The organism is Cohnella sp. GbtcB17 (assembly GCF_019091135.1).
Taxonomy (GTDB): domain Bacteria; phylum Bacillota; class Bacilli; order Paenibacillales; family Paenibacillaceae; genus Cohnella.
The window spans coordinates 1-57,671 of record NZ_JAGXJW010000037.1 but is presented as its reverse complement, the minus strand read 5'-3'; the positions used below and the strand labels follow the sequence as shown (position 1 = coordinate 57,671).

At 54.1% G+C, this 57,671-nt stretch carries 62 protein-coding genes (1 of these 62 running past the window's edge); 54 read left to right on the top strand and 8 right to left on the bottom strand.

Annotated elements, in window-relative coordinates; genetic code table 11:
• From KVT38_RS20365 to KVT38_RS20215, 31 genes are all read left to right on the top strand, one after another.
• A protein-coding gene (locus tag KVT38_RS20365; RefSeq protein WP_217595578.1) for a glycosyltransferase family 4 protein crosses the window boundary here: on the top strand, positions 1 to 646 show its 3' portion. It extends 419 nt beyond the left edge of the window; the window shows 646 of its 1,065 coding nt (coding positions 420-1,065); the start codon falls outside the window, past its left edge; it ends in the stop codon at positions 644 to 646.
• A complete protein-coding gene (locus KVT38_RS20360) occupies positions 643 to 1,527 on the top strand; it encodes a glycosyltransferase (protein WP_217595577.1) in 885 nt (294 codons plus the stop codon). Before KVT38_RS20365 ends, KVT38_RS20360 begins: the two co-directional genes overlap by 4 nt.
• The gene (locus KVT38_RS20355) at positions 1,524 to 2,888 is read left to right on the top strand and encodes a lipopolysaccharide biosynthesis protein (protein WP_217595576.1); all 1,365 of its coding nucleotides are present in this window, start codon (positions 1,524 to 1,526) and stop codon (positions 2,886 to 2,888) included. The genes KVT38_RS20360 and KVT38_RS20355 overlap by 4 nt, the downstream gene beginning before the upstream one ends.
• Positions 2,889 to 2,948: 60 nt before the next feature.
• The gene (locus KVT38_RS20350) at positions 2,949 to 3,926 is read left to right on the top strand and encodes a polysaccharide pyruvyl transferase family protein (protein WP_217595575.1); all 978 of its coding nucleotides are present in this window, start codon (positions 2,949 to 2,951) and stop codon (positions 3,924 to 3,926) included.
• The gene (locus KVT38_RS20345; protein ID WP_217595574.1) at positions 3,923 to 5,350 is read left to right on the top strand and encodes a sugar phosphate nucleotidyltransferase; all 1,428 of its coding nucleotides are present in this window, start codon (positions 3,923 to 3,925) and stop codon (positions 5,348 to 5,350) included. The genes KVT38_RS20350 and KVT38_RS20345 overlap by 4 nt, the downstream gene beginning before the upstream one ends.
• On the top strand, positions 5,347 to 6,687 hold the full coding sequence (locus KVT38_RS20340; RefSeq protein WP_217595573.1) for a UDP-glucose dehydrogenase family protein: 1,341 nt from the start codon (positions 5,347 to 5,349) through the stop codon (positions 6,685 to 6,687). Before KVT38_RS20345 ends, KVT38_RS20340 begins: the two co-directional genes overlap by 4 nt.
• Before the next feature lie 27 nt (positions 6,688 to 6,714).
• Positions 6,715 to 9,657 (top strand): FN3 associated domain-containing protein, encoded by a 2,943-nt coding sequence (locus KVT38_RS20335; RefSeq protein ID WP_217595572.1) that lies wholly within the window; start codon positions 6,715 to 6,717, stop codon positions 9,655 to 9,657.
• A gap of 14 nt (positions 9,658 to 9,671) precedes the next feature.
• Positions 9,672 to 10,988 (top strand): sulfotransferase family protein, encoded by a 1,317-nt coding sequence (locus KVT38_RS20330; protein WP_217595571.1) that lies wholly within the window; start codon positions 9,672 to 9,674, stop codon positions 10,986 to 10,988.
• Positions 10,985 to 12,985: an asparagine synthase-related protein gene (locus tag KVT38_RS20325; protein ID WP_217595570.1), complete on the top strand. Its 2,001-nt coding sequence runs from the start codon at positions 10,985 to 10,987 to the stop codon at positions 12,983 to 12,985. The genes KVT38_RS20330 and KVT38_RS20325 overlap by 4 nt, the downstream gene beginning before the upstream one ends.
• A 64-nt stretch (positions 12,986 to 13,049) precedes the next feature.
• The gene (locus KVT38_RS20320) at positions 13,050 to 13,178 is read left to right on the top strand and encodes a paeninodin family lasso peptide (RefSeq protein WP_110468926.1); all 129 of its coding nucleotides are present in this window, start codon (positions 13,050 to 13,052) and stop codon (positions 13,176 to 13,178) included.
• A gap of 438 nt (positions 13,179 to 13,616) precedes the next feature.
• Entirely contained in the window at positions 13,617 to 14,585 is a 969-nt protein-coding gene (locus tag KVT38_RS20315; protein ID WP_217595569.1) for an aldolase, read from the top strand.
• Complete coding sequence (locus KVT38_RS20310) at positions 14,582 to 14,887, top strand: lasso peptide biosynthesis PqqD family chaperone (protein ID WP_217595568.1); 306 nt, start codon at positions 14,582 to 14,584, stop codon at positions 14,885 to 14,887. The genes KVT38_RS20315 and KVT38_RS20310 overlap by 4 nt, the downstream gene beginning before the upstream one ends.
• A 20-nt stretch (positions 14,888 to 14,907) precedes the next feature.
• Complete coding sequence (locus tag KVT38_RS20305; RefSeq protein WP_254639374.1) at positions 14,908 to 15,375, top strand: lasso peptide biosynthesis B2 protein; 468 nt, start codon at positions 14,908 to 14,910, stop codon at positions 15,373 to 15,375.
• Complete coding sequence (locus KVT38_RS20300; RefSeq protein WP_217595566.1) at positions 15,353 to 16,525, top strand: nucleotidyltransferase domain-containing protein; 1,173 nt, start codon at positions 15,353 to 15,355, stop codon at positions 16,523 to 16,525. The genes KVT38_RS20305 and KVT38_RS20300 overlap by 23 nt, the downstream gene beginning before the upstream one ends.
• Positions 16,526 to 16,540: 15 nt before the next feature.
• Positions 16,541 to 18,349 (top strand): ABC transporter ATP-binding protein, encoded by a 1,809-nt coding sequence (locus KVT38_RS20295; protein WP_217595565.1) that lies wholly within the window; start codon positions 16,541 to 16,543, stop codon positions 18,347 to 18,349.
• Positions 18,350 to 18,398: 49 nt separating this feature from the next.
• A complete protein-coding gene (cysC, locus tag KVT38_RS20290; RefSeq protein ID WP_217595564.1) occupies positions 18,399 to 19,082 on the top strand; it encodes an adenylyl-sulfate kinase in 684 nt (227 codons plus the stop codon).
• Positions 19,083 to 19,104: 22 nt separating this feature from the next.
• A complete protein-coding gene (locus KVT38_RS20285) occupies positions 19,105 to 19,629 on the top strand; it encodes a VanZ family protein (protein WP_217595563.1) in 525 nt (174 codons plus the stop codon).
• Between the two features lie 160 nt (positions 19,630 to 19,789).
• A complete protein-coding gene (locus KVT38_RS20280; RefSeq protein WP_217595562.1) occupies positions 19,790 to 20,359 on the top strand; it encodes a hypothetical protein in 570 nt (189 codons plus the stop codon).
• A 71-nt stretch (positions 20,360 to 20,430) separates the two neighbouring features.
• Entirely contained in the window at positions 20,431 to 20,736 is a 306-nt protein-coding gene (locus tag KVT38_RS35410) for an AAA family ATPase (protein WP_306795338.1), read from the top strand.
• Between the two features lie 555 nt (positions 20,737 to 21,291).
• Entirely contained in the window at positions 21,292 to 21,417 is a 126-nt protein-coding gene (locus tag KVT38_RS35255) for a hypothetical protein (protein ID WP_256454884.1), read from the top strand.
• A 27-nt stretch (positions 21,418 to 21,444) separates the two neighbouring features.
• The gene (locus tag KVT38_RS20265; RefSeq protein WP_217595561.1) at positions 21,445 to 22,056 is read left to right on the top strand and encodes a restriction endonuclease; all 612 of its coding nucleotides are present in this window, start codon (positions 21,445 to 21,447) and stop codon (positions 22,054 to 22,056) included.
• Between the two features lie 286 nt (positions 22,057 to 22,342).
• Positions 22,343 to 22,660: a hypothetical protein gene (locus tag KVT38_RS20260; protein WP_217595560.1), complete on the top strand. Its 318-nt coding sequence runs from the start codon at positions 22,343 to 22,345 to the stop codon at positions 22,658 to 22,660.
• Between the two features lie 837 nt (positions 22,661 to 23,497).
• Positions 23,498 to 23,965, top strand: a complete 468-nt coding sequence (locus tag KVT38_RS20255; protein ID WP_217595559.1) for a hypothetical protein — start codon at positions 23,498 to 23,500, stop codon at positions 23,963 to 23,965.
• 263 nt (positions 23,966 to 24,228) lie between these two features.
• Positions 24,229 to 24,840 carry a hypothetical protein gene (locus tag KVT38_RS20250; protein ID WP_217595558.1) on the top strand — a complete coding sequence of 204 codons (612 nt, stop codon included), beginning with the start codon at positions 24,229 to 24,231 and terminating at the stop codon, positions 24,838 to 24,840.
• A gap of 256 nt (positions 24,841 to 25,096) precedes the next feature.
• Positions 25,097 to 25,351, top strand: coding sequence for a hypothetical protein (locus KVT38_RS20245; RefSeq protein WP_217595557.1), 255 nt, complete (start codon positions 25,097 to 25,099; stop codon positions 25,349 to 25,351).
• Positions 25,348 to 25,737, top strand: a complete 390-nt coding sequence (locus tag KVT38_RS20240) for a retropepsin-like aspartic protease (protein WP_217595556.1) — start codon at positions 25,348 to 25,350, stop codon at positions 25,735 to 25,737. Before KVT38_RS20245 ends, KVT38_RS20240 begins: the two co-directional genes overlap by 4 nt.
• A gap of 163 nt (positions 25,738 to 25,900) precedes the next feature.
• Positions 25,901 to 26,143 carry a hypothetical protein gene (locus KVT38_RS20235; protein ID WP_217595555.1) on the top strand — a complete coding sequence of 81 codons (243 nt, stop codon included), beginning with the start codon at positions 25,901 to 25,903 and terminating at the stop codon, positions 26,141 to 26,143.
• Positions 26,144 to 26,463: 320 nt separating this feature from the next.
• Positions 26,464 to 27,075 carry a hypothetical protein gene (locus KVT38_RS20230; protein WP_217595554.1) on the top strand — a complete coding sequence of 204 codons (612 nt, stop codon included), beginning with the start codon at positions 26,464 to 26,466 and terminating at the stop codon, positions 27,073 to 27,075.
• Between the two features lie 189 nt (positions 27,076 to 27,264).
• Positions 27,265 to 27,708, top strand: a complete 444-nt coding sequence (locus tag KVT38_RS20225) for a GNAT family N-acetyltransferase (RefSeq protein ID WP_217595553.1) — start codon at positions 27,265 to 27,267, stop codon at positions 27,706 to 27,708.
• Positions 27,709 to 27,858: 150 nt separating this feature from the next.
• Positions 27,859 to 28,383, top strand: coding sequence for a histidine phosphatase family protein (locus KVT38_RS20220; protein WP_217595552.1), 525 nt, complete (start codon positions 27,859 to 27,861; stop codon positions 28,381 to 28,383).
• A 194-nt stretch (positions 28,384 to 28,577) separates the two neighbouring features.
• Positions 28,578 to 28,937, top strand: coding sequence for a VOC family protein (locus KVT38_RS20215; RefSeq protein WP_217595551.1), 360 nt, complete (start codon positions 28,578 to 28,580; stop codon positions 28,935 to 28,937).
• A gap of 274 nt (positions 28,938 to 29,211) precedes the next feature.
• Here the strand turns inward: KVT38_RS20215 and KVT38_RS20210 are convergent, their stop codons facing one another.
• From KVT38_RS20210 to KVT38_RS35575, 4 genes are all read right to left on the bottom strand, one after another.
• A complete protein-coding gene (locus KVT38_RS20210) occupies positions 29,212 to 29,970 on the bottom strand; it encodes an ABC transporter permease (protein ID WP_217595550.1) in 759 nt (252 codons plus the stop codon).
• Entirely contained in the window at positions 29,963 to 30,883 is a 921-nt protein-coding gene (locus KVT38_RS20205; protein WP_217595549.1) for an ABC transporter ATP-binding protein, read from the bottom strand. The genes KVT38_RS20210 and KVT38_RS20205 overlap by 8 nt, the downstream gene beginning before the upstream one ends.
• Before the next feature lie 115 nt (positions 30,884 to 30,998).
• Positions 30,999 to 31,928 (bottom strand): sensor histidine kinase, encoded by a 930-nt coding sequence (locus KVT38_RS20200; RefSeq protein WP_217595548.1) that lies wholly within the window; start codon positions 31,926 to 31,928, stop codon positions 30,999 to 31,001.
• The gene (locus tag KVT38_RS35575; protein WP_217595610.1) at positions 31,928 to 32,632 is read right to left on the bottom strand and encodes a response regulator transcription factor; all 705 of its coding nucleotides are present in this window, start codon (positions 32,630 to 32,632) and stop codon (positions 31,928 to 31,930) included. The genes KVT38_RS20200 and KVT38_RS35575 overlap by 1 nt, the downstream gene beginning before the upstream one ends.
• A 270-nt stretch (positions 32,633 to 32,902) precedes the next feature.
• Here KVT38_RS35575 and KVT38_RS20190 point away from each other — a divergent pair, with 270 nt between their 5' ends.
• From KVT38_RS20190 to KVT38_RS20115, 16 genes are all read left to right on the top strand, one after another.
• Positions 32,903 to 33,451, top strand: coding sequence for a hypothetical protein (locus KVT38_RS20190; RefSeq protein WP_217595547.1), 549 nt, complete (start codon positions 32,903 to 32,905; stop codon positions 33,449 to 33,451).
• Between the two features lie 380 nt (positions 33,452 to 33,831).
• Positions 33,832 to 34,101 (top strand): hypothetical protein, encoded by a 270-nt coding sequence (locus tag KVT38_RS20185; protein ID WP_217595546.1) that lies wholly within the window; start codon positions 33,832 to 33,834, stop codon positions 34,099 to 34,101.
• A 22-nt stretch (positions 34,102 to 34,123) separates the two neighbouring features.
• Positions 34,124 to 34,582 carry a YhfM domain-containing protein gene (locus tag KVT38_RS20180; protein ID WP_217595545.1) on the top strand — a complete coding sequence of 153 codons (459 nt, stop codon included), beginning with the start codon at positions 34,124 to 34,126 and terminating at the stop codon, positions 34,580 to 34,582.
• 37 nt (positions 34,583 to 34,619) lie between these two features.
• Complete coding sequence (locus KVT38_RS20175) at positions 34,620 to 35,111, top strand: DUF6933 domain-containing protein (RefSeq protein WP_483298183.1); 492 nt, start codon at positions 34,620 to 34,622, stop codon at positions 35,109 to 35,111.
• Position 35,112: 1 nt separating this feature from the next.
• Positions 35,113 to 35,646, top strand: a complete 534-nt coding sequence (locus tag KVT38_RS20170; RefSeq protein WP_217595544.1) for a DinB family protein — start codon at positions 35,113 to 35,115, stop codon at positions 35,644 to 35,646.
• 56 nt (positions 35,647 to 35,702) lie between these two features.
• A complete protein-coding gene (locus KVT38_RS20165) occupies positions 35,703 to 36,206 on the top strand; it encodes a GNAT family N-acetyltransferase (RefSeq protein ID WP_368859134.1) in 504 nt (167 codons plus the stop codon).
• A gap of 19 nt (positions 36,207 to 36,225) precedes the next feature.
• Positions 36,226 to 36,552, top strand: coding sequence for a DUF3024 domain-containing protein (locus KVT38_RS20160; RefSeq protein WP_217595543.1), 327 nt, complete (start codon positions 36,226 to 36,228; stop codon positions 36,550 to 36,552).
• Positions 36,553 to 36,647: 95 nt separating this feature from the next.
• Positions 36,648 to 37,055 carry a hypothetical protein gene (locus KVT38_RS20155; protein WP_217595542.1) on the top strand — a complete coding sequence of 136 codons (408 nt, stop codon included), beginning with the start codon at positions 36,648 to 36,650 and terminating at the stop codon, positions 37,053 to 37,055.
• A 173-nt stretch (positions 37,056 to 37,228) separates the two neighbouring features.
• The gene (locus KVT38_RS20150) at positions 37,229 to 37,654 is read left to right on the top strand and encodes an NUDIX hydrolase (protein WP_217595541.1); all 426 of its coding nucleotides are present in this window, start codon (positions 37,229 to 37,231) and stop codon (positions 37,652 to 37,654) included.
• On the top strand, positions 37,651 to 38,238 hold the full coding sequence (locus tag KVT38_RS20145; RefSeq protein ID WP_217595540.1) for a hypothetical protein: 588 nt from the start codon (positions 37,651 to 37,653) through the stop codon (positions 38,236 to 38,238). The genes KVT38_RS20150 and KVT38_RS20145 overlap by 4 nt, the downstream gene beginning before the upstream one ends.
• On the top strand, positions 38,225 to 38,695 hold the full coding sequence (locus tag KVT38_RS20140) for an NUDIX domain-containing protein (RefSeq protein WP_217595539.1): 471 nt from the start codon (positions 38,225 to 38,227) through the stop codon (positions 38,693 to 38,695). The genes KVT38_RS20145 and KVT38_RS20140 overlap by 14 nt, the downstream gene beginning before the upstream one ends.
• Complete coding sequence (locus KVT38_RS20135) at positions 38,692 to 39,264, top strand: hypothetical protein (protein ID WP_217595538.1); 573 nt, start codon at positions 38,692 to 38,694, stop codon at positions 39,262 to 39,264. The genes KVT38_RS20140 and KVT38_RS20135 overlap by 4 nt, the downstream gene beginning before the upstream one ends.
• A gap of 52 nt (positions 39,265 to 39,316) precedes the next feature.
• Positions 39,317 to 39,853 (top strand): histidine phosphatase family protein, encoded by a 537-nt coding sequence (locus KVT38_RS20130; RefSeq protein WP_368859133.1) that lies wholly within the window; start codon positions 39,317 to 39,319, stop codon positions 39,851 to 39,853.
• Positions 39,854 to 39,885: 32 nt separating this feature from the next.
• Positions 39,886 to 40,329: a GNAT family N-acetyltransferase gene (locus KVT38_RS20125; protein WP_217595537.1), complete on the top strand. Its 444-nt coding sequence runs from the start codon at positions 39,886 to 39,888 to the stop codon at positions 40,327 to 40,329.
• 108 nt (positions 40,330 to 40,437) lie between these two features.
• A complete protein-coding gene (locus tag KVT38_RS20120) occupies positions 40,438 to 41,088 on the top strand; it encodes a class I SAM-dependent methyltransferase (protein WP_254639370.1) in 651 nt (216 codons plus the stop codon).
• A gap of 221 nt (positions 41,089 to 41,309) precedes the next feature.
• Entirely contained in the window at positions 41,310 to 42,344 is a 1,035-nt protein-coding gene (locus tag KVT38_RS20115) for a YsnF/AvaK domain-containing protein (RefSeq protein ID WP_217595536.1), read from the top strand.
• Between the two features lie 78 nt (positions 42,345 to 42,422).
• Here KVT38_RS20115 and KVT38_RS20110 read toward each other — a convergent pair whose 3' ends face one another.
• The 4 genes from KVT38_RS20110 to KVT38_RS20095 form a co-directional block, all read right to left on the bottom strand.
• On the bottom strand, positions 42,423 to 43,397 hold the full coding sequence (locus tag KVT38_RS20110) for a glycosyltransferase family 2 protein (RefSeq protein WP_217595535.1): 975 nt from the start codon (positions 43,395 to 43,397) through the stop codon (positions 42,423 to 42,425).
• Between the two features lie 151 nt (positions 43,398 to 43,548).
• Positions 43,549 to 44,763, bottom strand: a complete 1,215-nt coding sequence (locus tag KVT38_RS20105) for an MFS transporter (RefSeq protein WP_217595534.1) — start codon at positions 44,761 to 44,763, stop codon at positions 43,549 to 43,551.
• A gap of 82 nt (positions 44,764 to 44,845) precedes the next feature.
• On the bottom strand, positions 44,846 to 45,127 hold the full coding sequence (locus KVT38_RS20100; RefSeq protein ID WP_217595533.1) for an ArsR/SmtB family transcription factor: 282 nt from the start codon (positions 45,125 to 45,127) through the stop codon (positions 44,846 to 44,848).
• A gap of 117 nt (positions 45,128 to 45,244) precedes the next feature.
• Entirely contained in the window at positions 45,245 to 46,159 is a 915-nt protein-coding gene (locus KVT38_RS20095) for an AraC family transcriptional regulator (protein WP_217595532.1), read from the bottom strand.
• 130 nt (positions 46,160 to 46,289) lie between these two features.
• On the opposite strand from KVT38_RS20095, the gene KVT38_RS20090 reads away from it, so the two are divergent.
• The 7 genes from KVT38_RS20090 to KVT38_RS20060 form a co-directional block, all read left to right on the top strand.
• A complete protein-coding gene (locus KVT38_RS20090; protein ID WP_217595531.1) occupies positions 46,290 to 48,623 on the top strand; it encodes an alpha-L-rhamnosidase-related protein in 2,334 nt (777 codons plus the stop codon).
• Positions 48,624 to 48,863: 240 nt separating this feature from the next.
• A complete protein-coding gene (locus tag KVT38_RS20085; protein WP_254639377.1) occupies positions 48,864 to 49,232 on the top strand; it encodes a DUF948 domain-containing protein in 369 nt (122 codons plus the stop codon).
• 235 nt (positions 49,233 to 49,467) lie between these two features.
• Positions 49,468 to 51,279: a sensor histidine kinase gene (locus tag KVT38_RS20080; protein ID WP_217595529.1), complete on the top strand. Its 1,812-nt coding sequence runs from the start codon at positions 49,468 to 49,470 to the stop codon at positions 51,277 to 51,279.
• Between the two features lie 3 nt (positions 51,280 to 51,282).
• Positions 51,283 to 52,086, top strand: coding sequence for a response regulator (locus KVT38_RS20075; RefSeq protein ID WP_217595528.1), 804 nt, complete (start codon positions 51,283 to 51,285; stop codon positions 52,084 to 52,086).
• A 144-nt stretch (positions 52,087 to 52,230) separates the two neighbouring features.
• Positions 52,231 to 53,586: an ABC transporter substrate-binding protein gene (locus KVT38_RS20070; protein ID WP_368859132.1), complete on the top strand. Its 1,356-nt coding sequence runs from the start codon at positions 52,231 to 52,233 to the stop codon at positions 53,584 to 53,586.
• Positions 53,587 to 53,741: 155 nt separating this feature from the next.
• Positions 53,742 to 54,779: a GDSL-type esterase/lipase family protein gene (locus KVT38_RS20065; protein WP_217595527.1), complete on the top strand. Its 1,038-nt coding sequence runs from the start codon at positions 53,742 to 53,744 to the stop codon at positions 54,777 to 54,779.
• Between the two features lie 282 nt (positions 54,780 to 55,061).
• Positions 55,062 to 57,671: carbohydrate binding domain-containing protein (locus KVT38_RS20060; protein ID WP_254639369.1), on the top strand; the 2,610-nt coding region annotated here is incomplete at its 3' end.

The window sequence follows — 57,671 nt, the reverse complement described above, 5'->3', positions numbered from 1 at the left end:
GATCGTCGTGACGCCGCACGGCCACTACGACGACGCCTACCCAAGCCGCGGCGCCGACATCCGTGCCAGGTTCGGCATCCCGAAGGACCGGTTCCTGTACCTGTTCGTCGGCCGGATCAACCGGTACAAGGGCGTCGAGCAGCTCGTGTCGGCTTACCGGTCGCTTGAGCCTGCGAACGCCGCGAATGCCGCGCTGCTGATCGCGGGGCAGGCGGATACGGGCTACGACCTTGGCTTTATCGGCGCGGACCAGGCCGGCGACGAAGCGGGCGCGATCAAGCTCCACTCGTCGTTCGTGGACGACGCCGATCTGGCCGACTACCTGCTCGCGGCCGACGCGGTCGTGCTGCCGTACCGGCAGATCACGACAAGCGGGAGCGCCATTCTGGCGCTGACCTTCGGCAAGCCGGTCGTCGCGCCGCGGCTCGGCTCGCTGGGCGAGTACGTGTCCGACGGCTGCGGGGTGCTGTACGATCCCGACGACAAGGACGGGCTGCACAAGGCGCTTCGTGATGTGATGAACATGGACCGGCTTAAAACGGAGCAACGGATCGCGGACAAGCTCGGGGAGCTCGACTGGGACCGTATCGCGGACCGTATGCTCGCCGTCTACGCCGGCCGGATACCGCAAGAGGTGAACGCATGAAAGCAACGGTAGCGATATGCACGCACAACCGGGCCGCGGATCTGCGCGAGGCGCTGCTCAGCCTGCTGAAGCAGCGGTTCGACGCCTTCGAGGCGATCGTCGTGGACAACGGCTCGACCGATGCCACGGCCCAGACCGTGGAGGAGATCGAGCGGATGGTCAGCTTCCCGGTCCGCTACATCTACGAGGCGAAGCTCGGCCTCTCCGTCGCCCGCAACCGGGCGATTCGCGAGTCGCAGGGCGAATACGTGCTGTTCCTGGACGACGACGCGGTCGCGTCCGAGGACTGGATCGCCGGCATCGTCGCGCTGTTCGAGCGGGACGACCGCATCGGCGTCGTGGGCGGCAAGATCGAGCCGGCCTGGGAAGGAGAAGCGCCCGCCTGGCTCGCGCCGGAGAACCGCACGCTCTACACGATCCTCGATTATGCGGAAGACATCGTGGAGATGAAACGGCCGCATATTCCGTTCGGCGCCAACGTCGCGTTCAGGCGCTCGGCGCTTGATATGAACGCGCTGTTCCGAGAGGATCTGGGGCGCGTCGGGAGCAACCTGCTCTCAAGCGAGGAAGGGGAGCTGATCGATCGCATCCGCACCCGTTACTCGGTCTACTACACGCCGCACGCGTCGGTGCTGCACAAGATTCCGCGCAGCCGCATCAGCCGCAAATGGCTGTTAAGGCGCATTTACTGGCAGGGCGTCAGCAGCGCGGTCAGCTCCGAACGCAAGATGCGCGTGTTCGCGCGGTCGATCGTGAAGCTGCCGATCATCGTGCTGCTCTCGCTGCCGGTGTTGTACGACAGGCGGCGCGTCTTCCGCAACGTCAGCCGGATCGCCTACAACAACGGGCAGATCAGCGGCGTGCTGGGCACGTACGAATGAAGAGGCTAAGCCGCCTGTGGAGCGGCGGAGGCGCGCTCACCGCGATCATGAAGACGAGCGCCGCCAACCTGATCATCGTGCTGCTCGGCACCGTCACCTCGATCGTGACGGCGCGCATGTTCGGCGTCGCGGGCAAGGGCGAATTTTCGGCGATCCTCTTCTGGTCGACTTTGCTCGCCGGCGTCCTAAGCTTCGGGCTGCCGACGTCGCTGATCTTCAACCGGCGGACGCATCCGGCGCACGGACCGGCCTTTATCCGAGCCGGATTCCTGTTCCAGCTGCCGGTATGTATCGTCGCGGGCACGGTCGCCTGGTTCTGCATGCCCGCCTGGCTCGGCAACTACGGCGACCACATCGTGGCCATCGCCAGGTGGTACACCGTCCTGACGCTGCCGCTGCTGCTCGCGGTCAACCTGCTGTCGGCGCTCGCGCAGAGCATGGAGAACTTCGGGCTGTACAACGGCATCCGGCTGTACGTGCCGCTCAGCAATCTGATCGGACTGCTCGCGCTCTGGGCCCTCGGCTATTTAAGCCAGTTTTCCTCGGCGCTCATGTTTCTCGTCACGAGCCTGGGTGTCGTCTGCTGGGCGCTGTACCGGATGAGACGGCAGCTGGCAGTCGGCTGGTTCGGCAAAAAGGACGATGCGGCGGCGGCCGGCCAAAAGCCGGGCGAGCGCGGACCGATCAAGTCGCTGTTCGGCTACGGCGGACGCGTGTACGGCGTCGAGCTGCTCGGCACGCTCTACACGCAGTGCGACAAGCTGATCATCCTGTCGCTGCTCGCGCCGCGGGAGTTCGGGCTGTACACGGTCGTCTACACGCTGTCCCGCGTGTTCAACATCGTCCAGACGGCCATCTCGGGCGTCGTCTTCCCGAAGGTGACGGGGCTGTCGCAGGAGGAGGTCGTCGCCAAGGTCAGCCGGGCATTCCGGCTATCCTTTCCGATCATGCTCGCCGCGCTCGTCCCGGGCATGATCGTCGGCCGCTGGCTGCTGGGCCTGCTCTACGGCCAGCAGTTCCTGGCGGCGGACACGGCCTTCTACCTGCTGTCCCTGGAATGCGTCGTCGGCGGCGGCTCGTGGATACTCGCCTCCTCCTTCAACGCGATGGGCCGGCCGGGTCTTGTCGTCGCGAGACAGGCGTTCGCGCTGGCACTGACCGTGGGGATGTGCTTCTTGCTCGCCCCCGCGTACGGTCTGAACGGCATCGCGCTGGCGATGTTAATCGGGGCTTTCAGCCGGATCGTCATCTCGGTCGCGGCGATGAAGGTCGTATTCAAAGCTCCGGTATCGGGCGTGCTGTTCGACAAGGACGATTGGCGCTTCCTGGCGGGACGGCTGACGCGAGCGGCGCAGTCGTGACCGGGGAACGCATTTCATAGGAACTAGAAAGAAAGATACAAGCGCGAAGGAGACAAACGGATGGAGATCGCGACCTTACCGGCTCACCCGATGGATGAGCTCAAAAACCGGCTGAAACTCATACTGGACGTCATTCCGCCGGGCTCGAACATCTATTATATCGACTATCCCGTTTATTCCAACGGGGGGGACCTGCTTATCATGAAAGGGACGGAAGCGTTCTTCCGGGAAAACGGAATTCGGGTGCGGGCGAGATACAGCGCATTCGACTTCCCGGACGGATTGAGCGTGCCGAAGGATCATATCCTCGTGCTGCAGGGCGGCGGCAACTTCGGCGATCTATACCCCGTGCACCAGAAGCTGCGCGAGCGGGTCGTGGCGGGCTATCCGAACAACCGGGTCGTCATCCTGCCGCAGACGATCCACTACAAGGACGTGCGGGAGTTCGACCGGACCCCCGCCATTCTGAACCGTCACAAGGACGTGCACCTGTTCGTGCGCGATACGCTGTCGCTGGATATGGCGAAGGATAAGTTCCACCGCTGCGGCGTCTACCTGTCCCCGGATATGGCGCACCAGCTGTGGCCGATCCGCGGCGGAGGCCAGCCGGCGAGGGAGCTGCTCCGCTTCATGCGCACCGACATCGAGAAGACGGAAGGACAGGACGGACTGCCCGTCGAAGGCGCCGGCGACGATCTCGATTGGTCGACGCTGTACAGCCGTACGGAGCATCGGTCGATCCGCGCGATCGGCAAGGTGATGCGCATCTCCAAGGGCAAGCTGCCGGTCGGGAAGTTCTGGATCAAGTATTCGGATCGGCTCGTGAGCAAGGCGGTCGAACGGTTCGCGCAGTACCGCACCGTGCAGACGTCGCGGCTTCACGGCCATATTCTGTCCTGCCTCATGGACAAGCCGAACGTCCTGTACGACAACGCGTACGGCAAAAACGGCCGCTACTATCGCTGCTGGACGCAGAGCATCGCGTCGGCGAGGCTTGCTGCCGAGCCGAATAACAAGCAGAGCGGAGGGATGGCATGAAAATCGTGCTTTTGTCCGGCGGATCGGGCAAGCGGCTCTGGCCGCTGTCGAACGATTCCCGCTCGAAGCAGTTTCTGAAGGTGCTGAAGGATCCGGCCGGCCGGCCCGAATCGATGATCCAGCGGGTATGGCGGCAGCTCGGGGACGCCGGGCTGCAAGATCATGCTTACGTGGCGACGGGCAAGTCGCAGGTCGAGATTCTGTACGGCCAGCTCGGCAGCGACGTCAGGCTGATCGCAGAGCCGTCGCGCAGGGACACGTTCCCTGCGATCGCGCTCGCGGCGACGCATCTGTACGCGATGGAGGGCGTGAGCCTGTCCGAGACGATCGTCGTCATGCCGGTCGACCCTTACGTCGATGGCCGGTTTTTCGCGGAACTCGCGAAGCTCGAACGCGCGCTGGACGCTTCCGGCGCGGATCTGGCGCTCGTCGGCGTGCAGCCGACGTATCCGTCCGAGAAGTACGGATACATCGTGCCCGGATCGGGCGTCGCAGAGGAAGACGGGAGCGCCGGCACGGCTGCCGGCGCGCATGAAGGCGGCGAGCCGTTCATGACCGTACGCGGGTTCCGCGAGAAACCGGCAAAGGAAGAGGCCGAGCGGATGATCGCCGAAGGCGCGCTCTGGAATTGCGGCGTATTCGCGTTCAAGCTCGATTTTCTCATCAATATCCTGATCGCCCACGAGCTGCCGATCCAGCACGAGGAGATGGCGAGACGCTACGAAGCGCTGCCGAAGATCAGCTTCGACTACGAGGTCGTCGAGAAGGCGAACAAGATCGCGGCCGTTCGCTATGCGGGCGACTGGAAGGATCTCGGCACCTGGAATACGCTCACCGAGGAAATATCCGAACCGCTCACAGGCAAAGGCACGATCTCGGCGCAAACGCAAGGCGCGCACGTCATCAACGAGCTGGACGTTCCGATCGCGGTGCTCGGCCTGTCCGACGTCATCGTGGCGGCGAGCCCGGACGGCATCCTCGTCGCGGACAAGGCGCTTAGCCCCATGGTGAAGGACCTGCTGGGTTCGACGGACCCGCGTCCGATGTACGAGGAGCGGCGCTGGGGCCGGTACCGCGTGCTGGATTATGCGGTATATCCGGACGGACGCGAGGTGCTGACCAAGCGGATTACGATCGCAGCGGGACGCAATCTCAGCTATCAGTACCACAGCCTGCGGGACGAGGTATGGACCGTGATGTCCGGCAGCGGCACGTTCGTCCTGAACGGCAAGATCTCGTCCGTGGCCGCCGGCGACGTGATCCGGATTCCGAAGGAGAGCATGCACAGCGTGCGCGCGGAGCAGGATCTCGAGATCATCGAGGTCCAGAGCGGGACGCTGCTGATCGAAGAGGACATCGTCCGGCTGGAGATGGCCTGGGCGGATATTATGGAACTTTGCGAGACACAGGAGGGATCCATTTGAAAATCGCGGTAATCGGCACCGGCTACGTCGGACTCGTGTCGGGCATCTGTTACGCCGAGCTTGGATCTACGGTCGTCTGCGTCGACAAGGATCCTTACAAGATCGCCACGCTCCAGGGCGGCGGCATCCCGATCTACGAACCGGAGCTTGAGGAGCTGTCGCGGAAAAACGTCGCGGCCGGCAAGCTGCGCTACACGCACGATCTGGCGGAAGCCGTGCGCGGAACCGACCTCGTCATCATCGCGGTCGGCACGCCGCCGCTGCCTGGCGGCCAGGCCGACCTGTCCTACATCGACGCTGCGGCGGCCGAGATCGGAGACGCGCTCACCGGCTACGCCATCGTCGCCGTCAAGAGCACCGTCCCCGTCGGCACGAACGAGCGGGTGCGCGAGCTGATTCGCGCCAGAACCGACGTGCCGTTCGACAGCGTGTCGCTGCCCGAATTTCTGCGCGAAGGCTCGGCCGTGCGCGACACGCTGGAGCCCGACCGGGTCGTCATCGGCGCCGATTCGCCGGCCGCTGCCGAGCGGATCGCCGAGCTGCACCGGCCGCTGACCAAGCAGGTCATGGTGACGGACATCCGCAGCGCGGAGATGCTGAAGTACGCCTCGAACGCCTTTCTCGCGACCAAGATCTCGTTCATCAACGAGATCGCCAACATCTGCGAGAAGGTCGGCGCGGACGTGTCGGAGGTCGCGGCGGGCATGGGGCTCGACCGGCGCATCGGCACCGCTTTCCTGAACGCGGGCATCGGCTACGGCGGCTCGTGCTTCCCGAAGGATACGCGGGCGCTCATCCAGATCGCCGGCCATGTCGAGTACGAGTTCAAGCTGCTGCGCTCGGTCGTCGAGGTCAATCAGGACCAGCGCATGCGCATCGTCAACAAGCTCGAGACGATTTTCGGCGGCGAGCTGCGCGGCAAGACGGTCGCGGTGTGGGGGCTGTCGTTCAAGCCCAACACCGACGACGTGCGCGAATCACCGGCGCTCGAGATCATCCGTCATCTGGTCGATAACGGCGTGATCGTGCGGGCGTACGATCCGATCGCGACGCCGAGCTTCCGCGGCCTGTTCGGCGACGGCGGCGTCGTCTGGTGCGAAGGCGCGCTCGAAGCGGCGAGCGGCGCGGACGCGCTGTGCCTGCTCACCGAGTGGGAGGAGTTTGCGGGCACCGATCTGCGCGTCCTGCAAGAGACGATGCGCCGGCCGATCCTCATCGACGGGCGCAACGTGTTCAAGGAAGCGGATCTTGCCGGTACGGCTTTTGTCTATTACTCGATCGGCCGCCCGAGCCTGAATCAGGGCGTCAGAGAAGAGATGCCGATCCTCCAGTACTAAAAGCAGGGCAAAAGGAGCTTCGTCATCATGAAAAGAAAAGCGATCTGGCTCCTGGCTTACGGCATGCTCGTCGTCGTGCTGCCTTCGCACTCGCACGGAGACAGCCCGGGCAGCTACGAGATCGAGGTCGACGACCTGGCCGATTGGGAGCGGACGTACGGACATTCCGACACGCTGGCGCTGCGAACGGTCGCGGCCGGCGGACAGGACGCCACCCGCGTCGCGCCGAGCGGCGAGGCGGGCGAGGCGCTCGTCTACAAGACCAAAGGCGGTCTGCGCTCGTTCGCGGTTCAAACGTACGGCGGCAAGCCGGGCGCCGGCGATGGCGGCGACCTGCAATTCCTGATCTCGGCTGACGGCAAGTCGTATCGGAGCGTGACGCCGGACGTTCACGAGGAGCCGGGGAAGCCGCCGACCGTGACCTATGCGTCGCGAGGCTTTCCCGTCGGCACGCAGTTTTTGAAGATCGTGTTCGAGGGCGGCGGCGCAGGAGTTTCGCCGGAGATCGGCGAGGTCGTGCTGAACGACGACGCGGACGCCGGAGCCGGAGCCAGCAAGCCGTCCGGAGCCGTCTTGTACGGCAGCATGGTCCTGCTCAGTCCGAAGGAGGAAGGCGAAGCCGTCTACTACACGACGGACGGCAGCGACCCGCGTACGTCGAAGACGCGTCTGCAGTACGGGGCGCCGATCGCGATTGCCGACGAGACGGTGCTGAAGGCGACGTCGGCGGATCCTGCAAGCGGACCGGCAAAGGAGACGAGCGGCGTGTCGACGTACGCGTATACGCCCTATCCGCTTGCCGCGCCGCCCAAGGGCATCGAGGACAAGCTGGACGACTTCGGTCTGACCGCCGTCCGCGCCAACGTCTACACGGCGACCGACAATCCCGCTTACTACGGCGGCGACGGCCGTCGGGCGGTCCGCTCCACGACAGGGGCGGGCGTGCTCCTTTACAAGACCGAATACGACATGACTTCCTTTTCGGTCAGCAGCTACTATTTTGCCGGGCTTCCGCTTAGCAAGCTGAAGTTCTACGCCTCCTCCGACGACGTGACGTACAGCGAGGTCCCGGCGCTTGGGTACCCGTCCGGCAACCCGGTTAAAAACTGGCAGCCGTACGCTTACGAGAACATGGCGCTGCCGGAAGGCACGCGCTTCCTGAAAATCGAGATGACGGGCAAGAGCAAAGCCTGGACCCCGCAAGTATCGAGCGTGGCGATCAACCTGAATACGGCTTCCGCGTCGCTGGCGACGACGAAGACGAAGGGCGGGATACTCGCGGCGCTTGCGACGGAGACCGACGGGGCGCGTCTTTACTACCGGCTGAACGACGGCAAGGATTTCCTGCCGTATACGGCGCCGATCGCGCTGCACGGGTACGTTAGGCTGGAAGCCTACGCGGTCAAGGAGGGGCTGCTGCCGAGCCCCGTCCGCAGCTACGCGATCAATGCGAGCGACGAGGTGCAGCTCGACCGGTTCGGCCAGATGGAGGATGCGAGCTTCGCGGGCAAGGTGACATCCGAGTCGCAGCTGGCGGCGGACGCGAAGGCGGACAAGGCCTATTATGAGAGCCTCCAGCCGCCGGCTGGACGCGACGATTACGGCGGGCTGGCCGGCAGCAAGGATAAGTACGGCTTCAAGGCGACCGGCTACTTCGCGATCCAGCGGCTGAACGGCCGCCCGGTCATGACGACGCCGACCGGCAATCTGTACTTCAGTCTAGCGGTCAACGGCGTGACGGCCAACGAGACGTATTCGCTCGTGAAGGGCAGAGAGACGCTGTACGAATCGGTGCCGCCCTATGCGGGGGAGTACAAGCCGGCCTGGCTCGGGACGGACAGCTTCTCGTATTATGTCGCCAACAAGTACCGCAAGACCGGCGTGTTCCCGACGGAGCACGACATTTATATGGAAGCGATCGGAAGGCTGGAAAAGTGGGGCTTCAACGGCATCGGCGGCTTCTCGCCGGAGAAGTACGGCGAAGAGGGGCTGTTCCCTTACATGCGCATGCTGCCGCTGGATTCCATGAGCTGGGCGAAGATCAACGGCCTGAAGTTCTTCGACATTTACGCGCCGGGTGCGGAGACGAAGCTCGACCAGGCGTTCGCCCAGGCCGTCGCGCCGTACAAGGACGACCCGATGCTCGTCGGCTACTTCATCGGCAACGAGTACGATTTTCACAAGTTCTATCAGGTGGTGCCGGGCCTCAAGGCGAGCAAGGCGGCGATCAAAGGGCGGCTCGTGCAGCGCCTGGCGTCGAAGTACGGCACGATCGCCTTGTTCAACAAAGCCTGGGGGACGAACTTCGCTTCGTTCGACAGCCTGAAGGAAGCGAAGCTGCCGGTCGACACGAAGACTGCCTGGAGCGATATGAACGGGCTGTTCGCGGAGTATCTCGACCGGTTCTACGGCACCGTCGCCAAGCTGTACCGCAAGTACGATTCGCATCATCTGCTGCTCGGCGACCGGTGGACCGTGACGGCGTTCCGCGACTCGAAGCTGCGCGGCATGCTCGCCGCGGCCGAAGGCAAATACGTCGACGTCATCAGCCTGAATTACTACTCGCACAAAGTCGAGACCGAGCTGCTGGCCGATCTGTACGCCAAGGCTGGCAAGCCGATCATGATGAGCGAGTTCGGCTACGGCACGGCCGAGCAGGGGCTCGCGCCGCTCATTCAAAACGCGGCGGCGAACCAGGCCCAGCGCGGCATCCGGTACCGCAACTACGTGGAGGGCGTCGCGACGCTGCCTTACGTCGTCGGAGCGAACGTGTTCAACTACGTGGACCAGGCGGGCCTCGGCCGCCACTGGCAGGGCCAGTGGGGCGAGCATTACAACTCGGGTCTCGTCAACGTCGCGGACCGGCCGTACAAGGACTATCTGACGGCGGCGAAGGCGACGAACGACGACATCTACCGGATCATGCTCGGCCAGCGGCCGAAGTATTACTACGATTTTAACAAGAAGTGAAGGAGGCGCCCCGGATGGTCGACGCAAGCGGCAACAACCTCGTATTCCTGCTGTGCACGCCGCGGAGCGGCAGCTCCCTGGCGACGGTCATGCTGCAAAATCATAGCCGGGTGTACGCCGCGCAGGAAATGTGGTTTCTGATGAGCCTGCTCGATCTGAAGGCGGCGCAGCGGCGGGCGTACGGCGGCGGGGCGATTCTTGAGCGTTTTTTCGGCGGCGTGCTGCCCGAAGACGCATTCGCGGACGCCTGCCGGGCGTTCGCGGTCGAGGCTTACAACGGCTTGCTGCGCGGCGGCGAAGGCGCGGACATCGTCGTCGACAAATCGCCGAGGTACTATTATCTGCTGGAGTTCCTCGACGCGCTGTTCCCGCAGTCCAAGCGAATCTGGCTGCTGCGCAATCCGCTCGACGTACTCGCTTCGTACAAGAAGCTCGGCGCTTCGCGCGGCGGCGCCGCGGATCTCGCGGGACTGCTGACGGGCTCCGCGTTCGACATCAAGGCCGCGGATCTCACGATCGGGCTCATGCGCTACATGCGATACTTTGCTGAGACCGATCCGTACGCCTATCGGCTGCGCTACGAGGAGCTGGTCGCAGATCCGGCCGGGGAGTTGGCCGGCGTATGCGATTTCCTCGGTATCTCTTACGAGGAGGGCATGGAGCGGTATGGCGAGCGGATGGGCACGGCGAAGTCCGAGCTGTACTTCAGCATGGGCGTCGGCGATCCGAACGTCGCGGACCATGCGGCGCCGCACACGAACGCGGTCGGTTCGTGGAAGGACGCGCTGACGAAGCGGGAGGCGGAGCTGTACGTTCGCCTGCTCGGGGCAAGGACGTTCGAGGCGCTCGGCTACGGCGAGGCGCTGGCCGAGGCGGAGCGCTGGACCGGCGCCCGGTTCGAGCGCGAGCCGGACGAGACGCTGCTGGCGCTGAGGGAGCGGCAGCTGCTGGAAGCGACCGGGTGCCGCTGGGAGCCGGGGTATGGGATGCGAAGCGCGGCGGGCGGCATGTCGGGTGGCATGGCGAGAGGCTCGGCGGGCGGCGAGATCAAGGCATCGGCAGGAGAGGCTGTGCCTGCAAGCGGCGTCGACGCGGCGATGGCGGTCGAGACACGGCAGGCTCGCACGCCGGACGCTCGCGTACACCAGCTGCAGATGACCGTCCGCGCGCTGGAAATGCGGCTCGAAGCGGGCATCCGGGAGCAGCGGCAGCTCCGCGCACAGCTCGGCGCCATGAAGCGGAAGGCGGATTGGCTGAAGTCGGCCATCCCGTTTGGCAGGCGCCTGTCCCGGTTCGCATCGGCTTATATGGCCGGCGGAGGGAAGAAATGAGCGCGCTGGCGGGGATCGTGCGCTTCGACGGCGGGGAGGCGCAGGCGGCGGACGGCGAGCGGATGATGGACGCGATGGCGCATTACGTGGCGGACGACGCTCGTACGTGGCGCGGCGGGCCGGCGTTCCTCGGCTGCCGCATCCGCTGGATTACGCCGGAATCGGTGGGCGAGCGGATGCCGGACGGTGGTTCGGCTGTCGAGGGGCTGCGAATCGTCGCAGACGCGATCCTCGACAACCGCGGTGAGCTGTTCGCGAAGCTCGAGGTGCCGGCGGGGCGCCGGGAGATGATAACGGACGGCGAGCTGATCGTGCTCGCTTACCGCAGATGGGGACGCTTAGCCCCGTCTCATCTGATCGGCGACTTCGCGTTCATGATCTGGGACGAGACGCGCAGAGAGCTGTTCGGCGCGCGAGACCTGTTCGGCAGCCGCTCGCTCTACTATCACATCGGGGCCGGCCGTCTGGCGTTCGCCACGACGATGACGCCGCTGCTGGCGCTGCCTGATACGGACGGCCGGCTGGACGAGGCATGGCTCGCCGAGTTCATGGCGATTCCCGAGATGTTCGAATCGACCGACCCCGGAGCGACGCCGTATGTCGGCATCCGGCAGGTGCCGCCGGGGCATGCAGTCGTCTTCGCGGACGGACGGGCCCGCATCGAATCCTACGGCTCGATCGAGCCGACCGAGCCGCTGCGGCTCGGGTCGGACGGAGAGTACGAGGAGGCGATGCGCGACATCTTCGGCGAAGCCGTCCGGGCCAGGCTGCGCACGCATCGCGAGGTCGCGGCGACGCTGAGCGGCGGCCTCGACTCCGGCGCGGTCGCGGGGTTCGCGGCTCGGGAATTGCAGCGGGAGGGCAAGACGCTCCAGGCTTACAGCAGCGTGCCGTCCAGCGGCTTTGCCGATTGGACGCCGGGCCACGCGGCAGCGGACGAGCGGCCGTATATCGCGGCGACGGTCCGCCATGTCGGCAATATCGAGGCTTCGTACATGGACTTCGAGGGCATCAGCCCGCTGACCGAAGTGGACGAATGGATCGACCTGCTGGAGTCGCCCTACAAGTTTTTTGAAAACTCGTATTGGCTGAAAGGCATCCACGAGCGCGCGGGCAGTCGGGGAGCGGGCATTCTGCTCACCGGCGCAAGGGGCAACTTCACCGTCTCGTGGGGCCCGGCCCTTGACTACTATGCGCAGCTGCTGAAGCGCATGAAGTGGATGCGGCTGTCTCGCGAGCTGCGGATGTTCGGCGCGAATAAGGGCATCGGACGTCGCCGGCTGCTGTCGACGCTGGGCAAGCTGGCCTTCCCGGCGCTCTCGGGCGCCAGGCGGGGCGGGGATGAGCCGGATCTGCCGGCGATGCTCATCCATCCCGATTTTGCGCAGCGTACAGGCGTATTCGCAAAGCTGCGGGGCGGCGATGGCGGAGCAGGCGCCGCCGGGAATGGCCGCTACGGCCAAGGCTTTGGCCGCGGTGCGCGCGGCGGCCGATCCGGCGCGGCGGCCGATCCGTTCGCGGTGCGCCGGGAGAAGCTCGCAAGCCTCGCCGCCGCGAACAAGAACGGCGCGACGGCGACCAAGCTGTCGCTGCGGTACGGCGTCTGGGAGCGGGATCCGACCTGCGACCTGCGGGTCGTGCGCTTCTGCCTCTCGGTGCCGGTCGAGCAGTACGTGCGGGACGGCATGGACCGCGCCTTGATTCGCCGGGCGACGAAGTCCGTGCTGCCCGACGAGGTCCGGCTCAATCAGCGGATCCGGGGCGTCCAGGGCGCGGATTGGATCTACCGGGCGGCGCCGATGTGGCCGCGCCTGCTCGACGAGCTGCGCCGGCTCTGCGACGATTCGGCGGTCGCCGGCTACCTGCACGTCGACCGGATCCGTGCGGCCGCGGCGGGCATCGGGCGGGAGCCGCGACCCGAGCTCGCTTTTCACCCGGAGATGAGGCTGCTCCTGCGCAGCGTGATCTTGTACAGATTCATCAAGCGGCACGCTTGACGATTCGGCGGCGCGAGCCGCGCCTGCGGGCGCCGGCCCGCCTTTGAAAGGAGGTGAACGCACAATGGCAAAGCAACAATGGCAAACGCCCGAGCTCGAAACGCTGAACGTCAGCGAGACGATGTACGGCAAAGGCATGACGAACATCGACTTCGTCACGACCGAAGACATGGACATCTACACCCCGAGCTGAATCCGTTTTTTATCCCAAAGTGTCCTTATACAGTCCCTGACAGGGCTGTATAAGGACTTCTTTAACCATGCGTCACGGCCTTGGCCGCAACGAGAGTTGCAACAAGCATGAACGTGAATGGACAGGTCTAGCAGCACATCCGCTGTTGGCGGTGCACGTGTGCACGTAGATCGATAGTTTCAAGTGACATCCGCTGTTGGCGGTGCAAGTGTGCACGTAGATCGATAGTTTCAGGTAACATCCGCTGTTGGCGGTGCAAGTGTGCACGTAGATCGATAGTTTCAGGTGACATCCGCTGTTGGCGGTACAAGAGTATATCTAGAATGACGGTTAGCGGTTATTCCGCTGCTACCTACGGCGACAAAATTTAAACATTGGCCATACCCGCGTTAGCGGTCGAAATAGTTATCCCATTTTACGAAAAAAGGAGCGATTTCGATGATCGATGCGGCTTTGGCCGAACGAACGCAGACAGCAGCGGTATACAGGGCGTTCGGTCTCGACATGGCGAGCGCGATTCCGCTGCCCGAACTGCCGCCGGCAGGCGTTGGTCGTACGGCAGGAGCGCCGGACGTCACGATCGGCACGGCCGATCCGGCGCCGCTTCGGGAGGAGCTCGAAGCGACGGGCAGCAACTTCTCGCTGACGCGCGAAGGCAGCCGCTTCCTGTTCCTCATCCCCGACACGGCCGTCTACTGCATTGACGAAGGCCGGCATATCGCGGTCGCGCCGCTGCCCGGGGCCGATCCGGAGAAGGTTCGCGTGTACCTGCTCGGTACCTGCTTCGGCGCGCTGCTCCTGCTGCGCGGACTGCTGCCGCTGCACGGCAGCGCGGTCGTCGTTGACGGCAGGGCGTATGCCTTCGTCGGCGATTCGGGCGCGGGCAAGTCGACGCTCGCCGCCGCGCTGGTCGCCATGGGACATCGTCTGCTCAGCGACGACGTCGTCGCGGTCACGGCCGGCGTGGACGGCAAGCCGTATGTCATGCCCGCCTACCCGCAGCAGAAGCTGTGGCGGGAAAGCCTCGACGGTCTCGGCATGCAGGCTTCCCCGTATCGCACCATCTACAGGGAAACCGAGAAATTCGCCGTGCCGGTCGAAGGGCGCTTCGGCTCGGAGCCAGTGCCGCTGGCAGGCGTGTTCGAGCTGGGGCGGTCGGAGTCGGACGGCGAGCGGATCGGCGTCGGCGCGCTGCCGGTGCTCGAACGGCTGCGCGTCATGCTGCAGCATACGTACAGGCAGGCGCTGATTCCCCGGCTCGGCCTCGTGGATTGGCATTTCCGCGCGGCATCGGGCATCGCGTCGGGCATTACGGTCGCCCGGCTGTTCAGACCGTCCGCGGGCTTTACGGCCCGCCAGCTCGCAGAACACATCATACGATTCGACAAGGGAGGCGCAACGGTATGATCGAAGCAGGATTGACGAACGCGCAAGATACGGAGCAGATCGTCGTACGGGCAGAGGGCAACATGGCCAGCGACATGAACGGCGAGAAGGTGATGTTCAGCACGCGCACGGGCAAGTACTACAATCTCGGAGCCGTCGGCGGGCGGATCTGGGAGCTCATCGCCGAACCGATCGCCCTCGGCCGGCTGGTCGACGCGCTCGCCTCGGAATACGAGGTAGAACGGGCGACGTGCGAACGCGAGGCGCTTGCTTTTCTAAGGCAAATGTATCGCGAATCGTTGATCGAGCTGCGTCCGTCCTGATGCGGGGCCTCAGAAAATTCATGGCATGGCCTGCCGCGCGGCGGCGGCTCATGCTGGAGGCGCTTTTGTACCTGGCTTGGGCGCGAATCTTGAAGGCGCTGCCGTTCAGCCGGCTCGCGCCGAAGCTCGGCAGGCCGATGGTGGAGACGCCGCATGTGCACGACTTGAACGCCGAGCGTGTCGTTCGAAGCATCTCGGAAGCGGTGCGAACGATGAGCCGCCATACGTTCTGGGAGAGCCAATGTCTCGTGCAGGCGCTCGCGGCCAAAAAAATGCTGGAGCGGCGGAGCATGGACAGCACGCTGTATCTCGGCACGGCCAAGGACAAGCAGGGCAATCTCATTGCCCATGCCTGGCTCCGCAGCGGTCCGGTCTATCTGACGGGCGCGGGAGAGCGGCGATTGTTCACGACGGTGGCGGTATTCGGCACGGACTATTCGACTGAAAAGATAGAAGGTGCGAGGCATGAGTCAAACTTACGAGCTTAATACGACCGCATTTCCCCGGGAGCTGACCGCGATGCTCGCGGCGCTGCGGAGCGAGGCCGCGCGGGAGGAGAAGGCGCAGCAGGAGCCTCCGTTGCCGAACATCGATTGGAATCAATTCGTGAAGCTGGTCCGCCACCATCGGGTCTATCCGCAGATCCGCGGGGACCGGGACGGCGCCGGCTTGATTCCGTCCGATGTCCTGCAAGCCCTGGGCGGCGATTGCCGGCAAAATACTTGGCGCATGCTCCGGCTGAGCGGCGAATTGGACCGGCTTTGCAGGTCGCTGGGCGAACGGGGCGTGCGTTCATTGGCGCTTAAAGGTCCGGCGCTCGCCCGGCAGCTGTACGGGGACATTTCGCTGCGGACGTCCAAGGACCTGGACATTCTCATCCCGGTCGGCGACCTGGAGAAGGCGGAGCGTCTGTTGGTCGAGCTCGGCTACGAGGCGGACGAACCGATTCCGCGCGGACTGGGCGACTGGAAGTGGAAAATCCACCACGTCTCCTTTACGAATCATGAAACGCGCATCCAGGTGGAGGTGCATTGGCGACTGAACGGCGAAAACGGCAAGGAGCCGTCGTTCGAGGCGCTGTGGCGGGATCGGCAAGCGTGCGCGCTGTCGGATGCGATCTTCATGCCGGGCGATGCGCATCTGTTCATGTACCTCGTTACGCACGGCGCGCGGCACGGCTGGTTCCGGCTGCGGTGGCTGACCGACATCGACCGCATGGTCGGCCGCGGCTTGGATTGGGACGCGATCGTCCCGCTGCTTCGGCGATACCGCGCGCTCGATCACGCGGGCCAGGCGCTCGTGCTCGCATCGGGGCTATTGCATACGCCGATTCCGGGCGAGATCGGCCGTATCCTCGCGAGAGGCCGCGGGCCTGCGCTGGCGGATCGCGCGCTCGGCTTCATCCGCGATACCGTCGTGCTGACGACCGATCCCAGCGCAGGCGAAGTGTCCCGGGTGTACAAGCGCTATTTGTTCGAGCTGAAGACGACGCGTCAAAAATGGGGCTATGCGATCAGCCGGCTCTATCCGAGCTTCCGGGACACCAAAGCGCTGCCGCTGCCGCGCTCTTTGTATTTTTTATATTTTCCGCTGCGGCCGTTCGTCTGGTTGTGGAGGCAGGTACGTCAAGAGACTTGAGGGCGGGGTGAGGCGATGAACGAACTGCGGTTTTACTTGAACCGGCTGCGCAGCTACGCGGGGATGCGCCTGTACGCCCAGTTCGCCGCGATGGTCGCGCTCGGCCTGTTCGACGGCATCGGCATCTACATGCTCGCGCCGATGCTCGGACTGCTTGGCCTGCTCGGCGACGGCGCAGGCGGCACCGGCAGCCTCCCGTTCGCCGGCGAGGCGCTGGCCGCGCTGCGCGAGCTGCCCTCGAATCTGGCGCTGCCCGTCCTGCTTGCCGCTTACGTGCTGATCGTGACGCTGCAGTCGCTGCTGCAGCGGGCGCAAAGCATCCGCGGCACCCGGCTGCAGCAGGGCTTCATCCGGCATCTGCGCCTCTCGCTGTATGCGTCGCTCATGCGCTCCGACTGGATCTTTTTTCTGCGTCGCCGGCGGTCCGACTTCCATCACCTGCTCACCTCCGAGCTGGCGCGGGTCAGCCAGGCGACTTACCTGTTTTTGCAGCTTGCTTCCTCGGTCGCGTTTACCGTCATCCAGATCGGGATCGCCTTCTGGCTGTCGGCGAAGCTGACGGCGGTCGTGCTCGTGAGCGGTGCGGCGATCGCGTTCGTCATGCGCCGCAAGATCCGGCGGGCCAAGGAGGTCGGCAACCGCACGAGCGAGCTGTCGCAGCAATACTATGCGGGTTTGACCGATCATTTCAACGGCATCAAGGATATTAAGAGCAACCGACTGGAGGATTCGTATCTCGGCTGGTTCCGCGGGCTGACCGGGCGGATGGAGGCGAACTTCATCGCCTTCGCGCGGCTCCAGGCGACGACGTCGAGCTTGTACAAGACCTCTTCTGCGGCGCTGATCGCCTTGTTCGTGTACCTCGCCGTTGAAATGCTCCACGTCGGCGCGGGCGAGCTCCTGCTCATCGTCGTGCTGTTCGCGCGGCTGTGGCCCCGCTTCGCGCAGATCCAATCGAACGCGGAGCAGATCGGCTCCGCGATTCCCGCGTTCCGCAGCTTGCGCGAGCTTGAGCGCGAATGCGCCGAAGCCCGGGAATCGGGAGCCGACGAAGCCGGCGATCGGGCGACGGGGCTCGACGTGAAGACGGGGATCGAGTGCCGTCACGTCTACTTCAAATACGCCGGCGACGCAGACGCGGATTATGCGCTGCGTGACGTATGCCTTCGCATACCGGCAGGCAAAATGACGGCCATCGTCGGCAAGTCGGGCGCGGGCAAGAGCACGCTCGTCGACCTCTTGATGGGCCTGCTCGAGCCCGAGCGCGGATCGGTGCTGATCGACGGTCTCCCGGTAACGGGCGAACGGCGTCTCGCTTTGCGTCATGCGGTGAGCTATGTAGCGCAGGAGCCGTTTTTGTTTCACGAGAGCATTCGGGACAATCTGCTGGCCGTACGCCCGGACGCGAGCGAGACGGAGCTCTGGGAGGCGCTGCGTTTCTCGGCTTCTGAAGATTTTGTGCGGCGTTTGCCCGAAGGGCTGGATACGGTCGTCGGCGACCGAGGCGTCCGTCTGTCGGGCGGCGAACGGCAGCGGCTCGTGCTGGCGCGGGCGATCCTCAGGAAGCCTTCGATCCTCGTGCTGGACGAAGCGACCAGCGCGCTCGATACCGAGAACGAGGCTCGTATTCAGGAGGCGATCGATCGGCTCAAAGGAAAGATGACGATCGTCGTCATCGCGCACCGCCTGTCGACGATCCGGGGAGCGGATCAAGTCGTCGTCATGGAGCAGGGAGAGGCGATCGTTCGGGAAGACGGTCCTGTGGGTGCGCCGGACGGACGTTTGAGCGACGGCGTCATCGAATGGCCGGCAGGCGTCAGATAAACGCGACCGCGCACCGGACCGCACGCGGTTAACTACGGGAGGGATTCGCATGCAAGCGAACGATAATGCAGCAGGCGCTGCCGGCACGTCTGGCGGACGAGGCGCTGCACCGGTCGGTCAGGTCACCTGGCAGCGCTCAGGCGTGACGCGCGCGGACCGGGAGCGCAAGAACGGGCATTCAGGTCGCGTGCTTTGGTTTACGGGGCTGCCGGGATCGGGCAAGTCCACGCTCGCCTTTGCGTTGGAAAGAGAGCTGCATGATCGGGGCATCGCCTGCCTGGTGTTGGACGGCGACAATGTCCGTCATGGACTATGCCGCGACCTCGGCTTCTCGGAGGGCGACCGGCGGGAAAATTTAAGAAGAGTCGGCGAAGTGTCCAAGCTGTTCGTCGAGGCGGGCACCGTCGTGCTGGCGGCGCTCGTCTCCCCGAACGGCGAAGACCGCGGGATGGTCAGAGCTATGTTCGAGGAGGGAGACTTCGCCGAGGTTTACGTCCGTTGCTCCCTCGAAGAGTGCGAGCGGCGGGATCCGAAGGGGCTGTACAAGAAGGCGCGCAGCGGTTTAATCCCGAGCTTCACGGGGATCGGAGCGCCGTACGACGTGCCCGAACGGCCGGAGCTGACGATCGATACGCAGCTTGCGCCGGCCGGCGAATCCGTCGCCGCCCTGATCGATTACTTGGAGCGCCGCGGCGATTTGCTCGGCAGCCTCGCCGAAGCGGGGCAGGTCTAACCGCAGAAAGGGGAACGGCATCATGACCGACAAAATCAGTTGGAGGCGCCTGATCGCGCTTGCCCTCCTGTGCTGCGTCGTCATCGTCATTTTTAAGCTGTCTTCGCAGCCCTACAGTAAGCAGACGATCCAGCCGCTGCTCAATCGTACTTTGTCTTACGAGACGGCCGAGCGACTGCTGCCGGGCGTGGATATTCACTACGATGGCAAGGAGTATCGCCGCGACATCAATCCGTACGGCATGATCGAATTCGCCTTTCGCAAAAGCGCGCACTTGTTCGTCTACGGCGTGCTGGCGGCAGTAACCGCGCTCGTGCTGAGCTTGTTCCGCCTGCGCCCGCCGGCTGCGGCTGCGCTGTCGCTGGCCGTCGTCGGGATCGTCGCGATTCTGGACGAGTGGAACCAACGCTATTCGCCGGCGCGCACGCCGACCTATCAAGACGTGCTCGTCGATCTGACCGGCGGCGCGATCAGTCTTGCCATATGCTTTGGCACAGCCGCGCTCTACCGGCAATGGCGTCGCAGCCGTGCGGCAGGGAGGCCGTAGGACATCGTAATTCAGCTTTCATTTGGAGCGATCCGCGCGATGCGGGTCGCTCTTTTTTGCGTTGTGGCGACGATGCAATCAAGCCTATGCTTCGGTTCCCTTAATTTACTAAATGTGATATAACGGAGGTAATATTAATCGAAGGCAAAGGAGGCAACTGATGAAGCGTTACATCTCCATTTTGCTGCTTATAAGCTTGGTTGCAGTCGGACTCTTCTCCTTTCCAACTGATAGAGCATTCGCCTGCAGCTGCGCCGATAAGAGCACGCAGGAGAGACTGGACGGCGCCGCAGCCGTGTTCGTCGGCAAAGTGATTCATAAGGGCTTACCGAGCATATTGCGTTCAGGCGCAACAAGAGAATATGCCTTTGACGTTCAACGCGCCTGGAAAGGCGTCTCAACCAAACGAATCACGATTCAAGCGCTAGGAGGAGGATCAGCTTCCTGCGGAGTCTCGTTCAGCAAAAACCAATCTTACCTCATCTTCGCTCATTATGACGAGAATCGGATGCTCCAAACGAATCTGTGCAGCGGCAATATGCGGGCATCAGCCGATGAATCCGTCGCGATTCTCGGAACGGCCGCGATGGAAGCCAACGCGTTAAGCGGAACCGCCTATGGAGGAAGCATGCCGTCTCTCAATCTTTTCTTATATGTATCCGCTTTAATACTCGTCGCCGCAGCATCGATCATGGCCTGGAAAACCTTTCGACGAAGACGTCGATTGTGATCGAGTAGCCAGTTGTAGATCTGTCCGAAGCATGAAGAATTCATCGAAATACTGAAAGCAGGAGAACTGAATTGAACAGAATATTAATTATAGGTTCCGCTGGATCTGGAAAGTCTACGCTTTCCCAGCGAATCAGTGAAGAATTAAAACTTCCCGTTATTCATTTAGATAAGTATTATTGGAAACCCAACTGGGTCCCAACTCCAAATGAGGAATGGGATAATTTTGTTATAGAGGCTACCAACCAAGAACAATGGATTATGGATGGCAATTATACAAGAACCTTGGATTTAAGATTAAAGCGTGCAGATACAGTAATCTTTTTAGATTTGTCTCGATGGTTGTGTTTATACAGAATCATTAAACGAAGAATATGATATCACGCTAAGACGAGGCCAGATTTAAATGAAGAATGCCGTGAGAAACTGGATTGGACTTTTATTAAATGCGGTTTGGAATTACAAAAAAAGAACTCGAGCAACAGTTTTGGGACAACTCAACGCCTTCAAAGATCAAAAGAAAATCATTATTGTCAAGACGAGGCAAGAAGTAAAGGAGATAACAAACCGGATAACGAATACACGAAAAATGATTGGAACTTAGGAAGCCGAAGACTTCTGACTATATATTCACGCGGTTAAAGACGGTGTCGTGATGGACAAACAAAAGAAATTGATTTTGTAGATTTGTTTTGTCGAAGAGAAATTAGATCCAGATTACTATTTGAATTGCATTCTTCAAAGAAGCGCAAACATGCTCTTAGTAGATTTGCCCATCATTATGAGAACTTATTAAAACGGGAATTCATGAAGGAAATAGAGAAATACAACTCTGATGTCTTATGGGTATAGGAATTCATAAAGAAAAATAGCCCGATCAGTGAAGCTTACGTTAGATCTTCTAACCCTGAAATTGATGGGAAAAAGCTGCCATTGAAAGAAGCTTTATATCAGCTGTTGGGTGTTGGGCATGGAAATAACCTTGCTTACTTTGAAGCTGAACAAGAAGTGGGTCCGCCAAAAAGATATATTTTAAAAGCACAAAAAGGAACTTCATGAGTAGAGTTCGTTACTGCAGAACATGAGGTGGCAATTATCAACCCATACCGTGAGTTTGTCGCGAGTATTTCTGCTTTAGAATTTGAAAAGTATTGCGTAGAAATATTAGAAGCGTATGCTGAAGCTGAAGCACTTAAAGACTTCAAAATACTTCATAACCAAAAGGTTCGAACCCATGATGGAGAATACCAGATTGATATAGTCGCTGAGTTTGTGGCTTTATCTGTAGACTTTAAAGTAATAATTGAGTGCAAGCGTTATAAAAGACCAGTGGAACGTGAAAAGATTGTGGTTTTAGCTGACAAAGTACGAAGTTTAGGTGCACACAAAGGGATATTAATCTCTACATCAGGTTTTCAAAGTGGTGCAACGGAATATGCAAAGCAACATGGAATCGCTCTATTGCAAATATTTGATAAGTATATGATGCATATTCAAAATTCCATAAATCCCACAATAGATCACTTGCTAATTGAATTTATTAAACGATCTCCTAAATTTTACGCATACCAATGGGGAACAAGCTTGAGTGATTTTCCTGATAAACAAATATACCCCTCGGAAACTATGAAATTAGAAATTAAGGAGAAGATATTGAAGCAAAATAACAAACAAGATAATAAGAAGAATTCTACTTAATAACAGAAATGCCACCATTGTAATCAAGAGAATAGAGAGTTTCTCATAGAAGAGATAGAACTTCACATAACAATATATTCACTCGTCGGAGCCTAGCGGCTCTCGATCCGCAGATGAATTTCAGGGAAGCGAATCAGGCGGACACACCTGCGAGGCTAACTGCGCTGGCACGCAGCGGTCGCATTGCGACTTAAGCCTTTCGGCGTAGTGAATGCGGAACGTTACGTGCCATTGGTGAATCAAAAAGTTATAAAATCAAATTTATCATAAACCTGGGTGAACTCTTATGAACGAAGAACCTGATGTAAAGGCAAAAATTACTTTTTTGACTCCAGAAAAGGGCGGTAGATCTAAACCTGCTTTTTCAGGATATCGACCAGCCCATTCGGTAAAAGATCATTATCTTACTTCAGGTATTCATATGTATGAACGTGAAAGCGTTAATCCGGGGGAAACAGTCATAGGAACTATAAGGTTTATCACACCTGAGGCATACCCGGAATGCTTATGGGAAGGAAAGGAAATACAAATTCAAGAGGGCAGTAGGCTTGTTGGCTATGCAACGATAATTGAAATATATAATAAAACCTTATTAAAGAAGTAAAACTTATTAAGAATTGCTTCGAAGTCGCCAACGATTCGGATCGTCTTCGTCGATCTTCGGTCCGCCCGAGGATTTTCACGAAGTGGATGTAGGACACACCCACGAGGCTAAGCCCTGTCGGATCCGTCGCCACGCGACCTTAAGCCTATAGGCGTCGTGAATACGGGAACGTTATCTGAAATACCACTTGAACGGAGAAGAAATAAATGAATTCAGGAAGCATCGTAAGCAAGTTAATAAGTCTATTTATTACATCATTGATTATGACAGTGGCGATGATATTAATATCCTTTCCTAATGAATTTATTGTGATATTTTTCCCCGTTTATTTTATATTTTTTTCTGTTTCATTCTTTATTTCATTTCCAACGTCATACTTAGTTGAGAAATTATCTTTAGCAACTCGAAATATATGGAAGAGAATGATCATGTCAATTGCTTTGAGCATCATCATTTTGTTGCTAATATTAGTTATTTTACTTCTTGTTGGATTTAATATTAATCAAAATCACATTCTATATGGAATAATTACTTACTACCTATTCTTTACATTGGATAACATACTTTCCTTTGCAGAGAGTAAAACTAGAAATGCAAACAAAGAATTTTAAAGCTATAAACATTGAATGTGCTTCAACAAGTGTGGTACGCCATGTAACAATGTATTCATGCTTCGGGGTGTTGCCCTCTGGGTGTTGGAATCCGAGGAAGCGGAATCCGGCGGACACATCTGCGAGGCTAACGCGCTGGCGCGCAGCCGGCTCCTGCGGAGCCTTAAGCCTCTCGGCGTCGTGAATAAGGGAACGTTATACGAAAGAACCTGAAGGGATTTTTAATGTGCCATATCATGAATTCATTGTTGGTGATGAAAATATTTCTATAGCGGATGTTTCATGGAATGAACACAGAGTGGTGATAAATGGCATTGTGGTTTCGCCGCAGGCATCAATTGATGATGATTTACTAAACTATTTCAATGACTCCCTTGAATGGATCAAATCTAAAGGTCCTACTAGTTCTTTTCCGGGAAACGGACTTGATCGATATGGATACACAATTATTAAGGATATGGAAAGCCTTGATACGTTCATACGAATAATTTCATCATGGAAGAATCTATTTAATAATGCTCCTAACGAAATTATTTTAACTGGGGACTACGGTTGGAATGCAGACTCCGAAACAGGCTTTTACGAAAAAATTTCTTTCAACAAGATTGAATTGGTTGAATCTTTAAACAAATTAATTGAAGTAACAGAAACAGCAATTAAAAATAATCAATGTGTAATACATTTTGGAATTTAAATAAAGAACTATTTTAGCAGTTCAATAAAAAAGCACGTTCCTTCGTATAACAAAATATTCACGCTTCGGAGTCTCCGGCACCTTGGACTGCCAGATGGAATTCAGGGAAGCGAATCAGGCGGACACACCTTTGAGATTAACTGCGCAAACGCCGGCGGTCTCTCGACCTTATGCATACGTTAACGTTCAGTGAAATATAGAAAATCCATTTGGGGGGGGGGGGGGGATTAACACTGAAGTGGAAAAGAATTGCTTATCCTATCGTGGTTGTATTCTCGTTAATATTTTTAACTAAGCTTCATTTGGATTACTCACTTGGTGATAGATTGTTTGAAGTTCTAGGAGTTTCTCCATGGACAAGTAAAGAACAGAGTGGTTTACATATAACGGCTTTACTTGGTTTTGTATTACTAATTATCGGAGTAGTCGGTACTGTTAGGCATTATCGTTCCAAATATCCTAAGATTCTAAGTAGAATAATTATTGGGTGTTTTGCGTTTACATTTATTTATCCGATCCTTATTGAAAAAATTATGTTTTTAGCAAAGCATAATGCAAGTGGGATTAACTCTATTGATGTAAAGGATGGGCGTTGTAATTTTCAAACAGTTGAAACAGTTGTAAAAGCGAATTGCACTTTCACTTTTTATAATTATGGGAAAGAAAAATCAATAGTTGTAAAACCAATAATGAAAAATAATGATGCTGATATTGAAATTGAAGAAAGAACGGTGTCAATAAGTCCACACAGTCGAGTAAATCTCGGTACACAATTTGAAGGTAAGCAGAGAAACGGGACAGGTTTCTCAGGAACATTAAATCAAATAAGCATTGAAATAATGGTGAATGGAAATAGAAAGAGATTTGATGAGTAATTCTAGAAGCCTAAGCTTCACCTAACACGGTGTTCACGTATCGGGGGGACAAGCCCCTTCGGTCTGGCAGCGGTATTTCGGAGAAGTCGAAGCAGCCTGGCACATTCACACCGACTAAGCGCATAGCGCCCGGTGACTTCGTCGCCCTAAGTCGGTGGGACGTCGAGAAGACAACAACGTTATACGAAAGTTCACAAGAGCTGAAAATTCAAGATATGGTATAATTTTTTATAAGCTCAAGAAACGAGGTGGGTCCATGAATTGGGAAACACTTAGAAATCATTTTCCAGATCAATGGGTACTTTTTGAAGCAATTGAAGCCCATTCGGACAATGGCAGAAGAATTGTAGACCGAATAGCTGTGATTAATCAATTCGTTGAAGGCAAAGATGCGTTAAATGAATATAAACAAATCCATAAGACAGAACCAAATCGAGAGCTTTACGTGGCTCATACCAGCAAGAATGAGTTAGAAATCATTGAGCGTAAGTGGTTGGGAGTTCGGATATGAATACAGCAATTGAACTATCGGATAGTGATTTGCCTTTCATTGAAATTACAGTTTACTACAACAATCAAAGCATCAGATTACAACGAGTACTTATAGATACTGGTTCATCAAGTACGATCTTGAAATTGGATGTAGTTGAAGAGATCGGATTGACGGTGGAATTAGAAGATGTTCTAGGAACAATCAGCGGAGTAGGTGGAAGCGAATTCGTCTTTTTTAAGACAGTTGATGCATTGGAAGTAAATGGATACAAGATTGAAGACTTTCAAGTTGATATAGGAACCATGAATTACGGGATAAATATTGATGGGATTATTGGAATGGACTTTTTGTTAAAGGCAAGAGGAGTAATAGATTTGAATGAATTAATACTGATTTGTAAGTAATGCAGGATGCGTGGGCCTTCGTATAACACCATATTCACGCTTCGGGGCCTCAGCCCCCTCGGTCAGCCAGTTGAATTTCGAGGGAGATGACTCAGGGCGGACACACCTGCGATTTTAGAAACAATAAATGATAAATAGAAGAAAACGTTTGGAGGTATCCAACGTGAAGTGGAACGAAGTTCAAAGTATTTATCCGGACCAATTTGTTAAGTTTGAAATTTTGCATTCATATGAGCAAGACAATAATGAAATAATCGACGAAATTGCATTAATCGGACCTGTCAAAGATGATGATGCGACAAAGGAATTATTGAATAGTAAGAACAGGACTCTCGTTTATCATGCTTCGAAAGATCAAATTATAGTTAAGAATCGCAAGAACATTGGATTGAGGAAATATTTATGAAGATTGAGTTTAGAGAGGGCCTCCTTCTTACAGAATTAAAGATCACATTTAATGGACGAAGTAAGACCGCTAAGGATATTGTAATTGATACAGGTGCAAGCCATACGCTGATTTCCCAAATTTAATATAAATCTATACAACCTTGAACTACTACGTCTGCAATAACGATTGCAGATTTTTTTGTGGGCAAAATCGAAGAAAAGATAGAATTTCACCTAACAATGTATTCACGCTTCGGAGCCAACGGCTCCTAGGTCCACCAGATGGGATTCGGGAAGCAGATTCAGATTGCAGAACCTAATGAAAAGGTGAAGACTCCTGTGTTTAGATGGCTAAAGAAGAGGAATGGTATTTCAATTGAACAGCAATTAAATGACTTTCTTGGTATTGGAATCGGCTTAAAAGAAGGTATTAATATAAATGATTGTTTGGATTTTAATAAGAAAGAATATAAGATAAAACCATATTTTTTATTACTGACAACATTAGGATCTGAAATCGTGTCAAATGACAAACGTTTTTTATTTCCAAGTGATGACGTTTGGTATTTGGATAGAGAATGTATTGAAGATAATGGAGATTACGTTCGGGTGATTCGGCGTATAGCTGAAATGACAAAAAATGATTTTTCACTAGATCACATTAATGATTTTATAGACCTTGAGAATAAATGCGCCTGGATTTCCTTTAAAGTCAATGGCCAAGGCTATAAATTCGATTTGAATGTCAATGATGATTGGTTGGATATACGCGTATTTGAGATTTTCTCAATATTATTATTGAAATACGGAAGTAAGAAAAGATTCTTCTTTTCAGATATTGATCCGAACCTATTGGTTGTGTTAATCGAGAAGGAAAAGTACAGAAGATTGAATGAGTTATTAAACATCTTTATTCCAGCTCATCTCGGAGAAGGCAGGTCTGTCCTATAACAATATATTTTCGCCGATTCTCGGTTGACCAGATAGATTATTGGGGAAGTGGAATCAGACGTACACACCTGCGTGGCTAACTGCGCCAGTAAGCAGACGGACCTTCGGTTTATAAGCCTCTCGGTGTCGTGAATACGGAAACGTTAAATGAAACCGCCGATATCTTGTATCGAAAGCAGGTGCATTTAAATGACAGTATGCAGATTAATCCGCGAAGACGAATTAAAAGATCTTTTATTACTTTATAAGTTTTTACAACCATCAGATCCTGTGCTGGAAATAGACCAGAGCCTGTACGATCATTGGCAAAATATTTTAGAAGATCAGAGTATGAAAATTATTGTAGTAGAACATGACGGGAAACTTGTGGCATCTTGTGTCCTGGTTATAATTAAGAATTTGACTAGAAGTGCAAGACCATACGCTTTGATTGAGAATGTTATTACGCATGTAGATTATAGAAGAATGGGATTTGGGATTACGGTATTAGAAAAAGCTAAAGAAATGGCAAAAGAAATGAATTGCTATAAAGTAATGCTTTTAACCGGTTCTCAAAGGGAAGAAGTACATAGATTTTATGAGAATGCTGGATTCATTAAAGGCAAAAAGACTGGATTTATAATTAATATGTAGGGCTAAATGGAAGAATAATCGAACGCACTTGCGAGGCTAAGTCCGGTCGGACCGGGTCGTCTTGGCAACTTTCAGCCTCTCGGCATCGTGATACGGGAACGTTATCGGCCATTCCTCGAAGACATATAAAAACAGGAAAGACGAGTTCAAATGACCATATTTTATCTCATCCGGCACAGGGAACCCCAGTGGGATATTAATGAAAAGTACAAGCTAAAAGGATATGGAAGAGATCTTGTTCCACTAACACAAAACGGTATTCAGCAAGTTTATGAAGCTTCTAAAGATGATCGATTAAAAAAGGCACAAATCATTTTATCCTCACCCTATACCCAGGCACTTCAAACAGCAGCCATTTTATCTAAACAGTTGAATATAGAAGTGCAAGTTGAATTTGATTTGAGGGAATGGCAACCTGATTTGTCATTTCATTTTGACACGCTAGAACAGTTACAAGAACTCGGAGATGACTTTGATAAACATAAAGGAATATACCCTGAAGGAGAAACCCGATTATGGGAATCAAGTTTAATGATGAAAACAAGGATAGAAGGTGTTATGAATAGATACTTGAACTTCGAATATGTCATCATTGCAGGTCACGGAATGATCTTTAGGACACAATATCAGATAGATGAAATTCCACATGCTTACATAATTGAACTAAAGAAATAGAAACTATGAGGAAAGTTTGAGAAGTGTCGGAACAGCAGATAACAATGTATTCGCGCTTCGGAGCCTACCGCTCCTCGGTCCGCCAGATGGAATTGAGAGAAGCTTTGTGACCTTCAGGCCTTTTGCAATCGTGAATAAGGTAACGTTCGTTTAAATTCTGGCAACATACAAACCAATAAATGAGGAAATTCTTTATGAAGATAAGGGAAACTGGATTTATCCTGTTTCTTGAAGACTACAAAAGAAATGTTGACTTTTATAGTTTAAAACTTGGACTTTCTATAAGAGAGCAGAAAGAGAATTTGACCATATTTAATTTTGGTAACAGCTATTTAATGGTTGAGGCTAATGGTGTGAAATCTGAAGTCGAAAAGACAAGGGCTCAAAATCCGACAGTAATTAGAATTGATATAGAGGACTTTGACAAGACGTTAGAAGTTCTAAAACGACAATTAGATGTTAAGGTCTATAGACATACATGGGGAACCATTGGGGTTATCATTGATCCAGAAGGAAATAGAATTGAACTAAAGGACGTGTCGTTATCTTTGTAAAAATGGCCCATCCAACACATAACAATGAATTACGCTTCGTACCTACGGTCCCTCGGTCCGCGAGATGGAATTCGGGGAAGCGGGTTGAAATCCGGCACATTCCCGAGGCCTAGATTCAATTTGAGAATCACTTGAAATTCCGGGCGCGAAACATATATATTGGCCGGCGATTTTGCTGCTGGTCTCCGTATGGAGTCGGCGGGCTACCGGAAACGTTCATTAAGGCTCCCAAACAGAGCCTTGATGGACGTTTACGTTTACTTTTTGAAAACGTTCAAGAACCGCTGTGGACCTCGGATTTCGTGTAGTAGAATACATTAAAGAGAAAAAACAACAAGAAGACGGCTGCCTGCGGATAGAGTGCATGGATGCGGTATATATCATCGGGGACGTTCGCTTTCATCATATCCAGTAAGTGTACGATCATGGAGCCGAAAGGGATATAGCTGACAAAGGTAACGCGCCCGGCAATATGGTCTTCAACCCCTTGCATTCCCATCATATTGATGAGTACGGCGACGATTCCCAGCACAATGGGCGGAATGAAGCTTTTGCCTATGATCCCTACCGTCATCGTAACCGGGATAAGCAGCGCTTGGAACGCCAACATCCATGCGTTTGCGCGGGTGAACTTCCAGAATAACGCTTCTGAAAGCTGCTGGTCGCTCATGATGCTGCCCGCCGCCAAGGTCAAAGCATAATTCAACACAAAGATTGCCGTCGATAAGAACAGAATGATGATCATCTTGCCGATCAGGATCTTCACACGATGATGCGGGTATACGAAAAGCTGGTTAATCGTATTATCGCCGTATTCCCGAACGACAACAAAGCCTGCGAGCAGAGAAAGCAGCAACGGCGCGATCATGACATTGAGGAACAGAGAATTGTTGATCAAAAAATCGTTCCAATTCAAGCTCCTTGATTGCCCGAATATCGATAATACGGCCGGCAGCATGCCGCCGAAGAGCGTCAGCCACAGGAGCTGGGTGCGTTTTAATTTCAATATCTCGGCATAGAAAACGTTAAGCACTGCGTTCGCCCCCCGTCAAGCTTAGGAAGTAATCTTCCAAGGTTTCGCGCAGCATCGTGATTTCCGCAACCTCGATCCGGTTCTCAACCAGCATTCGATTGATGGCGGCCGACTCCGACAACTGTTCGAACACCCGTATAACCCCCGGTTCGGGAACAGAGTAGTCGCGAATGTCCATTTTTTGTTCTAACAGCATGACCGCCTCGCGCTCGTTGCTCACTTTAAATTCGACGCAATGCCTGTTTTTCATCTGCAGTTCCTGCTGCTCGATCTCCTCAACCAGCTTTCCGCGATGCACGATGCCCAGCTTCGTCGCCATCTGCTGGATCTCGCTTAAGATATGGCTGGATACGAGCACGGCAATATTCCGCTTGGAGGCTAAGTCAATAATTAACTGCCGCACTTCCTTGATTCCGGCCGGGTCCAGTCCGTTTGTCGGTTCGTCGAGAATAAGCAATTCCGGATGGTGGAGCAAGGCGCGTGCGATGCCAAGTCGCTGCTTCATGCCCAGCGAGAAATTTTTCACTCTTTTGTTGCGGGCGTCCAGCAAACCGGCTTGTTCCAGCGATTCCTCTATGCTCTCCTTGTTCCCCATCCCCATCATCCGTCGGTGAATGTCCAAGTTCTCGACAGCTGTCAAATTCGTGTAAAAACCGGGGATTTCGATCATCGAACCGATGCGTTCGAAAGCGGATTTGCGGCTTGATTCCGCGTCCTTCCCGAACAATTCGATCCGTCCGGAAGTGGGCTTGATCAAGCCCATGATCATGCGGATCGTCGTCGTTTTTCCGGCGCCATTCTGCCCGAGGAATCCGTAGATTTCGCCTTTTTTTAGAGAAAGGCTGATTCCGTCAACGGCCGTGTGCGTCTTGTACTTTTTGGTAAGGCCGCTTGTCTTCAAGATAGATTCCACTCGTTTCCAACCTCCTTAGCGCTTTTGCGAAGCTAGCTTCGTAACCATTCGCATGGGTTGGATTGATTATACGATAGCGGATTTACATCGGATTGAACTATTTCTTACATGTTTCTTAAGTTGCCCGAGGCAGGTAGAATGAGAACTCGGTCCGCTCGTTCGGAATGCTGCTCGCTTGAATCTCGCCGCGCTGCTTCTCGACCAGTTTCTTGACGATCGTCAGACCTAGTCCATTGCCTTGCTGGCTCGTGTTGCGGGAAGCCTTGCCGGTGTAGAGGCGCTCGAAGACATGGGGCAAGTCGGTCTCCGAAATTCCTTGGCCGCAATCCCATACGTCGACCCACACCCGTGCTTCCGCTTCACGCACCCGAATGCCGATCGTCTCGCCATTCGCACCGTAACGAAGTGCATTGCTCAGCAGATTGTTCATGATTCTTTCGATGCTCTGCCTGTTTCCCCAAACATAAACGTGCCGCTCCGGAAATTCCAGTTGCGGCGTGAGCCCCGCGAGTTGGAACTGTTGGTAGAAAGAGAGGACCGACTCCTGCATTTTCTCGATGATATTTAATTTTTCGGGCTCCGGCGCGTCATCGTCGGCTTCTAATTTGGACAGCTCGAAAAAGTCCCTGACCAATGCATCCAGCTTGTTTCCCTTGGCGGCTATGATCCGGAAGTACTGCTGCCGAATGTCTTCCGTCAAGGTCCGGTCACGTTGCATGACTTCCACATATCCCATAATCGCTGTCAACGGTGTGCACAGATCATGGGATAAGTGGGTAATCATCTTCTTTCGTTCGGATTCCAGCAGATTCAGCTTCTCCATGTTTTGCTGCAAATCGTCTATGAGCCGGTTTATGCTTCCTCCGAGTGCGACCAAAACGGAGCTGCTGTTTGGGAGGCGCACTCTTTGGTTGATGGCTCCCGCACGTATCTCTTCAACCCGCGCGGTCATCAGCGCCAATTGCCGCTTCATGCGCCATTGGCGATAACCAAGCAAGCTGATTACGGCCAGCAGGATAACGAAAATCGGGATGTACGCCGGCATCAACCCGCGGCCTCCCCCAGTTTGTACCCGATTCCCCACACCGTTTGGATATAGGTCGGGTTTGACGGATCCGGCTCGATTTTGGTGCGCAGCCGTCGGATATGAACCATGACGGTATTCTCGTCGGAGATCGTTTGTTCTTTCCAGACAGCCTGGAAAATTTGCGACTTCGTGAATACCCGGGTGGGATAGCTCAGAAACAGCTTTAAAATATCAAACTCTTTGGCTGTCAGCGTCATTTTGCCGGCAAGGGAAGTGACTTCATAGGTATGCAAGTCGATCGCCAGTTCGCCATGGGTCAGCACGGTTGGAGAATGGTTGTTCGAATGGTTGTTGAAGTAAAAGTAGCGTCGAAGCATCGCCTTGACTCTGGCGGACAATTCCCCCAGCCCGAATGGCTTCGTCAAATAATCGTCCGCCCCGAGTCCGAGACCGATGATTTTATCCACCTCTTGCCCTTTGGCCGACAAGATCAGCACGGGAATGTTATGGGTTTCACGGACGCGGCGGAGCACCTCGTAACCGTCAATCTCAGGCAACATCAGATCCAATATCAGAAGTTGGAAAGACATTTGCTTGATAAAGCTCATGGCTTCCTCCCCTGTATAAGCAGAGGTAGTATGATAGCCTTCCGTGCGTAGGCAGTTGACCAGTAACCCGTGAATTTCCAAGTCATCCTCGACAATAAGAATATTCGATGAGATGATGCTCACCCCTCGGTATAAGATCGGATACGTTTATCCTATCGTGCTCAGCAGTTGACAGGCCCAACGCGGAGCGCTCGGTTGGTTCCCTAGCCCAGCGAAGTTTTTCGTAGTCACATTATAACTTATTTTTTCCCGCTCCCGAGTTTCACACCTAAGCTTTTAAATACAATAAATGATAAAATAGAGGAAAAATGTTGGAAGGATCCAACCAAGAACTACAACGTCTGTAAGAAGCATTGCGGATTTTTTTGTGATGGAGGACATCATATGAAAACATTTTTCTTTTCGATAGTATGTTGTATTTTACTTTTGACAGCATGTCAGAAAAAGACAACAATCCAACCACTCTCAGAGGATGACTTTAGGGTTTCATACCGGAATATGCAAATCGACGAAACTATTCTGCCAACGATTGACTCAACATTAGGAATTAGCGATGAGGATATAGAAAATAATTATGGTTTGGTGAGTCAAGGTTTCGATAATGGGTACTCTCGCTGGAATTTACATTACCCTAATAACACAAATACGAAGTTTGAAATAACAATCATGGGTAATGGGACGAATCCATTAGATGGAGATTACATAGCTGGCATTCAACTATATAAGCTTCCAACTTCTCGAGGAGTTAAAGTGGGAGACAACGTTGATAAGTTGCTTAATAAATATGGGTTTCCGGATGAACAGATAGAAAATAAACTTGCTTATATAAAGGGGACTAAAAAGTTAGTTTTTGAATTAAATAATAAGGTCGTTACAAATATAACAATAGATTATGAACTAGATCGAGCGGATAAAGACCAGGGCTTTAAATGATGCTTCAGGATGTCAACTTTGCAAAGCGGTGCATTCAGAAGGTAAGCAGGAAATCAACGCAATCACTTAGGGGGAGTTGCTACATGGGAACAGAATGGTATGACATGATCGCCAGGAGAAATGGCGGATATAAAAATTAGAAGAGAAGTTAAAAGAAAATACGATTGATGGAAGAATCGCGATTAAAGAATTGAAATATATCTCGAGAGCGATAAAAAGATAATGTATCCGTGCGGAGGTGGCTATGAAAACCTTAATAAGCTTATTTATTGTATGTTCTCTCATAGTCCTTACTTCGTGCTCTGATCAAGGACATACGGTGGATGTAAACTTCAAGATTCCAGAAGTTCATCATGTTATCAATGAAACTGAACTAAACGTTGAGAACAAATAAATTTATTGATCCAAATGATGCACAGAATGCTGCTCCCTTTGTAAAAGATATTTTTATTTTCATGACGAAACATCCACAAGTTTTAGCAAGTGGATACTTAGTTGGACCGGATAGGGAAGATTATAGAATAACAATTGACGGACTTTATGTCCCTGGTAAATATGTGACAGAGGAAATTAAAAATGATTTTATTGAGTTTTGTGTTGATGCTGATGAGCTTAACACAGAAGGAAAATTGTTGAGTTGGTGGGATTAGCAAAGGAGAAGGTATGTTGTAGATGACATTGCTGGGAAAGGAGGATTCGAACATTAAAACCAGAATTATATCATTTCTTGTTTTATTATTCGTAATCGCAGGGTGTTCATCAAACAATCCTAAACTGAGCGAAGTTAATAGTGTAACGCTTGAGTGTATTCAAAGTTGCCTCATGCAAGATAATCCTCCATTTAATATAAAAAACTTTGACGACAGAAAGTCCATATCCTTGTTTGTAAAGGCGATTAATAAAGGGAAACGGATGAAGGGAAGTTTAGATTACGCTGCAGTTTTTCTGATGACTTTTAATATGGAGAATGAAGAACGCAAACAATATCATTTAAACATCATGAATACCGAAAGATCACAAATAGGTATGTACTTAAAATTACCAAACACTGAAACAGGATACAAGTTATCTAAAAAAACAAGTGAGAGACTCAAAAAACTTATATATGAAAGCAATATTAAGGGGCATTGACCACTCAGAATGCTAGGTTCACGAGAACAAAGGAGCGATTATCATACTGGCGCTTAGACTTACTCAAAAACTTTTAACAGATATGAAGGTTACTCCGTTTGAATTAAATGATGAAAATTCATTATTCAGTTGGCATGTAAATATCCTTCAATTGCGAAAGAAGCATATTATTTTCGTAAACGATTTTAGTCGGTTATGCATCATTATTGACGGAATTCGAAGCGGTCAGCTTGTTAAGCTTCAACAAAAATTTGTAACAGAATTCAAGGGATATCTAAAGCTGCAAGGAGTAGAGAACAGCCATATCGATCAATATCTCCTTGAAGCAGGGGAAATTGTTATCGGGAAAACAACTGATCGCAGTGTGTTAGGAACGATGAAAGAAATGTCTCTTTATTGTGAAGGCGTCGAGTTTGACCATGCGATTGACCTCAGCGTATGGCTTAACAGGCTGATTTATAGACCGATCGATTATGAAAAACCAATTCAAGTTTTCATGAAAACATTAAAAGAGAGGTACGCCAAATAAGATGATTAACATGGACCGCATTTACCTGATTACCGACATTCAAGGCTATACGCCCCAGGTTAGCCGGCTGCTCTCGATGATGAATTATGCAAGATATACAACCTTGGAAGCCGCAAAAAATTTGACGATTGAACAGTTGGATTATTTAATGGATCCGGACAGCAATTCGATCGGCGCGTTATTGCTGCATTTTGCAGCGGTTGAATTCGCTTATCAATTGGAAACGTTCGAGAAGCGAGACTTGAACGAAGAGGAAATGTTGGTCTGGGGGCCAGCCCTGGACCTGGGTGAGAAAGGACGGCAAGCCATTCGGGGAAATGATCTGACTTATTACGTAAATAAGCTAAATGAAGTCAGAGCGAGAACGTATGAGCTATTTAAAACGGTTGACGATGAGTGGTTGCATCATGAGGAGCCGTTCTGGTACGGGAAACAAGCGAATCGTTATTTTATGTGGTTTCACGTTTTTGAGGATGAAATCAATCATCGAGGTCAGATCAGATTGATTAAGAAGAAAATGAAGACTCAATTATAAAGATATTGCTCATCTCGGGAGATAGTACGGAAGTTTGTTGAGGCGAAAAGCAATAAGTGAACGTGCCGTTGGAGGCTGAAAATATGTATATACATAGAGCCCTTGAAAGAAAAGATCTAGAATCGATTTGTACATTTCCTCAATCGGAACAAGAATTATTTTATATAAGTCCCCGATTTCACTTTCCGCTAACGCCTGAGCAAATATTGGATTTGGTCAAGGATAGATTCGAACCTACAGTTATTATGGATAGTGACAAGCAAGAAGCGGTAGCATACGCTAATATTTATAAAGACGAAGATCATGGTGACTTCTGGCTGGGAAATGTAATCGTTTCGTCTGACTACAGAGGGAAAGGGGCGTCCCAATATTTATTGCAGGTGATGCTCGAAAAAGCTAAATTTAATTTAGGGGCCAATCAAATCAAACTCGCTTGTCACAGCACGAACTCAAGGGGCTTAGCTTTTTATACCAAGTTGGGATTCAAACCATTCGATATAAAGATAAGTAGTATCGGAGCAAACAAATTCATTACTATTCATATGAGTTTAGATCTTTAAGAAAATAAGGAGCGACTATATGTTGGACTCATTCACCAAAAAGCGTATTGAAAAAATTGTTGATAACTATAAAGATAAAAAAATCCCCAACCATTTAAAGCATGAAATTCAAATTAAGTACAAGTTCAGAGGCAACACAGTAACGTTGTCACAAGAAAAGCCTGCTTATAAGCCTGGGCACCGCGTAGAATATCCGATCGCTCAATTCAGGTTTGAGGACGGACTTTGGAAGGTCTACTGGAAAGACAGCAAAGAAAAGTGGCATTTTATCGATGATATCGAGCCGAATACGAACTTTGAGGAGCAGCTAAAGGCGGTAGACGAAAACGGAATATTCTGGGTTTAAATAAAAGACGCCAAGTTAAATTAGAGGATCATATATTGAGACATTTGCCTACAACGCTCAAATTTAAAATTCGGTTAGGTTCAAGATTTACAAAGATGAGCTTCTTGATCGTCGCGGTAGGGATCGTCATATTGTTCCTGTCTCTGAATGGAGATCTAAATTTACTGCTTGTAGCGGTGGCAGCGCTTCTAACCGGGGGAGCTCTGTTGTGTATAAGCATTATCCGAGCGAACAAGAAGATCAACTTGATTCAAATAGGTCATGTGGCTAAAGGTAAGTATAAAGAATGGAAAAATTCATTTATCTCATACAATAACACCAGTTTGGTTTATTTGGTTTATACCTTCTTTGATCAAAGAAAAAAGATTAGACATGTGTACGTACTATCATCCAATACAGACGCTTTAGATGAAGTAACTGTTTTTTATAATGGAGAAGACAGTTTAGTCCTTGAATATCTCCCCGGCAAACCCCAATTTATTGACAATGAAATTATAGGATAGCACAAATGCCACTACCAATTTTTAGGTGTAGTGGTATATTTGTTTTACACCAAAATAATAAGGGAACGTAAAAAACGTCGGCTAGATAAGAACTATTGCGAAGAGTTGGGAATCGCTATGAACGAAAATCTTATTTTTTGAATTTAAATATCCCAGGTTGAAGGAGTGGGCAGATGAGTCCGCCAAAACATATCGTTTCCGCAGCTGCTATTGTAATCAACGATAAAAACGAACTGTTGCTGATTAATGGTCCAAGGAGAGGTTGGGAGATGCCCGGCGGTCAAGTAGAAATCGGAGAGCCCTTAAGTCAGGCGGCCATTCGGGAAACGAAGGAAGAATCGGGAATAGACATCGAGATCATTCGATTTTGCGGAATTTTTCAGAACGTGGGGAATTCGATATGCAATACGTTATTTCTAGCCAGACCCATCGGAGGCGAATTGATTCGAACGGAGGAAAGTCTGGATTCGGGCTTTTTTCCAATTGAACAAGCGTTGGAGATGGTAAAATGGAAAAACTTCAGAGAGAGAATTGAACTTTGCCTGGATGCTGAATCGCAGCCCTTTTGTGTTGAATTTGCGGATGAGACGAATATTTGAAAAATATCGATATACCTGCGGGAGGATTGGCATTGGCGAATCTATTAAATTCTAAAACGTTAATAGCCCTGCTCCAGCTTGATCGTGATTTGTTTGCGGAGTTTAATACTCGTCTAGAAGATTACATAGGAATAATGATTCGGAGTGAAGAAGGTCGGAAATACGACTGTACGCCTGACGATGCAAAAGTGTTTGCATTTACGGGCGTTGATGGCGATCACTTTGCTTTTAGTACCGAAAGCGGTACCATCTCGGATTTAGATCAAGCACCTATTTTGTTTATCCAGCCGATGTGCTTTGAAAATACAGTCAAGCTCGTAGCGAGAAATATCCGAGATTTTTTGTCCATATTTCTAACATTAAAAGAAATGTACATACTTGAGAGATTTGATTGGTACACAAGCAAAGAAGTAATGATAACCGATATAGAAGTCCAATTCGAGGAAAGTATTAAAGAACGAGCAGAGGCAATTACGTTCATTTCCGAAAAGCTGGAAGAGCGTCTTCAAATTAAAGCGATGGAAAATGTATTTGACTACATTATGAGTTTAAGGCAAGGAGCGACTATCCATGACGATGTCTAAATATTATAAAGATTTGAGAGACAAGTTTGGACCGGATTTCATATTTATGCCGGCGGTTGTCGCTATTATTCGGAATGCCGAGGATGAAATATTGTTCGGGAGAAAGCACGGAGAAGAGGCCTGGGGACTCATCGCTGGAGCTATTGAACTTGGCGAAACGCCAGCTGGAGCGGTCTGTCGTGAGGTGCTGGAGGAGACAGGTTTGATCGTTTCTCCCGACAGAATCATTGGCGTCTTCGGCGGGAATCAGCATAGATATACGTATAGCAATGGACATAAAGTAGAATACCTGTCGATTGTGTTCGATTGTAAAATAACAGGCGGAAGTTTAAGTCCGGACAATGAAGAAATGAAGGATTTGAAGTATTTCAAGGAGAACGAAATTCCCGAAATTTCAAATCCATATCCAATTGAAATATTCATGAAAAGCAGTCGACGCGAGGCGATATTTGAATGAACCCAAAATCGGTATTCAATGGGCAGCTGCGCTACCTGTTCCATTATTATGAATCGAAAACAGGTCCATTTAAAAACTTGTCGGCGCTCACCGTATCTGAAGCTCAGCATATTATGAAAGATTTGAAGAAAGATAACGCTGTTTTTGCGAGCAAAAGAGCGGAAGACTACTTGCTAATTAGATTTGATTTAGAGCAAAGGGCTCGGGCGGCTTTTATTCAGAAGGGCGGTAAAGCTACAAAGCAGTATCCGCATTATATGACGTTGGGTCCGTGTAATTGGCTTAAAGATTGGTATGTCGAAGGGAAAGAACTTAAAATTCCAATCGAGGCGTTTAACCCGGAGTCGCTTAGTTTTACATATGGCGATCTTTTTCCAACGATGCGATACAACGACGGCAAGCCATATAGAGGGAATGTGTACACCCTATCTGAAATACAAGAAATCATTCAACGATACGGTTGGCCTCAAGAGTGGAATCACGACGGAGCGCATGGGCCCGAGCGGTATATCGAAGTACAGGTATGGGATGACGATGCCATTCAACATTATTTGGGCGCTCAATCATAATTAACGTGAATCTAAGGAAGCAGGGACAGTCATTAATACGATTTTATATCTGGTGCGGCACGCAGAATCGCCTTTTATCGAAGGAATGGAAAGAACGCGCGGTCTGTCGGACAAAGGAAAAATAGACGCCGAAAGAATCGTTTCCCTTTTACCGAAAGAAGGGATCGATCTTTTTATTTCTAGCCCGTACAAGAGAGCGATCCAAACGATAAAACCGCTGGCCGACGCGTGCGAGAAGGATATTACGATTATTGAAGACTTAAGAGAGAGACAAATTGGAGTCTTCCAGGAAGGTACCTTTAGGGACGCCAAGCGGAAGGTCTACAGTGATTTTCACTTTGCATTCGAAGATGGAGAATCCAGCGATGAGGCTCAAAAAAGAGCGATCGATCAACTTAGACGAATTTTACATGAGCACGCCGGAAAAACGATTGTATTAGGAACGCACGGGGACATCATGACGTTGATGATGAACTATTTTGATAAACAATATGATTTTGATTTTTGGCAGTCTGCGACAATGCCGGATATTTATGAATTGAGGTTCGAAGAGACAAAATTCATGCAAGTAACACGGAAATGGAATTAACTTTGGAAGTTCTATAGCGGGGGCTAATTTAAATGAACGTTACTATAAAATCGGCGTCGGAGTTTGATGCAGATGTTATTGCAGAAATGAATTTTCAACTGATTCAAGATGAGGGCAGCCGCAATCCCATGAACCTGAATCAACTAAGGGACAGGATACTCGGTTGGCTAAGAAGCGGTTGGAGCATCGATTTGTTACTCGTGAAAGAAAAGGTGATCGGTTATGCAGTATATAAAATCCAGCCCGCGCCTTTTGAAGATACGGAAATGGAAGTATATATCAGACAGTTTTTTATTAACCGGAATGAGAGAGGCAATGGATATGGCCGCGAAGGAATTGAACGATTAAAAGAAAGATTCGGCAACGTCGCAGCGATGCTGATTGACGTGCTGGAGACGAATCCAGAGGGACGGCGCTTTTGGGAAAAAGTCGGATTCGTGCCGTATTACACGAATATGAGAAAGTCGCTGCAATGAAAGGAGGAGTATCGGACGTCCATTTTTTAAGTTTGATATTGCGGGAGAGATAAATGGATAGGTTCCTTCAAGCGCGGACAGAGGAAATGAATTATCACGAAAAGTTTTATGCTGACTGAGCATGCGCTCTTTGCGCCAGGAACATGGTTGTCCAAGCCTGTTAAGGTTGTATTGGACACGCTTGAGTTAATGAACCTCCAAAATATACGGGTGCTCGATTTGGGATGTGGAGTGGGCAGAAACAGCATTCCTTTAGCCCAAAAAGTGAAAGCATTTAACGGAACGATCACCTGTGTTGATTTGCTGCCTTCCGCGATCGATTACTTGCTTGAGAATGCTCGAACGTATGACGTTCGGGATCAGATTCGAGCGGAAACGGCGGATGCCGAAGCATACGCCATTCCAACCGCTTATTTCGACTATATCGTTGCCTGTTCATGCTTGGAGCATGTGTCTTCGGTCGAAGCGTTTAGAGCAGTCGTGTCGCGAATGATTCATGGAACAAAGGAGAACGGCATGAATGCCATTCTCATGAGTACCGAGGTCCAAGAATGCTTGTTAGCGTCGGGCGAGATTCAGGATGGACGAATTGAGCTTAACATGAAGACGGACAGCGCGTTTGCCGATTTAAGAGAACTCTATGCGGACTGGGAAATCATGCTTGAGAAGCAGCTCCCGCAAAAGATTCGAGAAACGAAATATAGTCAAGAAATAGAGTTCAGAGGCACTTGGATCACGTTCATAGCGCGAAAACGCTGATTGCTAAGCGCCGCTATTGCACGCACATGCGCGCCAACAGGCCCAATAGCGGCACTGAGCAGAAAAACGGGATTCATTTTGAAACAACCTTTCGCGTTAGGAATTGTTCATCTTCCTCTCATTTTAAAAGGGCCAATTTTAATGTTAGAAAGTCTGGGATCGGTTAAATAGAGGTTGTGAACGAATCATACACAACTACACCGATCAGGAGGCTGAGAATAATGGCAAAGCATCTGAACAACAATGACAATCGGCATATCGTAGGTGTTTTTGATTCGGAGCAAGCGGTCATCTCTGCGATTGAGGACTTGAAGGCGCTCGGCTACAGCTCGGATCAGATCTCGGTCGTCAGCAAAAATAAAAAGGAATTAAAAGACATTCACGAGGAAACGGGCACAAAGGCGCCTCAGGGTATCGCGACCGGCGCGGCGACGGGCGGCGTGCTTGGCGGCGTGACGGGGCTGCTGGCGGGGCTTGGCTTGCTCGCTGTGCCGGGCATCGGTCCGCTGCTTGCCGCCGGACCGATCGCGGCAACCCTCTCGGGTGCGGCAGTCGGCGCGGGAGCGGGCGGTCTCGTGGGCGGCCTGATCGGCCTCGGCATTCCGGAGGACGAAGCGGAGCGCTACAACGAGTATGTCAACGATCACAAGCTGCTCGTCATCGTCGATGCGGACACGGCTCGCCAAAGCCGCGTGTACAACATTTTCCGCGGCTACGGCTCGCTGAACGCGGATACCTATGCGAACCTCGACGGCGAATCTCGCGACGATCTGGTCGACGCCGCGTCGGGCCCGTCCACTTCGTCGGCGGCTTCCTCCGCTTCAACCGCTTCCGCAGCGGACGTGAAGGAAGGCGATACGCTCAGGTTGCATGAGGAGCGGCTCAACGTGGACAAGGAGCGCGTCCGTACCGGCGAGGTGTCGGTACACAAGGACGTTATCGAGGAACGGCAATCGATCGAAGTGCCCGTCCAGCGCGAGGAGGTCGTTATCGAACGCCATGCGATTCATGACGGCGCGACGGATGGGGCAGCGATCGGCAAAGACGAGACGATTCGCATCCCGGTCAGCGAGGAGCGCGTCGAAGTGACGAAACGGCCGGTCGCGACCGAGGAGATCTCGATCGGCAAGCGCGTCGTACAGGACACTGAGCATGTGTCCGAGACGCTGCGCAAGGAGAGAGCGGAGCTGGAGCGCTCCGGTCAACCTGCAGTGGAGAACGAGGATCTGTTCAGCACGCCGAATACGCGTCGTTAAGCTGCAGCTGCAGCCGGCGTGTGCGCATGCACATAGCAAAGCCGGGGCCGAGGCCCCGGCTTTTTCCGTGCGGCCGCGCTAGTGCCGCAGCCTTTTAACCCCAAGCAGCAGCGCGAAGAGCACCGCCAGCCGCCTGGGAGAAGGCAACGCCGAGCCGAAGCGGTTGAACGGTCTGGCCATCAACTGCAGCGCCGCCCCTCGCTGCTTCGCATGAGCGAGTGCGATCGAATATTCCAGCACGGTCTGCTGATACTTTTTGACGAGCAGCCGCCGCTGCTGCTGTGTCAGACGTTCGCCGAATACGTGAATCATGTAGGCGAGCCCTTCGAATTTGCTTTTCACGTTTTCCAGCCGCTTCGCGGTTTGCTGTCCCGCATGAACCCGGCAAGAACCCAGATAGTCGGTCAGAAAATATCCGCTAAGCCCCCGTGCCCCCAGCGCCAGCATCAGCATGTAGTCCGGTACAAGTCCGCCGCTCGGCTGAAAAAAACCGACGCGTTCAAGCGCACCTCTTCGGAACAAGCTGAACTGCAGCGAAAATACGCACGCATTGTTGCGAAGCGTGTGCGTCAGCACATCCTCGTAAAGCTGGCTGCGCATGGCGGATCTCCCGGAATACGCGGCAAAATCCCGGCTCTGCTGCACGAGCCTGCTTCCGGTATCGTCCATGAAATAATGATTGCTCGACACGAACGCGCATTGCGGATGCGAGAGCAGCGCCGACTCGGCGCATTCCAGAAAAGTCGGCTCCCACACGTCGTCGTCGTCGAGCATGGCCACCAAGTCGCCGGTCGTCGCGCGGAACGCCTGCTGCCGGTTTTTCAACTGGCCGATCCGCACGTCGTCTGAAATGCTCGCCATATGCTTGAAGACGATCGCGGGATACATCTCGATAATCTCCTTGACGGTCTCGAAGGTGGGTCGGTCTCTGCCGTCCTCGCTGATGACAATCTCGTCAGGCGTGCGTGTTTGCGCGCAGATGGACAGCAGCGTTGCTCTTAAATAATGCGCGCGTTTGTGCGTAGGTACGGCTACGCTGATCTTCACGGACATCGTCAGACGCTCCTTTGTTACGATACGATATGTATCATAATATCACGAGCCCTGTCTTATGCCAATGCATAACTGAAAGAAGCCGCAGCCCATAGCCGCAGCTTCTTCGCAATTCAGCTCAAATTTCGCATTTCAGCTCAAATTTCACGATTCAGCTCAAATCCTGCGCGCCGAGCTTCGCCGCCAGCTCCGCTTCCTTGCGCCGGAGGGCCGCCGATGCCGGCCTGAAGTAGCCGAACGCCGAAGCGGCGACCAATGCAGCGACGGCGACGCCTGCCGCGCCGATCCAGCTGACCGCGGCGAGCGACGTCTGCTCGACGATGACGCCGCCGATGCCGGCGCCGGCCGCCATCGCCAACTGCAGCACGGAGCTGTTCAGGCTGAGCATGATGCTGGAGGCTTCCGGCGCGAGCGTGATGAGGTGGTACTGCTGCGTCGGGCCCGAAGACCAGGCGGCGAACGCCCACAGCATGAGCAGCGGAACGACTAAAGCGGGCGAATGGGCGAACAGCGAGATGAGAACGAGGATGATCGCGTGAAGCGACATGCCGCCGACGAGCGTCCGTCGGAAGCCCCACTTGTCTGTGCTGAAGCCGCCGAGCTTGGAGCCGATCAGGCTGGCCACGCCAAGCGCGAACAGGCCGATGCTGACCCAGCGTTCGCTAAGTCCGGTAATGTCGAGCAGAAACGGAGAGATGTACGTGTACGTGATAGAGTAGCCGCCGATCCAGAACAGCGTGATGAGCAGCGCGACGGCGATCTTCGGGTTCGCCAGCAGCCGGATCTGGTCGCGCAGCGGGACCGGACGTTCGCTTTCCGTGCGGGGCACCGTGTAGGCGACAAGCGCGATGGCGAGCACGCCGAGCAGCCCGATCGCGCCGAAAACGAGCTGCCAGTTATAGAGCGAGGAGATGAGCCTGCCGAGCGGGACGCCGACGATAAGCGCGGTGCTGAAGCCCATGACAAGCGTAGCGATCGCGCTGCCCTGCTTTTCGGGCCGGGCGAGCTTGGCGGCGACGGTGAGCGACGTCACGACGAACACGCCGCTGCTGAGCGCGAGAATGACGCGGGACGCGATCAGGAAGCCGTAGCCGGAAAAGGCGAGCGCGGCGAAGTTGCCGACGACGAATACGGCGAGCGCATAAATCATTAGCCGTTTGCGGTCGACCTTCGCCGTCGCGGCCATCAGAAATGGCGTGCCGAAGGCGTAAGCGAGCGAGTAGACGGTGATCAATTGCCCGGCGGCCGCCAGCGAGATGCCGATATCGGCTGCAACCTGATCCAGAATGCCCGCGATGATGAATTCAGACGTGCCGACGAGGAAACTTACGATAGCCAGCATATAAATTTTCCAAGCGTTGCTCATTTTTCCCAGCTCCCTAAATTTTATATTTCTAAATTTATCGAAATAAAAGGCGAAAGACGACCTGCTGTGCCGAAAAATCTGGCTAACCCAGCAGGTAAGGCGCGTACTTGCGCGCGACGTCCTTGTTGACGCTGTAGTAAATGTAGGTGCCGTCCTTGCGGAGCTGCAGCAGTCCGCTCTCCGTCAGCTGCTTCAGATGATGCGACAGCGTGGAGCCTGCGACCGACTCGAGCTTGTCGCCGATGTCCGAGCAACAGAGCGTCTGTTCTTCCGTGAGCAGCATCGCGATCTTGATGCGGGTCGGTTCGCCGAGTGCTTTGTATACTTTCACCGCTTGCTTGACTTCCTCATTGTCCGGGACCATCGCTTGCTCACCGCCTTATTCGTCGTAATTTCTAAAATTATAGAAATAAGGTACCACGCTTCCGTTCAATTGTAAAGCGCCCGATTGAAGAAAACTTAAAGCCGCTCCCCGATTCATTCAGAAGCTCAGCCCTCGAACGTCGCCTCTCGCTGCATACATGCTCCGAAATTGCCTTGGCGTCTGCCCGGTGATACGCTTGAACAGCCGGTTAAAATGCTTCATATCCTCGTAGCCCGCCAGCCTTGCAATGGCTGCGATCTTCTCGTTCGTTGCGAGCAGCAGGTCGCAGCATATCTCGACACGCAGCTTGTTCACATAATCGGTATAGCTCATCCCTGTACGAGCCGCAAACTGGCGCCTGAACTGTCTCTCGCTGAAACCTGCCATTGAGGCCAAATCCCGCATGCGTACCGCTTTAACCGGATCACGGCGAAGCAGGTTCAGCACCGATTCAAGCGCATCTTCTCCGAACCTTGATGCCCCGCTTTCCACTGCCATGTCATTTTCTTTGGAGCGCCGGATAAGCAGCAACAGCTTCACCAACTCGGCCTGCATCACATCATTCGAGTCCGGCCGTTTTATGCTATTTTCTTCGAATAACGTATTGAAGATCCGCTGAAACGAACCGTCCTTATCCTTGCAATGCAGCCAGGTCTGCTTCGGATAACGAGCGAAAATGAACCGGAGCATCTCTTCATCTTCCGCAAAAAAACGTCTTAGCGATTGACTGTGCGAGCCGTCGAACAGGCAGTTGTACACGATCAAGTGGCCGGCGTCCGGCCCGGCATGCGAAGGCCGAAACACGTGCGACACCCCGATCGGCAAAAAGAAAAGATCTCCTTTCGACACTGGCAAGAACTGTCCCTCGATAAACTGGAACCCCGTTCCTTCGCTCACATAGTTGATCTCCACAAACTCGTGATCGTGATGCCACATCCCGAACGATTCTTGCACCCGATTAATAAAAACAGGATATTCTGGCGACAGAAATTCGGCAGCGGTTGTCGTATAGACGAAAGGTTTGATACTCATGCGTGCACCCTTTTTTGTGGTGTTTAACGTCCGATTACACCTTATATATCGTCCGAATAAGCCTCAAATTTCGATGAACCTCTAGTGTATAGTAAGTAATGAAATTTGCAAACGGAGGAGGCAGCAAACGTTGAGCGATCGCGCAGCTATCGAAGCGGTTTGGATCTGGATGGAAGAACGGCAGGTCATCCAGAACGAGCAGGTGCACGAGCAGATCTATTTCCGCAGAAGCTTTGAGCTGGATCGTATAGAAGAGGCGACATTGCAGTTGAAGGTTTCTGCAGACAGCAGATACCGTCTGTATGTCAATGGCATCCCGGTATCTCGCGGGCCCGCCAAAGGCGACCACCAAACCTATTATTATGAAGAAGTTGACTGCACCTCCTTCTTGCGCGAAGGCCGTAATGTAATCGCTGCCCATGTCGTACACTATGGTGGCCGAGAAGGCCCGGTCTCCGTCTGGAGAGCGAATCGCGGAGGCTTTTTACTATCCGGTGAGGTGTTGGACCAAAAGGGCCAATCCATTTTGACGCTTCATACGGACGAGCGTTGGCGTTGTCTTCAGGAAACGGCGATTGCTTATGATGTCTCCGATGAGGATACGGCGTTTGTAGGCGGTACGGAACGCGCGGACGGCCGCAATCTCGCGCACAACTGGTATACGATGGAATACGACGATTCCGACTGGTATGTTGCCGTCAAAGTTAGCAGACGTGAAAATCCCGTCATCGGCCATTTCTCGCCATGGTATCTTGCTCCGCGTCCGATTCCGCCGCTTTATGAGACAAATCGCGCGTTCATTCCGTCATTCGGCCCGGACGATATCGGAAAGCCCATCACGATCGGCCCTCATCAAAATTTTAAACTCGAGCTTGATGCAGGCGAGATGACGACCGGCTACCCCGTACTTTGGCTAAGCAGCGGAAAAAACGCAAGCGTAAAGCTTTTATACGCGGAATGCTATCAGCAAATCGATCCGGCAACGGGTGCATTCGTTAAAGGAATCCGAGACGATAGGACCGGCGTACTGATCGGCAATTTTGATCTCTATACAGTCGGCGGATTTGGTTCCACAGATCAGCCTGAATGTTACGAACCGTTCTTATTCCGGACATTCCGTTATGTTTCGCTTGAGGTGGAGACGGCTGATGAAGCGCTGACCATCCAATCTTTTCATTATAGAGAAACAGGCTATCCGCTGGAGGTCAAAGCGAGCTTCACCAGCTCCGACGCCAGCTTGCAGCCGCTCTGGAACATCAGCATCAATACGCTTAAGCGCTGCATGCACGAGACGTACGAAGACTGCCCTTATTTCGAGCAGTTGCAGTACGCGATGGATACGCGATTGCAGGCTCTGTTTACTTACCAGCTAAGCGGCGATGACCGTCTGGCCCGGAAGGCCATCTATGATTTTCATTGCTCTCGGCTGCCTAACGGGATGCTCCAGAGCAGGTATCCGTCTATGCTGCAGCAGGTGATTCCAGGCTTTTCGCTCTATTGGATTATGATGGTCCACGATCATTACCGTTATTTTGGAGATCTGACGCTGGTGAGGACCTATCTGCCCACGATTGACGGGGTTCTGGAATGGTTCCATCAACGAATAGCTTCCGATGGACTGCTGGATCAAATGCCGCCGGAATATTGGTCCTATGTGGATTGGGTAGATGAGTGGCGCGAACTAAGCGGCGTACCGACGGCTTCAAAGGAAGGCAGCATGGTCATCTATAATATGATGTATGCCGCATCGTTGAAGCTGGCCGCCGAGCTTCAGGACGCGTTAGGCAGAACCGGAACTGGAGACGATTACAGGTCTCGCGCAGCGGCGCTAATTGAAGCCGTCAACCAAACCGGCTATTCGGAAGCTGCCGGACTTTATCAGGATGCCCCTCGGGTGGAGCTGTACAGCCAGCATGCACAGATCTGGGCCGTACTCGCCGGCGCCGTCCAGGGAGAAGCTGCCAGGCAGCTGATCGAGCGTATGCTTGCCAACCAATCATTGTCTAAAGTATCCTACGCCATGTCATTTTTCTTGTTCCGCGCGCTCGAGGAGATCGATGCCTACGATCAATCCTTCTCTCTTTGGGACACATGGAGGGACCTGGCTGCGCTCGGACTCACATCGTGGGTGGAGGATCCTGTCAGTCAGCGCAGCGATTGTCATGCCTGGGGCGCTGTGCCGATCTATGAGTTCAGCGCGAAATTATTGGGTGTATCGCCTGCCACGCCAGGCTATTCCACGATTAAAGTCGCACCGCAGCCGGGCAAGCTGACATACGCATCCGGAGATGTGGCGACACCGCAGGGAGTTGTACATGTCGCATGGGAATTGAGAGATGGGAAGCAATTCAATTTGACCGTATCGACTAGCGTCGATGCGAAGCTCATGATTGTTCTTCCGGATCGATCCGTACATGTTCATCAAGGGGGAGAAGAACTTCATTTCTCTTGCACGCTGCTATAAATGCAATTCAGCGGCTTCATGCCAAAAAGATCATGAGGAAGATACAAAAAATCAACAGATATCCAATTATACCTGTCATATAGGCTCATGTTTGCCTTCGCCCAACGGTATATCGTTGAAGGCCTGACGCAAGGGCAGAGAAAGGTTAAGCAAGTTCCTGAGGATAACAGCAGGTCTAATTGGCAAAGGAATGTCCCGCTCCCTTCGGACATACAGTGAGGAGGAGAGGGGGTGCTGAAAATGGTCATTCAAATCAGCATCGCGGTCACCGCGATCGCTTTTGCCGGACTGGCCGTCTACCTGATTCTGACGCTGCGCAAAGGGATGACGACGCTCGGAGAGACGAACAAGACGCTGGCCGAGGTGAGGAATGCCGTTCATGGCTTGACCCAGGAGGCTTCCCAGCTCATCCGCAACGCCAATCAGGTGACCCGCGATGTCAAAGGGAAGATGCGGACGATCGACCCGCTGTTCGAATCGGCGCACGATGTCGGAGAAGTGATCCAGACGGTAACCGACTCGGTGAAAAAAGCGGCGGGTATCCCGTCCGTGCCCGAGCGGATCGCTTCCGGACCGGAGACGCCCCAGCTTCGCGTCAAGGTCAAATAGCCGTCGCGGTGCCGCGCATGAAGCCCGTTTCTCCTTCAATAGAAGGAGACGGGCTTTTTCGCGTCGCGAAGTCGAGCGGGCCTTTTTTATTGCCGCCGGCTTGCGCCGAATAGAACGATTTGATGATTTTTACCGTCCGATCCTACGATTTGGTGATTATGCGCGCGCGAGCCGAAGGATCGTCCTCCCAATGTTATAATGAGGTCACCACTCGGCGCAAAAGGGGTCGCTCATCATGCGGGGCTTGCTGTCACATCTCGTTCCCCATAAACTCAAATACCGGCTGTTCGCGGCGTTCGTGCTCGTCATCTTGCTCCCGTTCGGCATTTTGAACCTATACAACTACCGGAAGATCGAGTCGCTCGTTCAGCAAAAGGTGAGCGAGCAAAGCCACGAGCAGCTGGACAACCTGCACCGTTCCCTTGAAGACCAGCTCAGCATCGCGTTTAAGACGCTCATTTTTCTTGAGCAGGATTCGGAGGTCAGACAGATTCTGCAACAGCCGGACCGTCGCTCCGTTCTGGACAACAAGGAGCTGATGGAGGACAAATTCAAAGGCTTGAACAACAGCTTTTTCCTCTACAATCCGTCCGTATACTTCACGCTGCTCGACGATCAAGGGCATGTCTATACGTCTTATCAGCCGAGAAGGCCGCTCGACTACGATTCGATCGCTTCGAACGTTTCGTTTGCTGCCTTGAAGGAGACGAAGGCGTCTTATCTGTGGGTGCCCGACGACGAGAATTACGTGTCGCGCGACATCTCCAAGAGTCCCATGCTGCTGTCCCTGTACGCCGAGCTGCGGGACCGCGGCAACCGGTCGTACGGTCTGGCGAGGATCAGCATCGATTTTTCCTTCTGGTTCCAGTCCATGCTGCAAAAGTCGGAGAGCGACCAAGCCTACTTTATCATGACGAGAAAAGGCGAGACGATCGCCAGATCCATTCCCGATTCGGAGCTGTCGAAGGAGGCGGTCGAAGCCGTCTCCCGCACGCCGGACAACGGATATCGGATCGACAAGCGCGACGATGCGCTGGTCAATTACAGCTACCTGTCGTCGCTGGACTGGTACCTGGTGGACCGCATTCCGCTGCAGGTGCTGTTTAAAGAGATCGAGAGCCTGAAGCGGCAATACTTCGTCACGTTTTTCGTCATTACTGCCGTATTCGTCGCCGTTGCGTTCATGCTCGCCTATACGTTCACGCGCCCGCTCTCCCGCATGCAGATGAAAATGAGAGAAGCCGTGCGCAAGGACCTGCGGATTCGGCTGCCGGAGAACAATTACAAGGGCGAAATTCTCGAGCTGACCCGCACCTTCAACACGATGATGGTCGATATGAACGGGCTGGTCCAGCGCCTTCGGGCGGAGGAGCGGCAGAAGGATGCCGTGCATTTTCAAATGCTGCTCGCCCAGATGAACCCGCATTTCCTGCTCAATACGCTCAACACGCTCAAGTGGATCGGACTCCGGGGCGGCAGCGAAGAGACCGTGGAAATCTGCCTGTCCCTCGGCAAGCTGCTGGAGACGAGCCTGAACTCGGACGTCGATCTGATTTATTTGAAGGACGAAATCGAGCTGACCCGCGCCTTCCTTTATATCCAGCAGACCCGGTACGGCAACCGCTTCGGGATCGAATTCAGCTACGACGAATCGCTCGTCTACGCGCTCGTGCCCAAGCTGAGCCTCCAGCCGCTCGTCGACAATGCGATCCGGCACGGCATCGCCGATATGCAGGAGGGCGGATGCATCTGGATTCGCATGGACCGGGATGCCGAATACCCGGACAGGCTGGCGCTGGAAGTCGAGGACAACGGGATCGGACTCGAGCGGTCGAGGCAAAGCCGCGAGGCAGGGCGCAAGCGGCCGGGCATCGGGCTGGACAACGTTCGGGAGCGATTGCGGCTGCTGTTCAAGGACAAAGGAGAGCTCGATATTCTTCCGCTTCCTCAAGGCACCCTGTGCCGGATGCGTCTGCCACTGCTGCTGTCGCAGCCGTACGAGAGCGGATTGCACGCGATGGAAAGCCAAGACGAGAAGGAGGCTTAAACGATGTACAAGGTGCTACTGGTCGAAGACGAGACGTTCGTCCGGGAATCGGTCAAGGAGATCATCCGCTGGGAAGAGATGGGCTTCACGCTGGCCGGCGAAGCGAGCAACGGCGTCGAAGCGCTGGAGATCATTAAGCGCGATCCGCCCGACCTCGTCCTGTGCGACATCGTCATGCCGCAGATGGACGGCTTGGCGCTGCTGAAGGAGACGCGGGGCGCCGGCATCGGCTCCAAGTTCGTCATGCTGACCTGTATCGGCGACTTCGAGGCGATGCGACAGGCGATGGAGTATGGCGCGTCCAATTATATTCTCAAGTTGTCGATGAGCGTGAAGGACCTGCGGGAGACGCTGGCGAAGGTGAGTCTGGAGCTGTCGGGCGGCTCGGCGTCAGCTGCAGCGCGTCCGGGCGCGGCGCTTCAGTCGTCATCTTCGCTTCAGCCTTCGGCGTCGCGTCCGCCGCTCTTGGCGCGCGAACGGATCACGCATCCCGAGGTGAACAAAATCATTCAATACATCGAGCAGCATTACGATCAGGATATTACGCTGGGATCGCTGTCCCGCTACGTCATGATGGGCGAAAACTACGTCAGCGCGCTGTTCAAGAAAAAGACCGGGGAGACGCTGATCCACTATTTGCATCGCACGCGTGTGGACAAAGCGATCGAGCTGCTGCTGAGCACCGACCTGCCGGTCAACCGGATCGGCCAGCGCGTCGGCTTCATGAACGACAACTACTTTATCAAGATCTTCAAGCGCATGACCGGGACGACGCCGAGCCAGTACCGGAATCATAGAACGATTTGATCGTCGCGGGCGGAGAGGCAGTTGCCGGATTGCATATATCTGTTCCATCGAGATCATCATTCTGTTACTTATGGACGGCCTTTCCTACCTGCTATCCTTGATTTGCACACAACAATACCGGTACATTCGGGGAGGGCGTCTCTGGTGAGAAAAAAAGGCTGGCTGGCAGGCATCGCTTCGCTGGCGCTCGTAACGGGCGCGATGGCAGGCTGCGGCAACAACGATAACGGCTCAAATGCGGGTTCCGGGGCAAGCGGCAAATCGGAAGCGTCTTCATCGGCTTCGGCCGGATCGAAGGCAAGCGGCGGCGCGGTGAAGCTGAAAATGTGGGGCGGGGTGCCGCCTGAAGCCGGACCGCAGGAGGTTATGGACAACTGGAACAAGGCACACCCGGACATCCAGATCGAATACGTGCGCTACGTCAATGACGACGAAGGCAATCTCAAGCTCGATACGGCGATGATGACCGGACAGGACGTCGATCTGTACGTCAATTATACGCTGTCCCAGACGGCGAAGCGGGTCGAATCCGGCTTTGCGGCGGACCTGAGCCAATACGCGGATTACGACATCGACGCCAAGATGGGCGCCGACGCAGGCGGGTGGAAGATCGACGGCAAGTATTACGGCATACCGACGACAAAAAGCTCTTACTTCGTGGCGCTGAACAAGGACGCGCTGGACGCGGCCGGCCTTGCGGTGCCGAAGGACTGGACCTGGGACGAGATGCGCGAATACGCCAAAAAGCTCAAGAAGGGCGACGGCTACGGCTTTATCCAGAATACCGAGCCGTACGCCGATCCCGTCGACGCCGTGCTGTCGAAGGACGGCTACACGAAGGCGGACGGCACCTCGAACCTCGACCACCCGCTCGTCCGCAAGTGGCTCGAATCGCTGAACGGTATGATGCAGGGCGACAAAACGACGCCGCCGCTCGGCGAGCAGCTGACGAGCAAGATGCCGGTCGAGCAGATGTTCCTGAGCGGCGAGGTGCCGATGCTGAACATCGGGGCCTGGCTGCTCCGCAGCTCCAACAACTTCACGGACTATCCGCGCGACTTCAAGATCGCGTTCGCACCGGTCCCTCATCTTCAGGACGAGCCGGAAGGCTTCATGACGCGCGGCGGCATCGGCGACTACATCTCGATCAACGCCAAGTCCAAAAACCAGGCTGCCGCCTGGGAATTTCTGAAGTGGTACGCAGACGGCGGCATGGCGCCGATGGCTGCGGGCGGGCGTTTGCCGGCGTCCAAGGACGCCGACCAGGACGCGGCGCTCGCGAGCATGCTCGGCGACAAGGCGGACACGTACGACAAAGACTCGCTCATGTACGTCATTTTCGATAACAAGACGCCGACCTTCGTTCGCTCGGTGCCGCAGGAGGTCATGGACCTTCGCTCGCAGGAGTACGAGAAGTACTTCCTCGGCGCGCAGGACCTCGACGCGACGATCGCCGCGATGGTGAGCCGGCACAACGAATTTTTAAAGAAGGCCAAATAAGCGCGAAGGCCAGGATTGCCGTCCGAGACGGCAGTCCTTTTGCCTGTTTGAAGAGAGAAAAAAGGAAGGTTGCCGGACTGCCGGGGGCGAAGTATTAAATGAATCGATGTTCATGCGGAGCGGGCAGCGAATAAAAATGGGCGGGAGGAATGACGATGATCGCATGGCAAGCGGAGTTGCATAACGTTGAAGAGTTGGTTGAAATTCAGGGCAGGCCAGGCTATTTATTACAGCGCGTGCCGGAGGCCGTCCGCGAGGGATTGACCGAGGGCGGGCAGCAGCAAATTCGCAGGGCCGCTATGACCGAGATCCGGTTCGTCGCGGAGGCCGGCGAGGCGCAGGTGACCCTCGCCAGCTACGGCGGGCCGAGCGCCGTGCAAATCTATTACGGCGATTACTGGGTGGAGGGCCGGACGATCGGCGAGCAGCCGGAGACGTTGACGCTGGGCGCGCGGGATCCTCGCTTTCAGTTCGATTCGCCTTGGCGGGATGGCGTGCCGCGGTTGTCGTTCGGACCGGTATGGCGAATCCTCGTTCATGGCGGCGAGGTCCATCTTCTCGAGATTCGGGGAGATTCGGTTCGCCCGCCGCGCGCGGACGAAAAGCCGGCGTTGCGCTATCTCGCCTACGGCACGTCGATCACCTACGGCGGCTCGGTGTCTTCGCCGGACGCCACCTATGTCGCGCAGGCGGCCTGGCGGCTCGGCCTCGATCCGCTGAACCTCGGCGTCCCGGGCAACGCACATTGCGAGCCGGCCATCGCCGCGCATATTGCAGGCCGTCGCGATTGGGATATCGCGACGCTTTGCCTCTCGGTGAACATGTTGAATCAAGGCGTGACCGCGGACGCGTTCGCGGTGCGCGCCGGAGCGATGGTCACTGCAATCGCGTCAGCGAACCCGGACAAACCTGTGCTGTGCATCGGTTTGTTCACTGGATTCCCGGATCTGGGCTGGACCTGGCCGGGACGCGAAGTCCGCGCCACAAGCGAGGCGTATAGGCAGGCGCTGCGGTCGATCGTAGAGGACAGCGACTTCGCGAATTTGGCTTATGCGGACGGCAGCGAGCTGCTGAACGACTGGCGCGGACTTTCGCACGATCTGCTGCATCCCGGCACGCACGGTATGATTCGCATCGGCGAGCGGCTTGCGGAGCGTATGCGTCCGATGCTGCCGAAGCCAAGCAGACGATGAACAAGACGGGATGAGCGGCGCAGAATGCCGCTTTATCCCGTTTTTTGTTCTTGCCAAACCTATTAGGGAAACCGGTTTCAAAAAGTTGTTGACGCGTTCGCAAGCGGGATGCTACGATTCGATTGGGCCCAGCTTAACCGTTTCAAAGTCGACGTTTTGGTAGTTGTGCAAACGTTTTCGCAATTGAGGGATGGAGAAGGAGGTGCGTGAACGCAACCGGCTTCACATCAAATGTAAGCGCATTAATAAGAGCGGCAGGATCATAGAGAGGGGAATGAAGAAATGAGACGAGGTAGCAGGCAAAAATGGCTGGGACTCGTGGCGGCGGTCATGCTCGTGCTGTCCATTCTGAGCCCGGTCGCATCGGACCGGCCGGCGGAGGCGGCGGGCACCGATCTGAAGGTGCACTTCAAGCCGCCTAGCGGATGGGGGTCGCCGCAGCTGTATTATTACCAGACGAGTCCGGCCGTCTCAGAGCCCGTCTGGGGTTCTTCGCCCGCGATGATCGCCGAGAGCGGCGGCTGGTACGCCTACACGATTGTTGGCGCGACGAGCGCGAGGGTTATTTTCAAGGACAGCAGCAATCATCAGACGCCGGCTTCCGGGCAGGCGGGACTGCTGCGGGACAAGGAGGGCTGGTATACGGGAACGACGTGGACGGATGCGAATCCCGACGCGCCCGACACGACCGCGCCTTCCGTGCCGGCCAATCTGGCCAGCACGGCCAAGACGGATACGACGGTGTCCCTGTCGTGGTCGGCCAGCACGGATAATGCGGGCGGCAGCGGCCTGGCCGGCTATGGCGTATACCGCAACGGCACGGCAGTCAGCGCCAATGTGACGGGGACGACCTATACCGATACGGGTCTGACCGCCTCGACGGCCTATTCGTATACGGTGCGGGCCAAGGATAACGCGGGCAACTGGTCGGCCGACAGCGCCGCGATTGCGGTGACGACCAACGCGCCCGGGGCGACGAACAAAGTGACGGTTTACTATAAAAAGGGCTATACGACGCCTTACATTCATTACCGCCCGGCCGGCGGAACCTGGACGACGACACCCGGCGTCGCGATGGACGCGGCCGAGGTGACAGGTTATGCCAAGAAGACGATCGACATCGGCTCGGCGACGCAGCTTGAGGCTTGCTTCAACAACGGCCTCGGCCAATGGGACAGCAACAACGGCAACAATTATTTGTTCGGCATCGGCACGTGGACGTACAATGCGGGCGTCATCACGGCGGGCGCGCCGGCGGGCACGACGCCCGACACGACGCCGCCGTCGGTGCCGGCCGGACTCGCCATGACGGCGAAGACGGATACGACGATCTCGGTCTCCTGGACGGCGAGCGCGGACAACGCGGGAGGCAGCGGCATAGCGGGATACGAGGTATACAAAGGCGGCGTGCTCGTCGATGCCAACGTGACGGCGACCGCCTACACGTTCACCGGACTGGCCGCCTCCACGGCCTATTCGCTCACCGTACTGGCCAAGGATGTTGCAGGCAACAAGTCGGCGCAGTCGGCGGCGCTGTCTGTGACGACTTCGGCGGCGGGCACGGGCAATCAGGCCGCGGTGTATTATTACAAGACGACCCGCGGCTGGACGCAGGTCAACCTGCATTACGCGCCGACGGGCGGTACCTGGACGACATCTCCCGGCGTCGCAATGAGCGAGGAAGCCTGCACGGACTGGACCAAGCTTACGGTCGATCTCGGGAGCGCGACCTCCATGAAGGCCGCGTTCAACAACGGCACGACCTGGGACAACAACAACGGCAACAACTATACGATCGGGACCGGCATCACGACCGTGAGAGACGGCGTCGTGACCGCGAATGCGGCCGCGCCTTGCCAGCCGCTCCCGCCGGACACGACGCCGCCATCGGTGCCGACCGGCGTAACCGCCTCGGCGACCAACCTGACGATCTCGCTCAGCTGGAACGCCTCGACGGACAACGCGGGCGGCAGGGGCGTGGACGGCTACGAGATCACGCGCACCGGCGGCACGCTGGGACAGAAGGTGTACACGACGACGCAGACAAGCTTCTCGGAATCCAATCTGGAAGCGCAGACGACTTACGCCTACACGGTCAAGGCTTACGACAAGGCGGTGCCTGCCAATAAATCCGCAGCCAGCGCGGTCGTCACGGCCAAGACGGGGGATGCGCCGCTGCCGCCCGCAGGGGGCACGCCGCTCGGCGGAGATGCCCGCGAGGATTCGATCTACTTCGTGGTGACCGCCCGTTTCAACGACGGCGACACGTCGAACAACCGCGGCGGCCAGCTCAACGTCAAGTCCGGCAACGCCGCGAACAACGATCCGATGGTCCGCGGCGGCTTCAAGGGCCTGATGGAGAAGCTCGACTACATCAGGGCGCTGGGCTTCTCTGCAATCTGGATCACGCCGGTCGAGCTCAACCGCTCGGACTACGATTTTCACGGCTATCACGGCTACGACTTCTATCGCGTCGATCCGCGCCTGGAATCGTCGGGAGCGAGCTACCAGGATCTGATCAATGCGGCGCATAACAAGGGCATTAAAATTTATCAGGACGTCGTTTACAACCATTCCAGCCGCTGGGGCGCCAAGGGGCTGTTCACGCCGACCGTATTCGGCATGCGCGACGCGCAGTGGAGCAGGTATTACGACGAGAAAATTCCGGGTCAAGAATACGACGGCTTGTACCCGACGGGCGTTTCCGCTAAGGCATACAATGGCGACCTGTGGTCGACCGCCGAGCCAGCAGGCAATACGTGCCGCAACTGGGGGACGCCGACGAGCTATTACAGCTCGGAGGGCTATCGTATTTACAATTGCCAATGGCCGAGTCCGACGTCGGGCATGTTCCCGTCCTCGCTGTATCACCAGTGCTGGATCGGTAACTGG

Coding starts and splice junctions, on each gene's coding strand:
- KVT38_RS20360 (WP_217595577.1), top strand. CDS start 643: ATGAAAGCAACGGTAGCGATATGCACGCACAACCGGGCCGCGGATCTG.
- KVT38_RS20355 (WP_217595576.1), top strand. CDS start 1,524: ATGAAGAGGCTAAGCCGCCTGTGGAGCGGCGGAGGCGCGCTCACCGCG.
- KVT38_RS20350 (WP_217595575.1), top strand. CDS start 2,949: ATGGAGATCGCGACCTTACCGGCTCACCCGATGGATGAGCTCAAAAAC.
- KVT38_RS20345 (WP_217595574.1), top strand. CDS start 3,923: ATGAAAATCGTGCTTTTGTCCGGCGGATCGGGCAAGCGGCTCTGGCCG.
- KVT38_RS20335 (WP_217595572.1), top strand. CDS start 6,715: ATGAAAAGAAAAGCGATCTGGCTCCTGGCTTACGGCATGCTCGTCGTC.
- KVT38_RS20330 (WP_217595571.1), top strand. CDS start 9,672: ATGGTCGACGCAAGCGGCAACAACCTCGTATTCCTGCTGTGCACGCCG.
- KVT38_RS20325 (WP_217595570.1), top strand. CDS start 10,985: ATGAGCGCGCTGGCGGGGATCGTGCGCTTCGACGGCGGGGAGGCGCAG.
- KVT38_RS20320 (WP_110468926.1), top strand. CDS start 13,050: ATGGCAAAGCAACAATGGCAAACGCCCGAGCTCGAAACGCTGAACGTC.
- KVT38_RS20315 (WP_217595569.1), top strand. CDS start 13,617: ATGATCGATGCGGCTTTGGCCGAACGAACGCAGACAGCAGCGGTATAC.
- KVT38_RS20310 (WP_217595568.1), top strand. CDS start 14,582: ATGATCGAAGCAGGATTGACGAACGCGCAAGATACGGAGCAGATCGTC.
- KVT38_RS20305 (WP_254639374.1), top strand. CDS start 14,908: ATGGCATGGCCTGCCGCGCGGCGGCGGCTCATGCTGGAGGCGCTTTTG.
- KVT38_RS20300 (WP_217595566.1), top strand. CDS start 15,353: ATGAGTCAAACTTACGAGCTTAATACGACCGCATTTCCCCGGGAGCTG.
- KVT38_RS20295 (WP_217595565.1), top strand. CDS start 16,541: ATGAACGAACTGCGGTTTTACTTGAACCGGCTGCGCAGCTACGCGGGG.
- cysC (WP_217595564.1), top strand. CDS start 18,399: ATGCAAGCGAACGATAATGCAGCAGGCGCTGCCGGCACGTCTGGCGGA.
- KVT38_RS20285 (WP_217595563.1), top strand. CDS start 19,105: ATGACCGACAAAATCAGTTGGAGGCGCCTGATCGCGCTTGCCCTCCTG.
- KVT38_RS20280 (WP_217595562.1), top strand. CDS start 19,790: ATGAAGCGTTACATCTCCATTTTGCTGCTTATAAGCTTGGTTGCAGTC.
- KVT38_RS20260 (WP_217595560.1), top strand. CDS start 22,343: ATGAACGAAGAACCTGATGTAAAGGCAAAAATTACTTTTTTGACTCCA.
- KVT38_RS20245 (WP_217595557.1), top strand. CDS start 25,097: ATGAATTGGGAAACACTTAGAAATCATTTTCCAGATCAATGGGTACTT.
- KVT38_RS20240 (WP_217595556.1), top strand. CDS start 25,348: ATGAATACAGCAATTGAACTATCGGATAGTGATTTGCCTTTCATTGAA.
- KVT38_RS20225 (WP_217595553.1), top strand. CDS start 27,265: ATGACAGTATGCAGATTAATCCGCGAAGACGAATTAAAAGATCTTTTA.
- KVT38_RS20220 (WP_217595552.1), top strand. CDS start 27,859: ATGACCATATTTTATCTCATCCGGCACAGGGAACCCCAGTGGGATATT.
- KVT38_RS20215 (WP_217595551.1), top strand. CDS start 28,578: ATGAAGATAAGGGAAACTGGATTTATCCTGTTTCTTGAAGACTACAAA.
- KVT38_RS20200 (WP_217595548.1), bottom strand. CDS start 31,928: ATGCCGGCGTACATCCCGATTTTCGTTATCCTGCTGGCCGTAATCAGC.
- KVT38_RS20190 (WP_217595547.1), top strand. CDS start 32,903: ATGAAAACATTTTTCTTTTCGATAGTATGTTGTATTTTACTTTTGACA.
- KVT38_RS20180 (WP_217595545.1), top strand. CDS start 34,124: ATGACATTGCTGGGAAAGGAGGATTCGAACATTAAAACCAGAATTATA.
- KVT38_RS20170 (WP_217595544.1), top strand. CDS start 35,113: ATGATTAACATGGACCGCATTTACCTGATTACCGACATTCAAGGCTAT.
- KVT38_RS20160 (WP_217595543.1), top strand. CDS start 36,226: ATGTTGGACTCATTCACCAAAAAGCGTATTGAAAAAATTGTTGATAAC.
- KVT38_RS20155 (WP_217595542.1), top strand. CDS start 36,648: ATGAGCTTCTTGATCGTCGCGGTAGGGATCGTCATATTGTTCCTGTCT.
- KVT38_RS20150 (WP_217595541.1), top strand. CDS start 37,229: ATGAGTCCGCCAAAACATATCGTTTCCGCAGCTGCTATTGTAATCAAC.
- KVT38_RS20140 (WP_217595539.1), top strand. CDS start 38,225: ATGACGATGTCTAAATATTATAAAGATTTGAGAGACAAGTTTGGACCG.
- KVT38_RS20135 (WP_217595538.1), top strand. CDS start 38,692: ATGAACCCAAAATCGGTATTCAATGGGCAGCTGCGCTACCTGTTCCAT.
- KVT38_RS20125 (WP_217595537.1), top strand. CDS start 39,886: ATGAACGTTACTATAAAATCGGCGTCGGAGTTTGATGCAGATGTTATT.
- KVT38_RS20120 (WP_254639370.1), top strand. CDS start 40,438: ATGCTGACTGAGCATGCGCTCTTTGCGCCAGGAACATGGTTGTCCAAG.
- KVT38_RS20115 (WP_217595536.1), top strand. CDS start 41,310: ATGGCAAAGCATCTGAACAACAATGACAATCGGCATATCGTAGGTGTT.
- KVT38_RS20110 (WP_217595535.1), bottom strand. CDS start 43,397: ATGTCCGTGAAGATCAGCGTAGCCGTACCTACGCACAAACGCGCGCAT.
- KVT38_RS20105 (WP_217595534.1), bottom strand. CDS start 44,763: ATGAGCAACGCTTGGAAAATTTATATGCTGGCTATCGTAAGTTTCCTC.
- KVT38_RS20100 (WP_217595533.1), bottom strand. CDS start 45,127: ATGGTCCCGGACAATGAGGAAGTCAAGCAAGCGGTGAAAGTATACAAA.
- KVT38_RS20095 (WP_217595532.1), bottom strand. CDS start 46,159: ATGAGTATCAAACCTTTCGTCTATACGACAACCGCTGCCGAATTTCTG.
- KVT38_RS20085 (WP_254639377.1), top strand. CDS start 48,864: ATGGTCATTCAAATCAGCATCGCGGTCACCGCGATCGCTTTTGCCGGA.
- KVT38_RS20080 (WP_217595529.1), top strand. CDS start 49,468: ATGCGGGGCTTGCTGTCACATCTCGTTCCCCATAAACTCAAATACCGG.
- KVT38_RS20075 (WP_217595528.1), top strand. CDS start 51,283: ATGTACAAGGTGCTACTGGTCGAAGACGAGACGTTCGTCCGGGAATCG.
- KVT38_RS20065 (WP_217595527.1), top strand. CDS start 53,742: ATGATCGCATGGCAAGCGGAGTTGCATAACGTTGAAGAGTTGGTTGAA.